58 protein-coding genes and 1 other RNA gene are annotated in these 55443 nt (G+C 70.0%); 25 read left to right on the top strand and 34 right to left on the bottom strand.

Translation table 11 applies throughout. The features are described 5' to 3' along the window. Window positions 1–471: 471 nt before the first annotated feature. Window positions 472–1494, bottom strand: a complete 1023-nt coding sequence (locus JIG36_RS47880) for an aspartate-semialdehyde dehydrogenase (RefSeq protein ID WP_203383595.1) — start codon at window positions 1492–1494, stop codon at window positions 472–474. Between the two features lie 112 nt (window positions 1495–1606). On the opposite strand from JIG36_RS47880, the gene JIG36_RS47875 reads away from it, so the two are divergent. After that, window positions 1607–2404 (top strand): class I SAM-dependent methyltransferase, encoded by a 798-nt coding sequence (locus tag JIG36_RS47875; RefSeq protein ID WP_203383594.1) that lies wholly within the window; start codon window positions 1607–1609, stop codon window positions 2402–2404. Window positions 2405–2483: 79 nt separating this feature from the next. Here JIG36_RS47875 and JIG36_RS47870 read toward each other — a convergent pair whose 3' ends face one another. The 4 genes from JIG36_RS47870 to JIG36_RS47855 all read right to left on the bottom strand — a co-directional run bounded on the left by JIG36_RS47870 (window position 2484) and on the right by JIG36_RS47855 (window position 5859). After that, complete coding sequence (locus JIG36_RS47870) at window positions 2484–3083, bottom strand: M15 family metallopeptidase (protein WP_203383593.1); 600 nt, start codon at window positions 3081–3083, stop codon at window positions 2484–2486. A 49-nt stretch (window positions 3084–3132) separates the two neighbouring features. Beyond that, window positions 3133–3735, bottom strand: coding sequence for a GTP cyclohydrolase II (locus tag JIG36_RS47865; RefSeq protein ID WP_203383592.1), 603 nt, complete (start codon window positions 3733–3735; stop codon window positions 3133–3135). Between the two features lie 33 nt (window positions 3736–3768). After that, entirely contained in the window at window positions 3769–4899 is a 1131-nt protein-coding gene (locus JIG36_RS47860) for a hypothetical protein (protein ID WP_307873209.1), read from the bottom strand. A gap of 69 nt (window positions 4900–4968) precedes the next feature. Then, complete coding sequence (locus tag JIG36_RS47855; RefSeq protein WP_307873208.1) at window positions 4969–5859, bottom strand: LysR family transcriptional regulator; 891 nt, start codon at window positions 5857–5859, stop codon at window positions 4969–4971. Between the two features lie 67 nt (window positions 5860–5926). Between JIG36_RS47855 and JIG36_RS47850 the strand changes: the two genes are divergently transcribed. The 4 genes from JIG36_RS47850 (at window position 5927) to JIG36_RS47835 (ending at window position 9883) form a co-directional block, all read left to right on the top strand. Continuing rightward, window positions 5927–7153 (top strand): MFS transporter, encoded by a 1227-nt coding sequence (locus tag JIG36_RS47850; RefSeq protein ID WP_203383591.1) that lies wholly within the window; start codon window positions 5927–5929, stop codon window positions 7151–7153. Beyond that, window positions 7140–7571, top strand: a complete 432-nt coding sequence (locus JIG36_RS47845; protein ID WP_203383590.1) for a MarR family winged helix-turn-helix transcriptional regulator — start codon at window positions 7140–7142, stop codon at window positions 7569–7571. The genes JIG36_RS47850 and JIG36_RS47845 overlap by 14 nt, the downstream gene beginning before the upstream one ends. Window positions 7572–7898: 327 nt before the next feature. Beyond that, entirely contained in the window at window positions 7899–8957 is a 1059-nt protein-coding gene (locus tag JIG36_RS47840; RefSeq protein WP_203383589.1) for a type I glyceraldehyde-3-phosphate dehydrogenase, read from the top strand. Window positions 8958–8968: 11 nt separating this feature from the next. Further along, the gene (locus JIG36_RS47835; RefSeq protein ID WP_203383588.1) at window positions 8969–9883 is read left to right on the top strand and encodes a threonine/serine dehydratase; all 915 of its coding nucleotides are present in this window, start codon (window positions 8969–8971) and stop codon (window positions 9881–9883) included. 135 nt (window positions 9884–10018) lie between these two features. Here the strand turns inward: JIG36_RS47835 and JIG36_RS47830 are convergent, their stop codons facing one another. After that, entirely contained in the window at window positions 10019–10405 is a 387-nt protein-coding gene (locus tag JIG36_RS47830) for a VOC family protein (protein WP_203383587.1), read from the bottom strand. 80 nt (window positions 10406–10485) lie between these two features. Between JIG36_RS47830 and JIG36_RS47825 the strand changes: the two genes are divergently transcribed. From JIG36_RS47825 to JIG36_RS47815, 3 genes are all read left to right on the top strand, one after another. Further along, window positions 10486–11625: a helix-turn-helix transcriptional regulator gene (locus tag JIG36_RS47825; RefSeq protein WP_203383586.1), complete on the top strand. Its 1140-nt coding sequence runs from the start codon at window positions 10486–10488 to the stop codon at window positions 11623–11625. 42 nt (window positions 11626–11667) lie between these two features. Continuing rightward, entirely contained in the window at window positions 11668–12213 is a 546-nt protein-coding gene (locus tag JIG36_RS47820) for an NUDIX domain-containing protein (RefSeq protein WP_203383585.1), read from the top strand. 76 nt (window positions 12214–12289) lie between these two features. Next, window positions 12290–12793 (top strand): hypothetical protein, encoded by a 504-nt coding sequence (locus JIG36_RS47815; protein ID WP_203383584.1) that lies wholly within the window; start codon window positions 12290–12292, stop codon window positions 12791–12793. 70 nt (window positions 12794–12863) lie between these two features. Here JIG36_RS47815 and JIG36_RS47810 read toward each other — a convergent pair whose 3' ends face one another. Continuing rightward, window positions 12864–13448: a DEAD/DEAH box helicase family protein gene (locus tag JIG36_RS47810; protein ID WP_203383583.1), complete on the bottom strand. Its 585-nt coding sequence runs from the start codon at window positions 13446–13448 to the stop codon at window positions 12864–12866. 325 nt (window positions 13449–13773) lie between these two features. Continuing rightward, window positions 13774–14538, bottom strand: coding sequence for a sulfite exporter TauE/SafE family protein (locus JIG36_RS47805; RefSeq protein WP_203383582.1), 765 nt, complete (start codon window positions 14536–14538; stop codon window positions 13774–13776). 45 nt (window positions 14539–14583) lie between these two features. Here JIG36_RS47805 and rnpB point away from each other — a divergent pair. After that, window positions 14584–14987, top strand: an RNA gene (gene rnpB, locus JIG36_RS47800) — RNase P RNA component class A. A 20-nt stretch (window positions 14988–15007) separates the two neighbouring features. On the opposite strand, the gene JIG36_RS47795 is transcribed toward rnpB, so the two are convergent. After that, window positions 15008–15451 carry a hypothetical protein gene (locus JIG36_RS47795; RefSeq protein WP_203383581.1) on the bottom strand — a complete coding sequence of 148 codons (444 nt, stop codon included), beginning with the start codon at window positions 15449–15451 and terminating at the stop codon, window positions 15008–15010. Window positions 15452–15741: 290 nt separating this feature from the next. Here JIG36_RS47795 and JIG36_RS47790 point away from each other — a divergent pair, with 290 nt between their 5' ends. Beyond that, a complete protein-coding gene (locus JIG36_RS47790; RefSeq protein WP_203383580.1) occupies window positions 15742–16812 on the top strand; it encodes a GTP pyrophosphokinase in 1071 nt (356 codons plus the stop codon). A gap of 4 nt (window positions 16813–16816) precedes the next feature. Here JIG36_RS47790 and JIG36_RS47785 read toward each other — a convergent pair whose 3' ends face one another. Genes JIG36_RS47785 through JIG36_RS47765 form a run of 5 tightly spaced genes read right to left on the bottom strand, consistent with a single transcriptional unit; the run spans window position 16817 to window position 22388 of the window. Further along, complete coding sequence (locus tag JIG36_RS47785) at window positions 16817–17641, bottom strand: carbohydrate ABC transporter permease (protein WP_203383579.1); 825 nt, start codon at window positions 17639–17641, stop codon at window positions 16817–16819. After that, window positions 17631–18545 carry a carbohydrate ABC transporter permease gene (locus JIG36_RS47780; protein WP_203383578.1) on the bottom strand — a complete coding sequence of 305 codons (915 nt, stop codon included), beginning with the start codon at window positions 18543–18545 and terminating at the stop codon, window positions 17631–17633. Before JIG36_RS47780 ends, JIG36_RS47785 begins: the two co-directional genes overlap by 11 nt. Beyond that, a complete protein-coding gene (locus tag JIG36_RS47775; RefSeq protein WP_203383577.1) occupies window positions 18542–19783 on the bottom strand; it encodes an ABC transporter substrate-binding protein in 1242 nt (413 codons plus the stop codon). Before JIG36_RS47775 ends, JIG36_RS47780 begins: the two co-directional genes overlap by 4 nt. Before the next feature lie 15 nt (window positions 19784–19798). After that, window positions 19799–21388 carry an FAD-dependent oxidoreductase gene (locus JIG36_RS47770; protein ID WP_203383638.1) on the bottom strand — a complete coding sequence of 530 codons (1590 nt, stop codon included), beginning with the start codon at window positions 21386–21388 and terminating at the stop codon, window positions 19799–19801. A 1-nt stretch (window position 21389) separates the two neighbouring features. Then, window positions 21390–22388 (bottom strand): LacI family DNA-binding transcriptional regulator, encoded by a 999-nt coding sequence (locus JIG36_RS47765; protein ID WP_307873207.1) that lies wholly within the window; start codon window positions 22386–22388, stop codon window positions 21390–21392. A gap of 205 nt (window positions 22389–22593) precedes the next feature. Between JIG36_RS47765 and JIG36_RS47760 the strand changes: the two genes are divergently transcribed. The 4 genes from JIG36_RS47760 to JIG36_RS47745 all read left to right on the top strand — a co-directional run bounded on the left by JIG36_RS47760 (window position 22594) and on the right by JIG36_RS47745 (window position 24934). Continuing rightward, the gene (locus tag JIG36_RS47760) at window positions 22594–23556 is read left to right on the top strand and encodes a glycoside hydrolase family protein (RefSeq protein ID WP_203383576.1); all 963 of its coding nucleotides are present in this window, start codon (window positions 22594–22596) and stop codon (window positions 23554–23556) included. A gap of 31 nt (window positions 23557–23587) precedes the next feature. Further along, complete coding sequence (locus JIG36_RS47755; RefSeq protein ID WP_203383575.1) at window positions 23588–24070, top strand: hypothetical protein; 483 nt, start codon at window positions 23588–23590, stop codon at window positions 24068–24070. 31 nt (window positions 24071–24101) lie between these two features. Continuing rightward, window positions 24102–24626 carry a hypothetical protein gene (locus JIG36_RS47750; RefSeq protein WP_203383574.1) on the top strand — a complete coding sequence of 175 codons (525 nt, stop codon included), beginning with the start codon at window positions 24102–24104 and terminating at the stop codon, window positions 24624–24626. Between the two features lie 98 nt (window positions 24627–24724). Continuing rightward, window positions 24725–24934 carry a hypothetical protein gene (locus tag JIG36_RS47745; protein WP_203383573.1) on the top strand — a complete coding sequence of 70 codons (210 nt, stop codon included), beginning with the start codon at window positions 24725–24727 and terminating at the stop codon, window positions 24932–24934. Between the two features lie 162 nt (window positions 24935–25096). Here JIG36_RS47745 and JIG36_RS47740 read toward each other — a convergent pair whose 3' ends face one another. From JIG36_RS47740 to JIG36_RS54550, 4 genes are read right to left on the bottom strand one after another with little or no spacing between them, the layout of a single operon-like run. Continuing rightward, window positions 25097–28858, bottom strand: a complete 3762-nt coding sequence (locus JIG36_RS47740; protein WP_203383572.1) for an FtsK/SpoIIIE domain-containing protein — start codon at window positions 28856–28858, stop codon at window positions 25097–25099. Then, window positions 28858–29829, bottom strand: a complete 972-nt coding sequence (locus tag JIG36_RS47735; protein ID WP_203383571.1) for a WXG100 family type VII secretion target — start codon at window positions 29827–29829, stop codon at window positions 28858–28860. Before JIG36_RS47735 ends, JIG36_RS47740 begins: the two co-directional genes overlap by 1 nt. A gap of 7 nt (window positions 29830–29836) precedes the next feature. Further along, window positions 29837–30136, bottom strand: a complete 300-nt coding sequence (locus JIG36_RS47730) for a hypothetical protein (protein ID WP_203383570.1) — start codon at window positions 30134–30136, stop codon at window positions 29837–29839. Beyond that, entirely contained in the window at window positions 30133–30774 is a 642-nt protein-coding gene (locus tag JIG36_RS54550; RefSeq protein ID WP_203383569.1) for a WXG100 family type VII secretion target, read from the bottom strand. Before JIG36_RS54550 ends, JIG36_RS47730 begins: the two co-directional genes overlap by 4 nt. A gap of 81 nt (window positions 30775–30855) precedes the next feature. On the opposite strand from JIG36_RS54550, the gene JIG36_RS53745 reads away from it, so the two are divergent. Genes JIG36_RS53745 through JIG36_RS47705 form a run of 4 tightly spaced genes read left to right on the top strand, consistent with a single transcriptional unit; the run spans window position 30856 to window position 35093 of the window. Continuing rightward, window positions 30856–31608: a vWA domain-containing protein gene (locus tag JIG36_RS53745; protein WP_203383568.1), complete on the top strand. Its 753-nt coding sequence runs from the start codon at window positions 30856–30858 to the stop codon at window positions 31606–31608. Between the two features lie 28 nt (window positions 31609–31636). Continuing rightward, window positions 31637–32587, top strand: a complete 951-nt coding sequence (locus JIG36_RS47715; RefSeq protein ID WP_203383567.1) for a protein phosphatase 2C domain-containing protein — start codon at window positions 31637–31639, stop codon at window positions 32585–32587. Then, entirely contained in the window at window positions 32584–34170 is a 1587-nt protein-coding gene (locus JIG36_RS47710; protein ID WP_203383566.1) for a protein kinase family protein, read from the top strand. Before JIG36_RS47715 ends, JIG36_RS47710 begins: the two co-directional genes overlap by 4 nt. A 32-nt stretch (window positions 34171–34202) precedes the next feature. After that, a complete protein-coding gene (locus tag JIG36_RS47705; protein ID WP_203383565.1) occupies window positions 34203–35093 on the top strand; it encodes an aminoglycoside phosphotransferase family protein in 891 nt (296 codons plus the stop codon). On the opposite strand, the gene JIG36_RS47700 is transcribed toward JIG36_RS47705, so the two are convergent. Together JIG36_RS47700 and JIG36_RS47695 are read right to left on the bottom strand one after the other, a co-directional pair. Further along, a complete protein-coding gene (locus JIG36_RS47700; protein ID WP_203383564.1) occupies window positions 35090–36235 on the bottom strand; it encodes an MFS transporter in 1146 nt (381 codons plus the stop codon). The genes JIG36_RS47705 and JIG36_RS47700 overlap by 4 nt on opposite strands. A 27-nt stretch (window positions 36236–36262) precedes the next feature. Continuing rightward, on the bottom strand, window positions 36263–37612 hold the full coding sequence (locus tag JIG36_RS47695) for a stress response protein (protein ID WP_203383563.1): 1350 nt from the start codon (window positions 37610–37612) through the stop codon (window positions 36263–36265). A 294-nt stretch (window positions 37613–37906) separates the two neighbouring features. Between JIG36_RS47695 and JIG36_RS47690 the strand changes: the two genes are divergently transcribed. Continuing rightward, on the top strand, window positions 37907–38275 hold the full coding sequence (locus tag JIG36_RS47690) for a VOC family protein (protein WP_307873206.1): 369 nt from the start codon (window positions 37907–37909) through the stop codon (window positions 38273–38275). Window positions 38276–38296: 21 nt separating this feature from the next. Here JIG36_RS47690 and JIG36_RS47685 read toward each other — a convergent pair whose 3' ends face one another. From JIG36_RS47685 to JIG36_RS47645, 9 genes are all read right to left on the bottom strand, one after another. Then, entirely contained in the window at window positions 38297–38872 is a 576-nt protein-coding gene (locus JIG36_RS47685; RefSeq protein WP_203383562.1) for a class I SAM-dependent methyltransferase, read from the bottom strand. Between the two features lie 91 nt (window positions 38873–38963). Next, entirely contained in the window at window positions 38964–40610 is a 1647-nt protein-coding gene (mctP, locus tag JIG36_RS47680) for a monocarboxylate uptake permease MctP (RefSeq protein ID WP_203383561.1), read from the bottom strand. Between the two features lie 4 nt (window positions 40611–40614). Then, complete coding sequence (locus JIG36_RS47675) at window positions 40615–40842, bottom strand: DUF3311 domain-containing protein (protein ID WP_203383560.1); 228 nt, start codon at window positions 40840–40842, stop codon at window positions 40615–40617. 128 nt (window positions 40843–40970) lie between these two features. After that, a complete protein-coding gene (locus JIG36_RS47670; protein ID WP_203383559.1) occupies window positions 40971–42254 on the bottom strand; it encodes a glycoside hydrolase family 18 protein in 1284 nt (427 codons plus the stop codon). Between the two features lie 80 nt (window positions 42255–42334). Next, the gene (locus tag JIG36_RS47665) at window positions 42335–43429 is read right to left on the bottom strand and encodes a bifunctional RNase H/acid phosphatase (protein ID WP_203383558.1); all 1095 of its coding nucleotides are present in this window, start codon (window positions 43427–43429) and stop codon (window positions 42335–42337) included. Continuing rightward, window positions 43426–44160: a zinc ribbon domain-containing protein gene (locus JIG36_RS47660; RefSeq protein WP_203383557.1), complete on the bottom strand. Its 735-nt coding sequence runs from the start codon at window positions 44158–44160 to the stop codon at window positions 43426–43428. The genes JIG36_RS47665 and JIG36_RS47660 overlap by 4 nt, the downstream gene beginning before the upstream one ends. Continuing rightward, window positions 44157–45017, bottom strand: coding sequence for a Nif3-like dinuclear metal center hexameric protein (locus JIG36_RS47655; RefSeq protein ID WP_438870813.1), 861 nt, complete (start codon window positions 45015–45017; stop codon window positions 44157–44159). Before JIG36_RS47655 ends, JIG36_RS47660 begins: the two co-directional genes overlap by 4 nt. Before the next feature lie 47 nt (window positions 45018–45064). Beyond that, window positions 45065–45592 (bottom strand): flavoprotein, encoded by a 528-nt coding sequence (locus JIG36_RS47650; protein ID WP_236049862.1) that lies wholly within the window; start codon window positions 45590–45592, stop codon window positions 45065–45067. Between the two features lie 70 nt (window positions 45593–45662). Further along, window positions 45663–46898, bottom strand: coding sequence for a helix-turn-helix domain-containing protein (locus tag JIG36_RS47645; RefSeq protein WP_203383555.1), 1236 nt, complete (start codon window positions 46896–46898; stop codon window positions 45663–45665). A gap of 240 nt (window positions 46899–47138) precedes the next feature. Between JIG36_RS47645 and JIG36_RS47640 the strand changes: the two genes are divergently transcribed. Continuing rightward, the gene (locus JIG36_RS47640) at window positions 47139–47801 is read left to right on the top strand and encodes a bifunctional DNA primase/polymerase (protein ID WP_203383554.1); all 663 of its coding nucleotides are present in this window, start codon (window positions 47139–47141) and stop codon (window positions 47799–47801) included. A gap of 82 nt (window positions 47802–47883) precedes the next feature. Here JIG36_RS47640 and JIG36_RS47635 read toward each other — a convergent pair whose 3' ends face one another. Further along, entirely contained in the window at window positions 47884–48468 is a 585-nt protein-coding gene (locus JIG36_RS47635) for a helix-turn-helix domain-containing protein (protein WP_203383553.1), read from the bottom strand. Window positions 48469–48514: 46 nt separating this feature from the next. Between JIG36_RS47635 and JIG36_RS47630 the strand changes: the two genes are divergently transcribed. Next, a complete protein-coding gene (locus JIG36_RS47630) occupies window positions 48515–49351 on the top strand; it encodes an NAD(P)/FAD-dependent oxidoreductase (protein ID WP_203383552.1) in 837 nt (278 codons plus the stop codon). Here the strand turns inward: JIG36_RS47630 and JIG36_RS47625 are convergent. Both JIG36_RS47625 and JIG36_RS47620 read right to left on the bottom strand, forming a co-directional pair. Then, window positions 49311–50171 (bottom strand): hypothetical protein, encoded by an 861-nt coding sequence (locus JIG36_RS47625; protein WP_203383551.1) that lies wholly within the window; start codon window positions 50169–50171, stop codon window positions 49311–49313. The genes JIG36_RS47630 and JIG36_RS47625 overlap by 41 nt on opposite strands. A 172-nt stretch (window positions 50172–50343) precedes the next feature. Continuing rightward, window positions 50344–50631: a barstar family protein gene (locus JIG36_RS47620; protein ID WP_203383550.1), complete on the bottom strand. Its 288-nt coding sequence runs from the start codon at window positions 50629–50631 to the stop codon at window positions 50344–50346. A gap of 106 nt (window positions 50632–50737) precedes the next feature. On the opposite strand from JIG36_RS47620, the gene JIG36_RS47615 reads away from it, so the two are divergent. From JIG36_RS47615 to JIG36_RS47605, 3 genes are all read left to right on the top strand, one after another. Continuing rightward, the gene (locus JIG36_RS47615) at window positions 50738–51244 is read left to right on the top strand and encodes a DUF402 domain-containing protein (protein ID WP_203383549.1); all 507 of its coding nucleotides are present in this window, start codon (window positions 50738–50740) and stop codon (window positions 51242–51244) included. Window positions 51245–51325: 81 nt separating this feature from the next. Continuing rightward, window positions 51326–51955, top strand: coding sequence for a maleylpyruvate isomerase family mycothiol-dependent enzyme (locus tag JIG36_RS47610; protein ID WP_203383548.1), 630 nt, complete (start codon window positions 51326–51328; stop codon window positions 51953–51955). Between the two features lie 55 nt (window positions 51956–52010). Then, window positions 52011–52556, top strand: coding sequence for a hypothetical protein (locus tag JIG36_RS47605; protein WP_203383547.1), 546 nt, complete (start codon window positions 52011–52013; stop codon window positions 52554–52556). 158 nt (window positions 52557–52714) lie between these two features. On the opposite strand, the gene JIG36_RS47600 is transcribed toward JIG36_RS47605, so the two are convergent. Next, window positions 52715–53833 carry a zinc metalloprotease gene (locus JIG36_RS47600; protein WP_236049848.1) on the bottom strand — a complete coding sequence of 373 codons (1119 nt, stop codon included), beginning with the start codon at window positions 53831–53833 and terminating at the stop codon, window positions 52715–52717. A gap of 34 nt (window positions 53834–53867) precedes the next feature. Next, complete coding sequence (locus tag JIG36_RS47595; protein WP_203383546.1) at window positions 53868–54176, bottom strand: hypothetical protein; 309 nt, start codon at window positions 54174–54176, stop codon at window positions 53868–53870. Between the two features lie 131 nt (window positions 54177–54307). Between JIG36_RS47595 and JIG36_RS47590 the strand changes: the two genes are divergently transcribed. Beyond that, complete coding sequence (locus tag JIG36_RS47590; RefSeq protein WP_203383545.1) at window positions 54308–54973, top strand: UCP032817 domain-containing protein; 666 nt, start codon at window positions 54308–54310, stop codon at window positions 54971–54973. Window positions 54974–55443 lie beyond the last annotated feature (470 nt).

Genomic DNA, 55443 nt, shown 5'->3' with positions numbered 1-55443 from the left:
CCTCAAACCGACCATCCGCCACCGATTCGGGCAAAATGTCCTAGATTTCCACATTGGAGGGTGAGGCAAGGACAACAAAAACCGCCCCGGCCGTGTGACCAGGGCGGTTTTGAGCTAACGCGGTTTCGTAACCGTGGCGGGAACAAGCCGCGGGCCGAGGCGGGAGAGAGGCGCAGGACGCGGTGGGAACGAGGCCCAAGCCGTGGAGCGGGAACGGGGCCCAAGTCGTGCCGGGAACGAGGCCCAAGCCGCGGTGGGAACAAGGCCCAAGCCATGGCGCGGGAACAAGGCCAAGCCGTGGCGGGAACGAGGCGCAGCCAGAAGTGTCCGCTACCCGCACGGCGACGACCGTTCCCAGGCGGCCACGGGTGTCGACCAGGCGGTGACCGTGGAAGCCCGGTTCCACCATGGGGAGCCGGGCTTCCACAGGATGCCGCGACGGGAGTCAGGCCACGAAAGGCGCCGCGGAAGTCAGAGCGACGCAGCCACCAGCTCGGCGACCTGCACGGCGTTGAGAGCGGCCCCCTTGCGCAGGTTGTCGTTCGAGACGAAGAGCGCGATGCCGTTCTCGACGGTCTCGTCGGCGCGGATGCGGCCCACGTACGACGGGTCGCGACCGGCCGCCTCGAGCGGGGTCGGCACGTCGGACAGTTCGACACCGGGCGCGCCGGTCAGCAGCTCGCGGACGCGGGCCGGCGTGATCGGCCGGGCGAAGCGGGCGTTGATCTGCAGCGAGTGGCCGGTGAAGACCGGGACCCGCACGCAGGTGCCGGAGACCAGCAGCGACGGGATATCGAGGATTTTGCGGCTCTCGTTGCGGAGCTTCTGCTCCTCGTCGGTCTCGTCGCGGCCGTCGTCCACGATCTTGCCGGCCAGCGGCAGCACGTTGAACGCGATCGGCTTGGCGAACGAGCGCGGCGCCGGGAACTCGACGGCCGAACCGTCGTGGGTGAGCTCGGTGGCGCGGTCGCTGACCTTCTTCACCTGCTCGTCGAGCTCGCTCACGCCGGCCAGCCCGGCCCCGGAGACGGCCTGATAGGTGGTGGCGACCATCGCGACCAGGCCGGCCTCTTCGTGGAGCGGGCGCAGCACCGGCATCGCGGCCATGGTCGTGCAGTTGGGGTTGGCGATGATGCCCTTGGGGCGGTGGTGGATCGCCTGCGGGTTGACCTCGCTGACGACCAGCGGGACGTCGGGGTCCATGCGCCAGGCCGACGAGTTGTCGACGACCACGGCGCCGGCCGCGGCGACGCGGGGTGCGAGCTCCTTGGAGCTGGCGCCACCGGCGGAGAACAGGACGATGTCGAGACCGCTGTAGTCGGCCGTCGCCGCGTCTTCGACCGTCACTTCACCGTCGCCCCACGGGAGGGTGCGGCCCGCGCTGCGAGCGGACGCGAACAGACGGAGCTCACCCAGGGGGAATTCGCGCTCGGCCAGGATGCGCCGCATGACGCTGCCCACCTGTCCCGTCGCGCCCACAATGCCGATCCTCATGCGCACAAAAGTACGGCCTGAACTGCGTACGGAGAAATCGAAAAAGAGAACGCCTCCCATTAGATGGGAAAGTTGTCCCACATGTGAGGACGGCGGGCATAGCGTGAGGGGCATGGCGACGTACACCCACGGTCATCATGAATCGGTCTTGCGCTCCCACCGGTGGCGCACCGCAGAGAATTCGGCGGCGTACCTCCTGCCGCATCTTTCCTCCGGCGTCGCGGTGCTCGACGTCGGTTGTGGTCCCGGCACCATCACGGCCGACTTCGCGAGCCTGATCACACCCGCGAGGGTCACCGCGCTGGAGGTGACCGAGGGCGCGCTCGACCTGGCGCGGGCCGAGATCGCCCGGCGCGGTCTGACCAACGTCGACTTCGCGGTCGGCGACGTGCACCGGCTCGACTTCCCCGACGATACGTTCGACGTGGTGCACGCGCATCAGGTGCTGCAGCATCTGGGCGACCCGGTGGCGGCCCTGCGCGAGATGCGCCGGGTCACGAAGCCGGGCGGGCTGATCGCCGTACGGGACAGTGATTATGCGGCCTTCGCCTGGTATCCGCGGCTGCCCGAGCTCGACGAATGGCTCGCCCTCTACGAGCAGGTGGCGCGGGGCAACGGCGGTGAGCCCGACGCGGCCCGGCACCTGCTGGCCTGGGCCCACGCGGCCGGTCTGACCGATGTGACGGCGACGTCGAGCACGTGGTGCTTCGCGACGCCGGCCGACCGTGAGTGGTGGGGCGGCATGTGGGCCGACCGCATCCTGAAGTCGGACATGGCCGCGACGGCCGAGCGTACCGGCGCCGCGACCCGCGACGACCTAGCCCGCCTCTCACAGGCGTGGCGTGACTGGGCGGCCGACCCCGACGGTTGGATGTCCCTGCTGCACGGCGAGATCATCGCCCGCGCGTAAACATCAGCATCAACGCCCGCGCGTAAAACGTCAGCATCAACGCCCGCGTGCGGAAACGATCAACACCGTGCGCGGAACCTCAGGCGGTCGGCGGCTTGTACTCCCAGTGCCACGGCTCGCGCGGCACGTTCTCGGAGAAGCCGTACTTCTCGCCGTTGGCGCGGATCCACGCCTGCGCCTTCGAGTTCAGGTCGAGGTCGGTGGCCATGCCCCAGCCGTGTTCGCTGGTTCCGGGCTTGGCCGCCAGCCCGCCCTGGGAATAGAGCCCCTTGCGGCGGGCGAGATCAACCTGTTCCTCGTACGGACGGTAGGAGTCGGTGATGCCGATGGTGACGCCTTCCCGCTTGGCGTCGTTGATCATCCGGTTGAGCGACTCGGCGGCCGGCGCCCAGAGCTTGTGCCGGGTGTTGCCGACCTGCTCGAGCGCATTGGCCGGGATCTTGCCGTTGCCGTAGGCGGCCAGCTCGGTCGGAATGCCCTTGCTGTTGAGGGTGTAGGTCTTGCCGGCGCCGGTCTGGGCCACCGCGCTCTCGAGGGCGCTGGCGAAGGACCCGCCCTCGGCCCCCGTCGCGGACTTGGCCGACTGGGCCTGCACGTTCCGGCCCGCCTGTTGCGTCTGCATCGCGATCATGCGGCTCTGGATGTCCGCGATCCGCGAGTTGATCCGCTCAATCCCCACGAACTCCTGTTCGGCACCCGCGCGGAAACCTGAGCCGCGCGGGCGTGATTCAACGCACGGCATCCAGGGCGATCGTGTGCCCGGTGTGGGCGACCTTGGCCTCCAGGTAACGCCGGTTGGCCGGGGACGCGTGCACGCCGGTGCGCACGACCTCCCGTACGGAAATCTGGTTCTTGCGCAGTTGGGCGACCTTGTCCGGATTGTTGGTCAGCAGGTCGACGGTGGTGGCCCCGAGGGCCGTGAGCATCTGCGCGGCGGCGGCATAGTCGCGCTGGTCGTCGCCGTGCCCGAGTGCGCGGTTGGCCTGGTAGGTGTCGAGCCCGGCGTCCTGCAGGGTGTACGTGTCGAGCTTGTTGTAGAGCCCGATGCCCCGGCCCTCCTGGCGCAGATAGAGCAGGTAGCCCCCGCGCTCGGCGATCCGCTCGACGGATTCGCGCAGCTGCGGGCCGCAGTCGCAGCGCTGCGAGCCGAACACCTCGCCGGTCAGGCATTCGGAATGCAGACGTACGAGGGGGAACTCGCCGGGCGTGCCGAGCGCGAGCGCCAGGTGCTCCTTGCCGTCGGACAGGCCGTCGAACGTGACCATCTGGGCGGTCGTGGCGTAACCGTCGGCGTAGCGGAGGGGGACGGTGACTCGGGTGCGTACGGGCATGTCCCTGGTGATCGGCAGGTCGGGCCCGCGATCTCAGAGTTTCACGGGCTCGCGTCGTTCCGAGCCCTCGAGCCGGTGGGCCAGGTCGAGGTCGACCTCGGACGTCTGGTTCCGCCGGTTGGGCAGCATGTTGGTGACGAGCACGACCAGCGCGCCGATGCCGGCGTAGAGGGCGAGCACGATCAGGTGGCCCTGGATGTCGGCGGCCGGGAAGTACAGGTTGTCGCGCACGGCCTGCACGCCGGCGCCGGTCGGCAGGTTGGCCCCGAGGTGGCGGCCGAACGCGGGCAGGAACTCGGGCAGGATGCTGGCGCCCGAGATCACCGTGCCGACCGTGAAGTAGAGGGCGCCGAGCAGGGCGCCGACAGGGCCGAAGATCGCCACCGCGCCGGCCGTGGAGGCGGTGATGGCCAGCGAGATCAACGAGAAGATGCCGAGCATCTCGCTGCGGTCGGCGGTGACCCCCACGCCGAACCAGCCCATCGACCAGAGCACGGCCGCGGCCGATCCGAGCGCATAGACGGCCAGGATGCTGACGTGGGCGATGCCACGGCGCCAGGATCTGCGCGTACGGGGGATCAGGCGGCCCAGGCCCATCGACGCGATGGTGCCGCCCAGGGCGAGCGCCTGGGTGAGGAAGCCGAGCGAGACGCCGTTGACGTCGTCGTCGGGCAGCGGCACCACGTCGGTGATCGGCGGTGGCGAGTTGAGCTGCTGGGCGCGCGAGACGGCGATGCGGTCACCCTGGTCGGCCAGGCGCTGGAGCTCGGCCGCCGTCTGCTGCTGCACGACCGAGGTGAACGTGGTGCGCAGCAGCGAGGCCGCGGCGGGACCGGCGGCCGACGCCACGTACAGGTGGGGCCGCGTGCCGGTGATGTCGACCCCGCCGTACACGTCGCGCCGTTTGATCGCGATCTCGAGGTCGTCGGCCGTGGCGTAGTCGGTGACCTTGAAGTAGCCCCGCTCGGTGAGCAGCCCGGCCACCTGGCCGCGCTCGGCGGCGGGCGACACCAGCCCGACCGGCACGTGGTGGGGCTGGGCCTTGTGTCCCATGCCCAGGTAGTAAGCGGTCAGCCCGAGCTGGACGAGCATGCCGATCAGGCAGACCGCCAGCGCGAACCGCCGGAACTGCAGCACCGACTCGGCCGGTTGTTGCTCTGCCACCGCCGCTCCCCCTCAGGTCCGTTATGTGAAAGTTTTACGGACGAAGGGCAATCATGAGAGCGTTTCGGGCTAACCGACCTTCTCGTCGATCAGCGCCAGCAGGGCCCGGGCCGCCGCGCTGGGCCGCCGCACCGCCGAGACGGCGACGCCGAGCGGCCAGTCCAGGTCGGCGCCCACCACCTTCTTGAGCACCAGTCCCGTCCGGTCGTCGGGCACCACGAACGTCGGCAGAATGGCCACCCCCAGCCCTTCCCGTACGAAGCCGGCGCCGCCCGCGATGTCGGTCACCTCGATCGCCACGTGGCGCTGCACCCCGGCCGCGGCGAACGCCCGGTCGACGACCGTCCGGTTGCCGAAACCGAGCGGGAAGTCGACGAACGCCTCCCCGGCCAGGTCGGCGATCCGCACCTCGGCCGCGCCGGCCAGCCGGTGCCCCGCGGGCAGCACCAGGTCGAGCCGGCGCGACTCGATCTGGCGGACGCGGATGCCCGCGGGCGGACGGCCGGGCGCCGAGACGAACGCCACGTCGAGCGAGCCGTCGGCCAGCGCGTCGAGCAGCCCGACCGAGCCGCGGGGCGAGACGCTGAGCCGGAGCCCGACGTTCGGGTGCACCCGGTGGAACGCGCCGAGCAGCGACGGCACGTCGATCAGCGGGACCGAGATGAGGGTGCCGATCCGGACCGTGCCGCGCAGGCCGCCGCGCACCTCGTCGACGGCGTCACGAGCCTCCCGTACGGCGTCGATGGCCGCCCGGGCCCGCGGAAGCAGCGCCTCGCCGGCGTCGGTCAGTTCGACCCGTTTCGACGTGCGCTCGAGCAGCCGCGTGCCCATCTCGTGCTCCAGCGATTTGATCACCGCGCTCACGCCGGACTGGACGACGTGCAGGCGGGCCGCGGCGCGGGTGAAGTTCCGCTCCTCGGCGACGGCGACGAAGTATTCGAAGTGACGCAGCTCCAGCACAGTTGGTGATGATAGTCAGCAGTAATCATCGTTGGTGATGATGCTTGTGGCGACGCAGTGTGAGGTCATGACTGATGTTCTGGTGCGGCCGCAGTCCGCGCCGCCGGCCTCGCAGCGTCACGGCCGCGGCTTCTGGCTGATCGCCGCCGTCTACCTCGTCGCGCTCGCGTTCTCCACCGCGCCCACCCCGCTCTACCCGCTCTATCAGCGCGCGGACGGCTTCTCGGCGTTCACGGTGACGGTCGTGTTCGCGGTCTACGCGGTCGGCGTGATCGTCAGCCTGCTGCTGGCCGGGCACATCTCGGACTGGACCGGCCGCCGCCGCGTCCTGCAGGCGTCGCTCGGCCTGGAGATCCTGGCGGGCGTGCTCTTCCTCACGTGGACGGCGCTGCCCGGGCTGATCGTGGCCCGGTTCCTCACCGGCCTGGGCGTGGGCATGCTGACCGCGACCGCCACCGCCTACCTGCTCGAGCTGCACCGGGCCCACCGTCCCGGGGCCGGCGCCACGCGCTTCGAGGTCGTGTCGTCGGCGGCCAACCTGGGCGGGCTCGGCGCGGGGACCCTGGTGGCGGGCGCCCTGGCGCAGTTCGTGACGACTCCGCTGCGTACGCCGTACGTGGTCTTCCTGGTCCTGCTGGCACTCAGCGTGGTCGCCGTCGCCGCCGCTCCCGAGACGGTGGACGCGCCTGCCGTCCGTCCGCGTTACCGGCCGCAGGGTGTGCGGATCGCCGGCCCGGACCGCACCGCCGTCGTCGTGGCGGTCGTCTCCTCGTTCGCCGCGTTCGCCGTGTTCGGCCTGTTCACCTCGCTCGCCCCCAGCTTCGTGGCCGGCGCGCTGCACCACCCGAGCCGGCTGCTGGCCGGCGTGACCGTGTTCGTGGTCTTCGGCGCGGGCGCGGCCGCCCAGGCCGTAAGCGGCCGGCTCACCCCCGCCACCCGGTTCCGGGGCGGGCTGATCGCCCAGGCCGCGGGTCTGGTCGTGCTGACCACCGGCATGGAGACGGCCTCGCTGGCGACCTTCCTGATCGGCGGCGCGATCGCCGGGGTCGGCGCCGGCATCCTGTTCAAGTCGGCCGTCGGCACGATCGCGGCGAACGCTCCCACCGCCAAGCGCGGCGAGAGCCTGGCCGGGCTGTTCCTGATCGCCTACTCGGGGCTGGTCGTCCCGGTGCTGGGTCTCGGCATCGCCAGCCGCTACGTGCCGTCGACCACCTCGATCCTCTGGTTCACCGGCATCCTGCTGACGCTCCTGGCCGGGGTGGCGTCGCTAGGCTTGCGGCGTGGCGGACGATGACCCCCTCGAACTGGAACGGCAGGTGTGTTTCGCCCTGTCGGTGGCCTCGCGCAGCGTGGTGGCGCTCTACCGTCCGCTGCTCGAGCCGATGGGCCTCACCCACCCGCAATACCTGGTGATGCTCGCCCTCTGGCAGAACGCCCCGCTCTCGGTGCGCGACCTCAGCCGGCTGCTCCAGCTCGACCCGGGCACGCTCTCGCCGCTGCTCAAGAGGCTCGAGACCATCGGATACGTGGACCGGCAGCGCGACCCGGCCGACGAGCGCAGCCTGGCCGTGACCCTCACCGCCCGCGGCCGGGCCCTGCGCGCCGAGGCCGAGAAGATCCCGCCCGCGATCGTGGCCCGATTGGGCATGCCTATCGAGGAACTGGAGTCGTTGCACGCGGCACTCACAAGGGTGATTGCCGCCACCCGCTGATCGATTCCGGAATACCGTGGGGGAGCTGTCCGGGTTGAAATTCTCGGCAGCTGAATTGTCTCGCAAGAACATCGACTGGCCGGAATGCGCAACGCTCATCCGAAAGGCGCAGACGGCCGGAACGTCCCTATCGGAAGGAACGGCAGGTCGATGGGCACGACGACGGCGATGGATGCCGGCGTCCGGTGTGGATCAACGATGTGGTGTGACACGCCGTGCGTTGACGTGCAAGTTGCACGACTCATAGTGTCGAGGGCGTGACGCGCGGTGGTATCGCCGGCGGCGCGAACGACAGCACCATCAAAAGCGGCCGAGGAGAGCCTTCCCATGAGTGTCACGATCGGCATCAACGGATTCGGGCGGATCGGCCGCAGTGTCGCGCGGATAGTCGCCGCAACGTCAGATCCGGGAATATCCATTGCCGCGGTAAACGACCTTGCCTCCACCGAGAAAATGGCCTACGGGCTGCGCCGCGACAGCATTCGGGGCGCATTTCCGGGCACCGTGACCGCCCGCGCCGACCACCTGGTCGTGAATGACCATGCGATCCGCGCGTTCCACCATGAACGGCCCGAACGCATTCCGTGGGCCGACGCCGGGGTCGACGTCGTCATCGAGGCCACCGGGCGGTTCCGGGCCGGCACGACGGCCCGCACCCACATCACCCACGGCGGCGCCCGCAAGGTCGTGATCAGCGCCTCGGCCGACGACCCCGACGCGTTCCTGGTCTACGGCGCGAACCACACGACCTACGACCCCGACCACCACGACGTGGTCTCCCCCGGCTCGTGCGGCGTGAACGCTCTCACCGTGATGGCCAAGGTGCTGCTCGACCGGTTCGGCCTGCGGGGCGTGAACACGTCGGTCGTGCTGGCCACCCAGGGCTGGCAGAAACCGCAGGACACGTTCAGCGGCACCTCCCGCGACGACCCGCGGCTGGGCCGGGCCACCGGCGAGAGCATCATCCCGCACAACTATGTGGTCGGTGACCTCGTGCGGGTGGCGCTGCCCGAGATCGGCGAGATGCGCTACAGCTACTACTGCGTTCCCACCCCGATCGGCTCGCTGGCCGAGCTCTCCGGGCAGACCGACCGGCCGGTCAGCGTCGAGGAGGTCAACCGGGCCATGGCCGAGGCGGCCGCCGGTCCGCTGCGCCGGGTGCTGGCCTACGACCCCGACCCGACGGTCTCGATCGACGTGAAGAACAACCCGGCGTCGTGCCTGTTCGACCCGTCCGGCACCCAGACCACGGCCGACGGCGGGGTCAAGGTGCGCGGCTGGTTCGACAACGAGTGGGGCTTCTCGAACCGATTACTCGACATCGCGCGTCTGGTGGGTGAACGTACGCCCGTGACGTCGCGGCAGGTGTCCTGGAGCATCGCCTAGAGTTTTTCCTGATGACTGTTCAGATTGATGACGTACGGGCGGCGCTCTCCCGTCTCGAAGGCCGGATCCGGCACACCCCCGTCATGCGGGGCGACGACGGGGTCTGGTTCAAGCTCGAGCACACGCAGCACGCCGGATCGTTCAAGACCCGCGGCATGTTCAACCAGATCCTGGCCGCCGGTGACCTGCCCGCGGCGGGCATCGTCGCCGCCTCGGGCGGGAACGCGGGCCTGGCCGCCGCGCACGCCGCGCGCGAGCTGGGCGTAACGGCCGAGGTCTTCGTGCCCGAGACGGCGCCCGCGGTGAAGGTGGCCAAGCTCGGCAAGCTGGGCGCCAAGGTGGTGCAGGTCGGTCGCGAGTACGCCGAGGCGTACGCGGCGGCGGTGGTGCACGCCTCGTCGACCGGCGCGCTGTTCTGCCACGCCTACGACGACCCGAACATGGTCGCCGGCAACGGGACGCTCGGCCTGGAACTGGTCGCCCAGATCCCGTCCGGCTTCGACACCGTGCTGGTGGCGGTCGGCGGCGGTGGCCTGATCGCCGGGGTGATCGCGGCCCTGCACCCGGCGGCGCGCGTGGTGTCGGTCGAGCCCGAGACGGCCTCGGCCCTGCACAGCGCGATCCAGGCCGGGGCGCCGGTCGACGTCCCGGTGTCCGGGGCGGCGGCCGACTCGCTGGGCGCGCGGCGGGTGGGCCAGATCGCGTACGAGATGGCGGTGGCCGCGGAGACCCCGACGGTGCTGGTCGGCGACGACGCGATCGTGGACGCGCGCCGCCGCCTGTGGGACGACTACCGTCTGGCCGTCGAGCACGGGACGGCGGCGGCGTACGCGGCTCTGACGTCGGGCGCCTATGTGCCGGCGCCGGGTGAGCGGGTGGTCGTGCTGTTGTGCGGCGCCAACACGAACCCGGCCGATCTGGTCTGATCTCCGCGGCGTCTTCTTTCAGTCGCCCGGCGCTTGGCGCTTGGCGCTTGGCGCTTGGCCTTTGTCGCCGCGCTCGGCGCTGGCGCTTGGCCTTTGTCGCCGCGCTCGGCCCGCCTTCCGCCCGGCGCTTGGCCCTTACGGCTTCTGGCGCGCGGCGGCTTCGGCGGTGACCGGGGTGAACAGGTTCACCAGGGTGCCGTCGGGGTCACGGAACAGCAGGGAGCGGTTGCCCCACGGCATGGTGGTGGGCTTCTGCACGACGTCGTCCAGAACCTGCTGGTCCTGCAGGCGCGCGTACTCGGCGTCCACGTCGTCGACGCGGAACTCGATGATCGCCGAGCCCGGCCGGCCGGGCTCGACGGGGGCCGTGACCGTGGCGCCGATCGCGAGGGTGGCACCGGGCAGGACCAGCTCGGCGAAGACGGGCGCGGGGCGGCGGGCGGTGACGCCGGTGACCCGCTCGTAGAAGGCGACCAGGCGGTCGACGTCGGCGGTGATGATGCGTACGGATGCGAAGTTCATGGGGTCGACGCTACGACTGATACCGGACAGGATCCGCCCGGTATCTTCACCTTCATGAGGCCCTTTTCCATCAGCCTTCGATGAGCCGGCCGACCGCGCGCGTGCTCGCGCTGCTGGAGATCCTGCAGGGCGGCGGCACCCACACCGTCGGCGAGCTGGCGGCACGGCTGGGCGTCGACGAGCGGACCGTGAGGCGCTATGCCGAGCACCTGATCGACCTCGACATCCCGGTCGGGTCGGTGCGGGGGCGCTACGGGGGTTACCGGTTGGCGCCCGGCTTCCGGATGCCGCCGCTGATGCTGACCGACGAAGAGGCGATGGCCATCCTGCTCGGCCTGGTCGCCGGGCGCCGGGCCGGACTGCTGCCCACCTCGGACGAGGCGGTCGAGAGTGCGGCCGGCAAGGTGCGACGGGTGCTGCCCAAGGCCGCGGCGGCCCGGTTCGAGGCGCTGGCGGAGACCCTGCACTTCACCTCACCGGCGTCGTCGGCGGCCACTCCCGAAGCGGCCGTGCTCCTGCAACTGGCCACCGCGGCCCGGCAGCGCCACCCGGTGGTGATCAGCTATTCCGGCCGCGAGCGCACCCTCCATCCGTACGGGATCGTCGCGCATTCCCGACGCTGGTACGTGACCGGCGCGGATTCGGTCTCGGGCGAGGTCCGCACCTTCCGCCTCGACCGGATCGGCTGGGTACGCCCGGCGGCCGGCACGTTCGAGACGCCGCCTTCGTTCGACCCCGTCGAGGTCGTGCTGACCGGCTTGGCCGGCACACCGTGGCGGCACAGCGTCGTGCTCCGCGTACGAGGCGAAGCCGACGACGTGCGCACCCGGTTCCCCCGCGGACTCGTCACCGTCGAGCCCTCCACCGGCTCTTCCGCCACGCCTTCCTCTGCCGGGCCCGTCGCCGCGCCCACCTCCACTGCGCCTTCCGCCCCCTCCACCGCGCCCTCCTCCACCGCGCCCACAGTCGCGTCCTCCTCCACCGCGCCCTCCTCCGCCGCGCTCACCGCCGCGCGTTCTTCCGGCTCCCATGGCTGGGTGATCGTGCGGCTCCGGGCCGAGCGGCTCGACTGGCTGCCCGGCGTGCTGGCCGGGGTGGGCTTGCCGTTCGTCATCGACGAGCCGGCGGAGCTGCGGGATCTCGTCCGGGAGTGGGCGGCCCGGATCACGGCCTGCGCGACCGCCACAACTCAGGCCGAAGCCGTCGCCGGCTTTCCGTAGTCACGGTGCCGGGTTGGGGCCGGTGAGTGGGATCATGCTCGGATGCTTGCCGCTGTTCATTCGCTGGTGTCCGGTCTGCGAGCCGGCGACGATCTCGAGGCCGAGCACCGGGAGCACGTGCTCGACTGGCTCGCGCGCACCGACGACGTGTACCGGCGGGTCAAGCCGGCCACCCCCGACCAGCACCTGGTGGCGTACGTGGTGCCGATCGACCCGACCGACGGCGCGATCCTGTTGGTGGACCACGTGAACGCCGGCCTGTGGCTGCCGCCGGGCGGGCATGTCGAGCCGGGTGAGGAGCCCGGGGTGGCGGCCGCCCGCGAGATCGGCGAGGAGCTCGGGCTGGACGGATCGAAAGTCTCGCCGGAACCGGTGTTCCTCACCGTGACCCGCACCGTCGGAATCGATTCCGGGCACACCGACGTGAGCCTCTGGTACCTGCTCCCCTGCGACCGCGACCAGGCACTGGTGGTCGACGAGGGCGAGTTCCACGGCGTCCGGTGGTGGACCCGCTCCGCCCTGGAGGCCGCCGACCCGGCCCGCTTCGACCCGCACTTCTTCCGCTTCCTGACCAAGATCGCCACCTGACGACACCCCGCGAAAGTCAACCCGCCGAACGGACGAAATGTCGCATTTGTTCGGCACGGGACCCGATACTGTGCCGATGACCGCAGCCGTACACCCGCCGCTCGAACTCACGAAGGCGACCTGGACCGACGCGGACTACCCCGAAATGGGGTGGCACGACTGCCGGATCCACGGCCTGAGCCTCGCCGAGCACAGCGACGACGGCGCGCTCCCCCAGGTACGGCTGATGATCGACCTCGACTACATCGTGCGCTGGGTCGACCCCGTCGAGCCCGGCCACCACCTCACCTTCTGGATCGCCCCCGCCACCCTCGTCTTCGAGGGCGCCTGGGGCGTGTCCGGCGAGTTCGGGCCGCTCTACGAACAGCTCGAGATCGCCGACATCCACCGCCTGGACCCGGCCGACGACCACCCGGAACCCTCCTGGCACGTCGAGGGCCACAACTTCGGCTTCCACCTGCGGGCCCGCGGCTTCCGCCAGCATCTGCGACGGGCACCCCAGCACGTACACCGAAAGCTCCTGACCGCCGACGAACGGGGCGGCTTCAGCTTCGCCGAGCACTCCTTCCGCCCAGCCTGACCCTCCCGGACCGCTCCCCTCCGCCGGCCGCCACGGATCGCACCGCTCTGGCGGGACGAGGCTTGCGGGCTCACGCCTCCGCGAGTCTGAGCGTCGCGACGGCCAGCTCGGCTACCTCGTCGGGCGTCAGGTCCGTGTTGTCCACGCGCAGATAGTCGGCGCGGCCCTCGAACTCCGTCGTCGAGTTCATCTTGTACTGGCCGTCGGCCTCGATCAGGAGCAGCCGCGAACGGTCGAGGTCACGCTTCGACGCCTTCTCGGCCAGCCTGTCCTCGCCGACGTTGCGCTTCAGCCTTTCCTCCTGCGAGGCCTCCAGTTCGAGGAACAGCACCCGGCCGCCGCGCTTCACGAACGGTTCGGCGTACGCGGCGACGGCCGCCGCGTCACCGGGGTGGTCGAAGGCCCACACGAACGTGAAAATGAGCCCCGGCAGATCACTGGCGGCCACCTCCGAGAGCACGCCCTGACGGAAGCTCTCGACGAGCCGCTGGAACGGGGGCGTGCCGAATTCAAAGAACCGCAGCACCGGCTCGATGGTCAGATGGTTGTGGAAGACGCGGAACCCGGTGCGCGCCGCGATGGCGTTGCCCACGGTCATCTTGCCCACGGCGGGTGGCCCGATGACAAACAGCAGGGTCGGCGCGTTTCCAGTCATGCGCGGAGGTTAGCGAAACCGCCCTCGGCCCGGCCGCCCGTTTTCCCGCCGCTGTGGACAACCCAGCAATGTGGATAACTCCGTCACCCACCCCACACGCGGTTAGGCTCCCCACCACACCCTGGTGGGAGGGGGTGGGGGTGGCGGGACATGTATACCGCTCCACCAAGCCCTAGCGGGAGGGGTGAGGACGGCGGGCACGCATACCGCTGAACCACGCGGTGATGGGAGAGGTTGGGCCGCGGGACCGCACAGCGCCGCCCCCGGAGGGATGGGGGTGGCGAGACACGTATAAGGCCGTACGGACGGAACTGGTTGGGGATGATCAGCTCAGCGCGCGATAGAGGAGCAGCAAACCGATCGCGGTGCCGAAAGCGACGATCAAGGCCCGCAGCACCGAGGCCGGCAGGCGCTGGGCCAGCTTGGCGCCCGCGTAGCCGCCGACGACCGTGGCCGGTGCGAGGACGGCGACGGCCGCCCAGTTGACCGGGGCGAAGAACGCGAAGACCAGCAGCGTGACGAGGCCGACGGTGGCGGACAGGACGTTCTTGAGGGCGTTGATGCGGTTCAGGGGCTCGTCGAGGATCAGGGCGAGCGCGGCCACGTACATGACGCCCAGGGCCGCCCCGAAGTAGCCGCCGTAGATCGCGCCGACGAAGACTACGGCCTGCAGCGACAGCGCCGCTCGGCGCGGCGACATGGCGCGGGGATGGCCGACCAGGCCGCGCAGGCGCTGCTGGAACGCCAGCGTGGCGGCGGCGCCGAGCACCAGGAAGGGCACGATCAGTTCGAACGCGCGGGCGGGCGTGAGCAGCAGCAGGGCACACCCGGCGGCCGTGCCGAGCACACACACGGGCAGGGTCCGGACGACCCGGCGGCGCTGGCCCGCGAGGTCCGCTCGGCTGCCGGCGACGCTGGAGACGTACCCGGGAAACACCGAGATGGAATTGGTGACGTTGGCCGCCACCGAGGGCAACCCGGTGGCGATCAGGCTCGGAAACGTGATCAGTGACCCACCGCCGGCGATCGCGTTGACGGCCCCCGCGGCGAGCCCGGCCACCAGCAGCAGAAGCACGTGGGTGAGATCCATGGTGAGGTCGAATCTACGACCTCGTTAGAATGGCCGGGCGACGGACGAGTCAGCCAGGCGGTCGCGTCGGCCTCCTTCCGGGGAGGTCGCCGAGGAACGTCCGGACTCCGCAGAGCAGGGTGGTTGTTAACGGCAACCCGGGGCGACCCGCGGGACAGTGCCACAGAGAACAGACCGCCGGCCCCTTGGGGCTGGTAAGGGTGAAACGGTGAGGTAAGAGCTCACCAGCACCCCGGGTGACCGGGGTGGCTAGGTAAACCCCACCCGGAGCAAGGCCAAGAAAGGCCACGGCCGCAAGGCGGTGGCCAGCGCAGGCGTTCGAGGGCTGCTCGCCCGAGCCTGCGGGTAGGCCGCAAGAGCCGAGCCGGCAACGGCCGGCCGAGATGGATGACCGCCCACGGCGAGGCAACTCGCCCGGACAGAATCCGGCGTACAGGCCGACTCGTCCGTCGCGCTACTAACAAGAGCGTCAAGTTTCGAGGGAAGCGCGAAAGCTGAATACCAGGTCTTTGCGCATTTCCCAATAGACCCGCCGCCAGCGTATTCGACTTTTGGCATTACCTCGGGCGAAGTTCGATTCACGGACGTGGAGCCACAGGGACTCCGCCTGCGCGACGACCTCGGCGGTGGCCAGGAACCGGACGTTGTCGAGGGCTACCTGGGCTTCGATCGGGGATACCCGCTTGATCGCACCCTCGCGCGTGGCCGCGTCCGGGTAGCGCTCGTGCAGGGAATACAGCTCCCGCTGATGTTTGTGGATCTCGGAGAGGAATCGGGTGACGGCCTCTCGCCGGAGGTCGGTGAGTTTGGCCGCGCGGTCCCGGCCAAACGCCAATCGCTGGGACAACAGGGTGGACGTGGAGCCTACGACCGCACCTAGTAGCGTTCCGGCAATCGGTAGCCAATCCGCCATACACCTCAGTCAAGCATCGGTATTCGACAAGGTCAAAGTTGTCTTCGAACCACGGAATATCGCCTTTGCCGGAAACGCTGCCGGGGAACTGGCGAAACGGTCAGCCGGCCCGCGGCCGAGTGACGAAGGTAGAGCGTCCCTCCTGGTAGGGCACGCGCTGTCTCAGCGAGGCTGGGCGACAGCCGGGCGCTATGCTGCGTTCTCCATTGGACAGCAGGTACGGCGGTCGCCGCGGGACGTGGGCTCTGACGGCTGCGGCGACTGCTTGATCGAGGGGCTGGAGGACAGGCTTGGAAACGCACGCCACCTCGGAGATCGTGGGGAGATTCGTCCAGATCAGGCCCCTCTTCGCGGACTTCGCGGCGCGCCTCGAGCGTCTTTTGAAGGATCTCCTCGCTCAAAACCACATCGACATCATTCAGATCGAGAGCCGGGCGAAGGACGTCAGCAGCTTCGAAAGGAAGCTGGAGCTGAAGGCGAACAAGTACGCCGACCCGCTCAAAGAGATGACTGACCTGACCGGCGTCCGGATCATTACCTACTACCTCGAGGACGGGGACGAGGTCGAGGCCCTGATACGCCGGGAGTTCGAGGTCGACGAGGAGAACTCGGTCGACAAGAGCGCTCTGCTCGACCCGGATCGGTTCGGCTACCTGTCTCGTCATTTCATCGTCAGCATCGCGAGCCCGAGAGCAGATCTGCCAGAATGGGCGCGCTACGCCGATTTCAAGGCGGAGATCCAGGTCAGGACGGCCCTGCAGCATGCTTGGGCCGCGGTCAACCACAAGCTCGAGTACAAGAGTCAGGAAGACGTTCCCCGGGAGCTGAAGCGAGGGCTGGGCCGGCTGAGCGCCCTGTTCGAGATCGCCGACAGTCAGTTCTCCCAATTCCGGAGCGACCGGGATCGCGTCAGCCAGGCGTACGGCTCCGCACTGGACAGCGGGGACTACAGCATCGAGCTGGATCTGGCCTCGCTGGACGAGTATCTCGAGCGCAGCCCGAGCACTGCCCGCCTGCGGCGCGCGATCGACGCCGTCGGGCAGACCCTCCGATCTGAAGGGACGAAGGACGACTTCGACAAGTCGAACATCCTGGCCATGCTCCGCATTCTGGGAATGACGACGGTGGCCGATCTGGACACCCTGATCAAGAAGTATGCCAACGACAGGATCCTCCTGGAGGTGGTCCGTGACCTGGGAACACCGCGGACGCCGGTTTCCCTGGAGACCTTCCTCGTCAACATGATGCACCTCGAAAATCCGGCCGTTGACGGGGAAGTCGCCCTCGGTTACATGATCGATTTTGATATGTCACCGGATCGGGCCCTTTTGGCGGCCCGCCGCGCCGGAGAACATCCGTAAACCCTTAGCCTTTCAGGCCGGTGTGGGCCAGGCCCTCGATGAACTGGCGCTGGGCTATCACGAAGACGATCAGCACCGGGATGGCTGTCATCGACGCGGCCGAGAGCTGCACGTTCCAGAGCTGGCCCTGGTAGGCGTCGGTGAACTGGGTCAGCGCCTGCGGCAACGTGTATTTCGTCTGGGACGAGATGTAGACGACCGGCTCCAGGTAGAGATTCCAGCTGTGCAGGAACGTGAAGATGGCCACCGCGCCCAGGGCCGGGCGGGCCAGCGGCAGGGCTATGCGCCGGAAAATGGCGGGGCGACCCAGGCCGTCCATCCGGGCTGCCTCCTCCAGTTCGCCGGGCAGGGTGATGAAGAACTGGCGCATGATGAACGTGGCCAGCACGCTCGGCGGGCCCAGCATGGGGACCAGGATCAGCGGCCAGTGGGTGTCGACCAGGCCCAGGCTGTTGAAGATGCGGAACAGCGGGACGATCGTCACCTCGCTGGGGATCAGCAGACCGGTCAGGACCAGCAGGAACAGGAAGTTCTGGCCGCGGAAACGGATGCGGGCGAAGGCGTAGCCGGCCATCGAGGCAACCACCAGCGTGCCGACCGTGACGACCACCGCGATGTACGCGCTGTTCCAGTACTGCTGGGCGAACGGCTGCATCGTGAAGACCTGGCGCCAGGGCTCGAAACTCCAGCTCGACGGCAGCAGGGACGGGGAGAAGATCTCGGAGTTCGGCTTGAACGAGCTCGTGATCATCCACCAGGTCGGGAACACGAAAGGTATGCAGAGGACGAGCAGGACGCCGTACAGGAAAAGCTTGGTCTTATTGCTCATGGAAGACCCACCTCTTGCGCATCTGCCACTGCAGAACGGTCAGGGCCAGCACGATTCCGAAGAGCAGCACCGAAAGTGTGGCGCCGTAGCCGAACGCGTGGAACTGGAACGCCTGCTGGTAGAGGTAATAGACGAGAACCGTCGTGGAATTGCCGGGGCCGCCCTGAGTGAGGACGCTGATCTGGGCGAACACCTGCAACGATCCGACCACGGTGATGATCGACGTGAGCAGAATGGTCGGGCTGATCAGCGGCAGCGTGATGCTGCGGAACACCCGCCACGGGCCGGCGCCGTCGGTGCGGGCGGCCTCGTGCAGCGAAACGGGAACGCCCTGCAGCGCGGCCAGGAAAAGCACCATGTTCAGGCCGACGTTTTTGAAGACCTGCACGATGACGACCGACACCATGGCCGTTCCGCCGGAGCGCAGCCAGTTGGGGCCGTCGATTCCCACCGCGTCCAGCATTCCGTTGAGGCCGCCGTTGTCCTGCAGCAGGAAACCCCACACGATGGTCCACGCGAGCAGGGAAACCACGACCGGCGAGAAGAACAGCACGCGGAAGACCGTGGTGCCGCGCAGTTTCTGGTTGAGCAGAACGGCGAGCAGCAGGGCCAGGGCCAGGTTGAGGACGACCAGGCCGATCGAGAAGAACGCCGTCGCGCGGAGCACGGCCGGCACATTCGGGTCGTCGGCCAGTTTCCGGTAGTTCTCGGCGCCCACGAAATTGAACGTGTCGGCCAGCACGTTCCATTCGTGCAGGCTGTACCAGACGACCAGGACCAACGGCAGGAACACGAAGGCGAGCGCGCCGAGCAGGGCGGGCGTGATGAAGACGTACGCGGTCAGTTGATCACGCCGCCGCGTGGTCCAGTAGCGGCGGCGCGTCAACGAGGAGCCAACGGTCATTTGGCGAGCAGCGGGTTGATGGCCGCGCACACGCCCTTGAGCACGCCCGGAACGTCGGCGCCGGGCTTCCACAGCGGATCAAGCGACGACCGTACGGCCTGATTGATCTCCGCGCTTCCGGTGTGGCTGGGCTTGACGACACCGTCGGCGATGCCGTCGATCACGACGTTCTGCAGCTGTTCCGGCTTCAGCAGCGGGTTGGCCTTGGCCAGGGTCTCGGCGTTGAGCTGCGACTGCCGGGGCGGCGGGAAGAACTGGGCCAGCTTCGCGGAGTTGGCGGGGCTGGTGAAGAACTTGACGAATTCGGCCGCGGCCGACGCGTTCTTGCCTTTCTTCAGCACGCCGAGGCCGCCCTGGCCGATCACCGAATATTCGCCGGCCGGGCCGGCCGGAAGCGGGACGAGGGTCCAGCCGAAACCGCCCTCTTTGAGCAGCGACGTCCGCGAGATCTGGGCGATTGTCATGGCCGATTCACCGGCGAAGAAGTCCGCGGCCACACCGGGCGCGGGCATCGCCTTGTCGGTGAAGATCGCCTTGTGCAGGAACGTCATCGCGTCGACCATCGGCGGCTGGTCGAAGCCGCAGGTCTTCCCGTCGGCACTCCAGGCCTCGGCGTCCCAGCCGCGGAACACGGTCGCCAGGTTCGTCCAGTCCTTGTAGTCGAAGTCGCGAATCACCAGACCCTGTTTGCCGGTTTTTTCGGCAACATCAGACGCGGCGGCTGCGGCCTGTTCCCACGACCAAGAGGAAGAGGGCAGGGAAACACCGGCCTTCTTGAACAGGTCGGTATTGACGAAGACCCCGAAAGGCGAGGTCGAGAACGGATACGCCATCAACTTGCCGTCCTGCTTCCACAGGGCGGTGGCCGCCGGCGCCAGGTCCCCGGCGTTCTCGATGCTGTCGTCGAGCGAGGTCAGCGCGCCCGAGGCCACGAAGTCGGGCGCCGAACCCTCGAGGATCCACGCGATGTCGGGCGCGTTCCCACCGGCGATCTGGGTGGTGACCGTGGTCGTGTAGTTGTCGATCGGCAACGCGTCGAACTTGACGGTCACGTCGGGGTGGGTCGTCTTGTATTCGGCCGCGATCGAGTCGAACAGCTGCACGTGGGCCGGGTTGGACGACCACGTGGTCATGCGCAGCGTGATCGGGCCGTCGGAGCCGGCGTCGTCACCGCCACCGCAGGCGGTGAGCGAGCCGAGCAGGGCAACCGTGGCTATACCGGAGAGAAGACGTCTCATGGGGATCTCCAAATCTCAGTAACCGCTGATGTCGGGCCAGCGCAGCTCGACGCCGTCGGAGCTCAGGTGGTTCTGGAACTCGGTGAGCAGATCGGGGGTGTTGCGCACGGCCCGCGGCGAGACGGAGCGGTCGAGGCAGAACGCGGCCAGCGCGCCGGCCACCTCGCCCGCGTTCCACTCGACCGGATGCAGCCGGTACGAGCCGTTGGTGATGTGGGTGGTGGCGATGTTCTTGCCGGCGGGGAGCAGGTTCTCGACGCGCTGCGGGATCAGGGCCCCGAGCGGGATCTCGAACGGGCAACTGGCGACGTCGATGTAGTTGTCGCCGCCGGTGGAGGGGTGCAGATCGATGCGATACATACCGACACCGATCGAATCGGAGTACGGAACCGCGCCCTTGTCGCCTCTGACCTGCAGACTCAGGTCCTGTTCGACGACGGTGCACTCGCCGCGGATCCGACGACCTTCCCGCACGTACGGGGCCATCGCCAGGCCGTCCGCACTGCCGGTCACGTCGCCGCGCAGTCGCAGCCCCGGCCAGCCCGTTCCCCCGTCCGGGCGTGGCGCCTCGGTCTGCAGCCAGTAGAGAACGGAGAAAGACAGCTCGCGGGCCTTCGCCTCGACCTGCGCGGGGTCGGGCACATCCACGTACGGCTGCTCGAAATAGTCGATCATCGGCCAGTTCACGAGGCAGATGTCGCTGGGGTAGAAGCCGTCGGTGAAGTTGCGGCGCGCGGCGATGCGGCGGAACGTCCACAGGTTGCCGTCGCCCGGGTTGACGCGCTGGTCGGCGTCGACGAGCCACGGGTCGTCGTCCGGGTTCGGCGTGAACGAGCGGGTGGAGATTTCCAGCGTACGGGGGTTGGGGGTCTGCCACGACAGCATCCGCGCACCCCAGAACTCCGGTTGGTAATCGCGCCAGAAGCCGTACGCCGAAGGCTTGTCGATGGTGTGATCGCCGTCGACGTGGTCCACGGCGAAACACACCGACAGCGCCTGCATGTTGGCCGGGTCGCCGGTCTCGGGGGCGCTGGGCTCGCCGGTCTCGGCCTGTGACTCGGCGCCGGTCACATATTCGGTGCCGGTCATCGGCAGCAGGTCGCCGGTTTCGGTGGCGTCGAGGATGTAGGGCGCGGACAGCACGTACTGCTCGCCGTGATGGCGGACCGTGACGGACGTGACCCGGTCACCGTCGGTTTCAGCGGACACCGGCACGGCAGGTTGCAGCACGGTCAGCCGGCCCGACCCTCGGTAGGGGGCGAGCATCGCGTCGATCACCGCCACGGCGACCCGCGGCTCGTGGCAGAGCCGGCTGACGTGCCCGGCCCCGGGGTTGAGGTCGCGGGTGCGGCGGGCGCGGTCGGTGAGCGGATAGTGGGCGCGGTAGTGGGCCCGGATGCCGTCGCGCAGCGCCCGGTAACTCGCGGTGACGCCGAACCGCTCGACCCAGCTGTGCTCGTCGGGCGGGACGGCCTGGCTGGTCAGCTGGCCGCCGAGCCAGGCGTACTCCTCGGTGAGCAGCACCCTCCGGCCGGCTCGGAGCGCGGCCAGGGCCGCCGCGACTCCGCCCAGGCCGCCGCCGATGACGAGGACGTCGGTGTGCATCTCACGCACGGGCCACCGCCAGCGTCGCGCCGGTCACGGGTTCGCAGGAGAGCAGCCGCTGGGTCTCGCCGGCGGTGCCGTCGAGGATCGCCGAGAGCACCTCGACCGCCTGCCAGCCCATCTCACGCCGGGGAATGCGGTAACCACTGAAGTCGAGATCGGTGCTGGCCGGGCGGGTCGGGTCACCGAGAGCCACGAACGACAGATCCTCCGGTACGCGGAGACCCCGTTCCGTGGCCTCGTCGGCGAGCGCGGCGCCGTCGGCGAACTCCTCCACGAAGATCGCCGTACAACCGGCTTTCAACGCTCGGCCGAGGACCAGTTTGTCCATTTTGAAGTGCAAGCCGGTGATGCCAGCCTCCTGGGTTGCTGTGGTGAAGCCGCGGAAACGGTCGGCGTGCGACTCGGGGCCACTGCCTTCCCCGACGTACGCGATCGTCCGGTGACCGAGCTCGGCGGCCCGCCGGACCTGGGCCGCGGTGGCCGTCGGGTAGTCGGCGCCGACGTAGGGAACCGGGCCCCCGGCGTCGTCGCGGCGGCCGACGCTGACGAACGGCTGACCCTCCGCGATCAGCCGGGCCAGTTCCTCGGGGTCGAGCCAGCGGCCGAGCAGCACACAGCCGTCGGCCAGCCGCAGCCGGTTGTCCTGCGAGAAGATGCGCCGGCGGCCGTCGATGACCGGCGCGCTGGTGAACAGCAGCAGATCACAGCCGATGCGTTCGGCGCACTCCTCGATGCCGACGAGGAACGGGTGGTAGAAGTCGCCGAGGCCGGCCGGGAACACCGGCTCGTAGGTGAAGACGCCGAGGAAGCGGTTGCGCTGGGCGGCCAGGCGGCGGGCGATCGGGTCGGCCACATAGCCCGTACGGCGGATGGCCGCGAGCACCCTCTCCCGGGTCTCGGGGGCGATGCGGACGGCGGCGTCGTCCCGCTCGTTGAGCACGATCGACACGGTCGTCTGGCTGACGCCGGTCATGCGGGCGATGTCCTGCTGCGTCACCCGTCTGTTGCTGGATGGCACGTCGGAGTCTCCTCTGTTACGCCGCTAATACGCATTAACAAACGTGGACCGATCGTCGGCCACCCGCGCCGCGGTCGTCAAGGAAATGCCTGCACTAATACCTATTAGCGCCTTGACCGGTGTTGTTAACGGTAGTGAAACTTCACGGCATCCCCCGCTGCTTCGTCGTTTGGAGGCCATCCCCATGGATCGACGTTCACTGCTCCGAGGCGCCGCCGGTTTGGCGGGATTTGCCGGCCTTGGCGCTGTCCCCACCGCGGCCCAGGCGGCCGGACCGGCCGGCATGCCCACCTACCGCTATCTGCGTGACGCGCTCAAACTGCCGCTGAGCTACAACCCGACCGGGGAGTTCATCTTCCCGTGCATCCGCGGCGTCTACGACAAGGTCAGCGGCGCCCGCAGCCGTTACTACCTGTACTACGCGCCGCACGAGAAGCCGGGCGGCATCTGCGTCGCCGGGGCCAACTCGCTCGACGGGCCGTTCTCCGAATACTCGAACAACCCCGTGATCGACAACGTGCTGCCCAGCACCACCGTCTCGCACGTGTCGTCCCCGCACGTGACCTGGGACGCGGCCACCCGGCAGTTCTTCCTCTACTTCCACGGCGAGAACACCACGACCCGGGTGGCGCGCTCGTCGGACGGGCTGACCTTCCGGGACGAGACCCCGATCTTGAGCACGCGGCTGGTGCCCGGGCTCACCGAGACCTCGTACGCGCGGGTGTTCGAGCACGTGATCCCCGGGCGCGGCAACAAGTACACGATGGTCTACATGGGCGTGCTCGCCGGCAAGCGACGCATCTATCACGGCTGGTCGCCGAACGGCTGGGACGGCTGGCAGTTCGCCCAGTCGCCGCTGGTGAACCCCGAGCCGGACGGCCTGACCGACATCTCGGGCGCGTCGCTGGTGTTCCGCAACGGCACGGTCTACGTCGCGTACCACGGCAACGACGGCAAGATGCGGATCACCGAGGTCGGCCCGTCGTTCGACCGCGAGAACCATCTGGGCGTCTTCTACTCCCCCGTGGCCTCGGACAACGGCCGCGCGGCGGCGCCCTCGTTCGGCACCGACGGCGGGACGCAGTACATGTTCTATGAGGCCGGGCCGCGTCTGAGCGCCCGTATCTGCATCGCCCGAGCCGTCTGACGGGGTTGCCGGGCGGGGTTACGGTCGGGTGGTGACTGCGGCGACGTACGCGCGCATCTTCGGCCGGGCCGCCCAGCGTGCGGTCATGAGCGGCGCGTGGGTGGCCACCCTCGAACTGCCTCCCGCCCAGCGCCGCACGGTCCGAGCCGCCATGATCGCCGCGGCGGCCACCGCCAGCATCGCCTCGTCGGGCGGCGCCTACCGGGCCGCTCTCTCCTCCGGTCCGTCGCCCTCCTCCGGCCCGCCGCCCGCCTCAGCACCGGTGGATGGCGGGCCGGTCGACCGGCAGCGGGCCGTCTTCGGCGCCACCGCGACGGCCCTGGTCGTGACCGCGATCGTCGTTCAGCGCCGGCTCGAGAAACGCTGGCTGGACACCCTGACCCGCAAAGGCCACCCCCATCCCGTACGCGGTCTCGCCCTGCGCGCGGCGGCCACCGACTTCGCCGGTAGCGTGGCCGCCCAGTTCGCCACCCGGCACTGGATCACGCCGGCCGCCGCCCGTCGCGCTGCCTGATCTTGTTGCCCCGCGGCGATACCGTCGGGTGATGGCTTCCGTTTCTTACCCGCGCGCTCTGGCCATGGCTGCTCTCCAGGCGGCCCTGAGCGGCACCTGGATCGCCGCCGGTGAGCTCTCCCCGGTCCGGCGACGGCTGGCCCGGGCCGGTTCGGTCGTCACCGTCGCCGCGATCGGTTACATCGTGTCGCCGCCGGCCGACCGGTCCGCCGAGTCCCCGGTCTCGCTGCGCCTGGTGGCCCCCAGCGCCGAACACTCGCTCGGCATCGCGGCCCCCGACCTCGACGGCACTTCACCCGAAGCGGCCTCCCCCCAGGAGGAACAGCCCGAGGCCGAGGTCTCGATCGACAAGCGCAAGGCTCTGACCGGCGCGGTCGTCATCGCCCTCTCGGCCGCCGCCATCGTCGGCCGGCGCAAGCTGGAGAAGCGCTGGCTGACCCGCCTCACCCGGAACGGCCACGCCCACCCGACACGCGCCCTGGCCGTCCGCATGGCCGCGGTCGAGTTCGCTGGTCAGTTCGCCCTCCAGATGGCCGACCGCCGCAAGCCGACCTGACCGCTCCCGGCCGGGTGCGTTATCGGGACAGGTTCTGCGCATCGGCCTCCGCTTATCGCCCGATGGGTGCGTGTCACCGTCGCGGGCAGACTGGTTCCATGACGGAATCCCGGCGGCCCTGGTGGCACATGGCGGGCTCGGCCAAGCAGGGGTTCGTTCTCGGGGCATTCTGGGGCTTCCTGGCCGTCGCACAGTTCATCGTGCTCGGGGCCGGCGACGGCGGGTGGCTCAGCATCGTGCTCGGCACAGGAGCGGCGGTGCTCTCGGCCACCTACCTGGCAACGGCGCTCGCCCTGCGCCGGCGCTGACCCCGGGGAGAAGCGTGGAGTTCGACTTCGAGCAGTACGCACGGCGGGTCTCCGAGGGGCCCTGTTTTGTGTGCGCCACCGTCGACGGGCATCCCGACTACCCGCATCACGTCGTTCCACGCCCTGATGGCCGAGAACGGCGTCCTCGAGGTCACCGACGAATCACAGGCCGCCCTCGCCCGGCGGATCCGTGGGCTCGTCGGGTGACGGAGGGCCCAGGGTCCCGATCAGCGCGTCGGGGCGGCCGGGCCGGATCAGCTGGGCGACGCCGGGCGCGAGCGGGCGACCGCGGAGGTTACCGGGCAACGGCTCGGTGCGCGCGGCGACCGAGAAGTGCAGCCGCCAGGCCGACGCCTCCAGCATCCGCCTGATCAGCGGGTCGTGGATCCGGCTCAGCGCGTTGGTGGCGGTCTGGTTCACCACGAACGCGGCTCCCACCTGCTCCGCGGCCAAGGCATAAGCCGAGAGGTCGGCCAGTGTGCCGGGCAGGCCGGGCGGGCTCATTGCCTGCACGAGTTCGTAGTCGTCGACCACCACCAGCAGCGGCCGGTCGCCCGTCCGGAGTCCGTCGGCCATGCGCGCCGCTAAAAGCCCGTGCAGCACGCCGACCATCTCGGTGAGCTCGCCGATCGACCGGGCCGTACCGCAGGCGCCGGACAGCCGGCCCCGGAAATCCACCACGTAGGCGTCGGCGCCGGCGAGCATCCGGGCCAGGGTCGCCGTACGGCCGGACTCGGCGTCACCGTAGATGAGCAGGTGCCCATCGCGACCGGGCCGGAACGGGACCGGCCGGAAGCCGGACTCGTGGACACCGACCAGGATGCCGCCGGCCGCGACCGTCTCCCCAGCAGCGCGGAATTCGTCCGCTGTCAGGTCGTCGAGCAGGCGCAGGGACTGTGCCGGTTCCGTGGAGGACGCGTCGGTGATCGCCGCGACGACGTCGGCCAGGTCGCCGGGCGACGGTGACTCGGCGCCGAGGCAGGGCGCGGCGATCTGCAGCTGCCGGCCGTCGGAGCCCAGCGCCCGCCCGGGGCCGGCTGAGGTCAGGGCGGCCCCGCGCGCCCGGCCGAGCATGGAGTCGGTGGCCTCGTTCAGGCGCAGTTCGAACCGTACGCCGATCTGTTCCAGCTTGCGGGTGCTGACGTCGGTCCACCGGGCGGTGGTCAGATGCAGGTGCAGCCCGAAGCTGGCACCCTCGATCAGCAGCCGCTCGATCACCGCTTCGTGGCCGGGGTACCGCTCCTTGAACGCGGCATAGTTGTCGATCATCAGCACGGTGTGGGCCTGCGTCTCCTCGTCGGCCGTCTGTTCGGCCAGCCGGCGTTGCGCGGGCATGCCGGTCACGTGGTCCCGGCGGAACCGCACCGCCCGGTCGTCGAGCAGCGTCGAGATCTCGGCGAGGATCCGGCCGACCCGCTGTGGCTCCTGCGGGGTGGCGTAGGCGCCGACGTTCGGCAGGCCTGCGGCGGCCGCCAGCCGGCCGCCGCCGAAGTCCAGGACGTAGAACCGCAGCAGGAACGCCGGGAAGCGGCGGGCCGCCTGCACGAGTTCGGTCGCCATGGCCGAGCTCTTGCCGGTCTGCGGCGCACCCACCACGGCGAGGTGGCCGCCGCGCTGGGCGACGTCGACGACGACCGGGTCCTGCCGGCGCCGGGAGGGGTCGTCGAGCAGCCCCACCACGAAAGGGAGGCCGTCGCCCACCGGAACGGCCGGGTGGTCGAGCCGCGGATCGTCGAGGGCAAGGATTTCGGCCCGGCCCGGGTCGGGCAACGGCGGCAGCCAGAGCGGCGGCACCGGCGGCACGTCACGCAGCCGCTCCACCACCAGGCCGAGGTCGGCGGCGAACGACACCCGCGAACCTTTGAACCGCCGCAGGGTGCCGGCCGCGCGGTGGAAGCCGTGTCCCGGCAGCGGCGGCAGCTCGGCCGCCACCTTGGACCCGATCGTCGCGATGCTCTCCTCCGGGGTGAAGGTGCGCAACGCGATCCGGTAGCTCAGGTAGCTCTCGAGGCCGCGGATGCGCCCGGCTTCGAGCCGTTGGCCGGCCAGCAGCAGATGTACGCCGAGGCTGCGGCCTTGGCGCCCGACCGACAGCAACAGGTCGAGAAAGCCCGGATCCGTCTCCAGCAGCTCGGCGAACTCGTCGATGACCAGCAGAAGGTAGGGCATCGCGGGCAGGCTCGGATCGCGGTCGCGCAACTCCCGGTAGTCCCCGATGCTCTGCAGGTCACGCCCGTGGCCGGCCAGCAGACGTTGCCGGGCCAGCAGTTCGCCGCTCAGTGAGCTGCGCATCCGCGCGATCAGGGTGGGGTCGTCGAGGATGTTGGTGATCAGCCCGGCCGCGTGCGGCAGCTCGGCCAGCAACTCGAACGCGGCGCCACCCTTGAAGTCCACGAAGGCGATCTGCAGTTCGTCCGGGCGATGGGTCAGCGCCAGCGAGGTGATCAGTGAGCGCAGCAGTTCGCTCTTGCCCGAGCCGGTGGCACCGACCAGCAGCCCGTGCGGCCCGTCACCGCCGGCCGCGCTCTCCTTGAGGTCGAGGGTGAACGGTCGGCCGTCGGCCTCGACACCGACCGTGGCCGTGAGGAAGGCCGCCGGGTCCCGGCGACCCCACCGAGGGCGGACCGGCCGCTGGCCGAGCAGGTCGAGCAGCATGTCGCCGGCCGGATCACCGGCGAACGACAGGTCACTCACCAGCCTCCGCCGGCTGATGATTTCGGACACCCGCTGCGCCGTCCCGCAGTCGGCCCCGACCGCCGCGAACCGCGTGCGTGACGCCGTACTGCGTACGGGCTGCAGCACCCCCTGCCCCCGGCCGTCGACCACCAGCACCGCCGACGCCTCGGCCGGGCTGTCCCGCGCCGCCGCGGCGACGGTCAGCACGGTGAGCCCGAGCTTTCCGGCGCCGGCCAGGACGTCCCGCAGCTGGGGAACCCCGTGCAGGTCGGAGAGCGGACGGTAACCGTCGAGCACGACGACCACGTGGGCGAGACCGGCCCGGACGGTCGACCAGTCGATCTCGTCGAGCAACTGCGCGCGCGGCTCGACGAGGCGGGCCAGCGACGCCGCGAGGGTCTTGGCGTCGGTGGCGATCCTCGGCCGCCCTCCCCCGGGATCGGCCTGGTGTGCCATGTGCGGCAACGTGATGGTCCAGTCCCACTCGTGCTCGAGCTCCGGCGGCGCGGCGACCAGCAGGGAGAGCTCGTCGGGTCCGCAGCAGACGAGGGCTTCCAGCAGAATCGACCGGGCGAGGCCGGCCGCGGCGTCGCGCGGCCCTTCGATGCCGAGCACCGGATGGTTCGTCAACGACACGGCGAAAGGCGCATCCCGTACGGTGCGGGCGGCTTTTCCGGTCTTGGCCGCGCGCTCCTGCAGGTCGCCCATGATGTCGGCGTCGAGCGCGGTCACCTTGCCGACGGCCACCGTGACCCCGGACGGAACGTCCGCCACGCCGACCGCCACATCGAGGAAGTCGTCGTCGGTGAGCCGCCGTTCCCAGAGCCGCCCGTCCCCGATCCAGTCCGTCATCCGGCCGGCCGTGGGATGGCTGAACTCCAGGGCCGCCCGGATCTGGCCCTGCGCGGCCCGCACCTCGCAGTCGACGGCGTCGAGCATGGCGGTGTAGCGCTCGGCGCGGGCCATGTTGCGGCGGGCGGCGGACCGGCTGCTGCCGCGATACATGATCAGCGGGGTGGCCATGGCCCCGAGGGTGACCAGCACGCCGAGCACGATCATCTGAGGACGGCCGGAGAGGATTCCGAAGATCAGGATGGTCCCCGTGGTCAGCACCGGCAGGAACACCAGGGCGGCCTGCGGCGGCCGAGGCTGCTCCACCGTGGGCGGGGCGGGCACCTCGAAGGCGGTCACCTCGGGCAGCGCTCCGAGCCGTCGAGCCCGCCGGTGAACGGGTTCCAGATCGGTCATCAGGCTCGGCTGATGCTCTCGCCGGTCGTACCGCTCTCGTCCGCCGGTTCCGACCCGTCATCGCCCGGTTCAGGTTCCGACGCGAACCGGCGACGGGCGGCCGGCTCGGTGAGATCGGACAGTTCCGCTCCGCCCGTCGAGTAACCGATGTCCTCCTTGCCGATCGGTTTCGGCACCTTGGCCATGGCGCCGCCCGAGAGGCCGGAGAAGAGGAGGCCGCCGGGGTCGAGCCGGTGCGTGCGATAGAGCTGGACCAGCCCGTCGGTGGTGACGCTGTTGGCGGCGCCGCGGAACACGGAGGTGCTCCCCACCTTGTGGAACGGCAGGAAGACACCGATCACCGAGACCAGGGTGGCGTCCACCGGGTCGATACCGCGGAGCGGGTTGGCGTGCGGGTCCTCGATGAGGTTGCCGGCCACCGGAGTGCCCACTGTGAAGGCCGCGCTGACCGCGAACCGGGAGGCGATCGCCCGCAGGGAACCACCGGCCGCGACGAAGGCGAACCGGCTGACGGCCTGCGCGAGCTTGACGATGGTGAACGCGCGCGTGACCAGGCGCCCCGCGTTCGCGGCGGACAGCAGCGCGCTGCCGCCGAAGGTGAAGAACATCAGCCCGACACCGACGGCGACCGAGATGCCGAGCTCGATCATCAACCGGTCGTAGTCGGCCTTGAGCTGCTCGAGTTCGTCCGCGTTCCGGCGCAGACCGGCGGCGACGCCGTCCATCTCGGTGGCGAGCTCCTGGATCCCGCCCGCCACGGTCGACCATTCCGTGGCGAACGCCTGCTGCGCGACACCGGTCCAGGCGTCGCTCAGGACGTTGACCTGGAGCTGCACGGCGTCGGCGGTCTGGCGCAGGCCGGCGGCGACGGCCGACCAGGCGCCCGCGGCCGCCCGCAACTCGTTCGCGTCGAACGCCGGGAAGCCGGGCACGCCGAAGGTCTGCGGTTCGTCGCCGATCACATCCGTCATGCGGTTCCTACGATTCCAGTCGTACCGTGCTCGCGGACTCCGTCTCGGCATAGAGGCGCCCGGCGACGGAGAGCCGCGTCGACAGGCCCTCGAGAGCGGCCTCGAGCTGTTTCAGAACGTCGACGGCCGAATTCAGGGTGTCGCCATAGGACTGTGCGTGTTCGGCGCCCCCACTGACTTCCGGCGATTCCGGAGAACGGGCGCCGAGGGAGAGCGCGGCCACCTGATGAGCCACTTCCGAACCCGCTCGGGAAAACGCCGTGGATGCATTCTGCAGGGCGGCTGGATCGACCGAGAAATCGCTCATCCGAGCGAACGCTGAACGGCCGATTCGGTGCCCTCGTAACTGGCTGCGGCGGCCTGCATGGTCTGGCCGATCTGAGCCAGCGTGTCGTGCAGGGAACGGACGTTGGCGTCCCATTGTGCGTACAGCGACTGAAGTGCCGACGAAGCGGCTCCCTGCCAGGTGTCACCGAGGCCCTGGATCTGGCCGAGCAGCACCGCACGCTGGGAATCGATCTCGGAAGCGCCGGCCGAGACCTGGGCCGCGACGCCCCGGATGGCCTCGGGCGAAACAGAATACTCAGACATGAGGATCCTTTCGGATACGGCGCGCCACAGCTGCCGCCTGAGCTGGGACGTTAGCAAAACAATGCGAAATTCAGAAGACTTCTCTTTCGCCCTCGGACCGGCCATAGTTCGACTGTCCACCGCTACCCGGAAAGACTGTCCACAACGGCCGATCAAGAAGGCGCCATGGCTCAGATTCACGTGCTCGTCCTCGGCCCGGAAGGCAGATTCGCCCGCGTTTCTCTGGCCGACAACATCGCTGTCTGGAGACTCCGGAAAAAGATCAGCAGGGTGTTGGAACTGCCGCCGGACCACGATGTGACCATCCGGAAGGAGGACGGCTCCATTCTCGATCAGGGTCGTTCCTTCGGCCACGGACGGGTCCCTTCCGGCGCGCGCCTTCTCGTGGAGACGCGGGAGTCCTCCGCTTCGGGGTTACTCGGCCGGTCCCAACTGGTGGCGTATCTCCGTTCCCGGGCGAAGCCGGCCACGCCGCTCCCCCAGTCGGCCTATCGGGTGCTGCCCTGCTATCTGGCCGTGGACATCTCGGCGTCGATGTCCGGGACGTCGATCGCCCAGGTCAATCAGGAAATGCTCCAGCTGCGCGAAAAGATGCTGCGGGAACCCAGCTGGTCCGAGGTGTGCCACCTGTCCGTGGTCGTCTTCGACGAGACGGCGGCCGTGCACACCCCTCTGACCGACATCACCCGGATCACCCTTCCGAGCCTTCGCGCCGAGGGCGACGGCACCGACTACGCTCCCGCCTTCGAACTGCTCCGCCACACCATCGCAGCCGACCTCTACCAGCTCTATCTGGAGGGACGGCGCCCGTACCGACCGGTGGTCTTCTTCCTCAGCGACGGTCAGCACAACCGGCGCAACGACTGGCGACGACCGCTGCAGCGACTCACCGACCGGGTCGCCTTCCACGGCGCGCCGCACATGCTGGCCTTCGGGTTCGGCGAGGTTACGGCCGCCACCATCCAGGAGGTCGGCCTTGATGGTGCCTTCCTGCCATCGGAGGGCACGCCGGCAGCCAAGTTCGACACCTTCATGGATTTCGTGCTCAACTCGCTGACCACGTCGGTGGCGGCCGGCCGGCCCGACAGCGATGACATCTTCGAAAGACCGTCCTCGGCGCCGGAGGGATGGCAGGACTTCACCCGGTCGGAGCCGACGGGCTGGCGAGAGGTGCGGATCCCGCGATGAACTCGTCGTGTCATTCGCGGAGGCGGGGATGATCCGGCGTTCGCTCCACCGGCTGGGCCTGGGCGACCCGGACGGCCCGGGCGTGACCGGCACGCAGGCCCACGAGGGCGGTCAACGAGCGGCCCCCGGCCCGGTGAGCGAGTTCGGGCGCCCGCTGCCGGTCGTCCTGGGAGAGCCCATCACCCCGGCCCGCGAGGACGCATCCCTGAGCGTGACGTCGTGGACGACCCAGTCGCAGATCAGCGCCGACGGCGGCACCCACGGCCCGCTCACCGTACGCGCCGCCTCGGTCTGCGGGCGCAAGCACGCCAGCCACGGCGGCACCCGGGAGGACAGCTACGCCCTGGGCCGGGCCCAGGACTGTGTGGTGGTCACGGTCGCCGACGGGGTCGGCAGTTCCAGCGCTCGGTACTCGGCGGTCGGCGCCCGGATCGCCGCGGTCGAGGCCTGCCGGCTGGGCATGGAGGCGGTGGACAACAACCGGGGCATGGACGCGGCCGACCTGTGCCGCGGGGTCAGTGCGGCAATGTCGGCGAGAGCCGGCAGCTTCGTGCGCGGCGGCTGGGACGAACAGTCGCTCGCCACCACGTTGGCTATGGCGTGGGTCTGTTCCGACGGCTCCTTCACCGGTCTCCAGGTCGGCGACGGCCGGATCTACCGCCTCACGGAGGGCGGTTTCGAACCGAATGGCAGCGACCCCGACGGTCCCTACGATCGCACCGATTCGCTGCCCGGCTCCGAGAACGCCGTCCGGAAGTTCAGCGGCAGGCTACGGCCGGGGTCGGCCCTGGTGGTGGTGACCGACGGCCTGTCCGGGGCGATGGCGTCAGCCGAGGTGTCGGCCCACCTGACCCGATGCTGGGCCGGCGTGCCCACGGTCGCCGGCTTCCTGCACGACGTCTCTTTCCAGCGCCGTGGCGAAAGCGACGACCGTACGGCGGTGGGCGTGTGGTTCAAGCCCACGGCGGTCGACTGGTGACCGACTGGACCGGACCGGACGAACCACTCGACCGCAGGCACCTCCCCCCGCCCGGCCCGCAGGTCGGCAGCCCCGGCGGCAAGGGCACCGTCCGGGTCGTCGACGGATCGACCTACTACAAGGAATACCTCGAACCGATCGACGACTCGTCCAACCTGGACGAGCTGATCGCCTGGCGGCGGGCGCTGCCGGACGACGCCCGCGACTGGCTCGACGCCCGTTGCGCCTGGCCCCTGCGGCGGGTCCACACCTTCCGGCGTACGACCGGTTTTCTCATGTCGCCCGCGCCGGACGAGTTCTGGGCCGACATGCTGGGCAAGCGGCACACCGTCGAACTGCAGCACCTGGTCCACGCCACGGCGGCCGAGCGGCTCGGCCTGACCCTGCCCAACCGCCCGCGGCGGCTGCGGCTGGTGCGCGACCTGGCCGCCCTGCTCGCGTTTCTCGACGACCACGACATGGTCTATGGCGACATCAGCGAGAAGAACGTGCTGTGGACGGTGTGGGGACCGCCGCGGATCTATCTCATCGACTGCGACAACGCCCGCCCGGCCGGCCGCCCCAACCCGCACGCGGTGACCGCACGCAACGACAACTGGCGTGACCCGCTGCTGGCGCCGGGTGACCTGCCGGACGTCGACAGTGACCGGTACGCGCTGGCCGTCTTCTACTACCGCGTGTTCTACGGCGCCACCGTCTCCGTCGACCAGGCCCGCGGCAAGGTGCTGCTGCCGGACGACGCGCCGCGGCTGCCCCAGTTGGAACGGCTCCTCGCGGCCGGGGTGGGTCCCCGGCGTCCGAGGCCGACCGCCGACCAGTGGTACGAGGCGATCCGGAACGCGAGGCGGGCCGCACCGGCTCCGGTCGTACGCGATCCGGCCGCCCCGATCTCCGCCCGGCGGGCCACCGGGATGCTGCTCGCGCTGGTGGCTCTCGGCATCGCCATGGCCGTTCCGCTGATCGTCCGGGGGTCGCGCGATTCGCAGGCGACCCAGGCCCCGCCGACCAGCCGGCCGCCCGCCACGCACAGCCGCGAGCAGTCGCTGCGGGCGTGGGCCGCCGGGCCGGTGACGGTGAAGGTCGAGCACTACTACTCGTCCGTCAACGTCGACGCCGACAACCCATGGGTCCGGATCTATCTCCGCCCCTCGCTGACCAACCGGACCGGCGCCCGGCTCGACGTCCGCAACGCGTACGACAATGTAGTGCTGGTTCTGGACAAGGAACCGGAGCCGCAGTCCAAGCTGGCCGCGGTGTATCGGATTCCCGAGGCGGCCGGCGAGAAATCGCTGTACAGCCTCGGGTCCAGCGACTGCTGCAATCTCGGCGACACCGCTGTCGCCTGGAACGGCACATTCGTGGAGCCGGGCGGGACATTCAGCTCGTCAAGGCCGGACGAGAACGGCCTCGCCTTCGAACTACCCATGGTCGAGACCGCCATGAAGGCGCAATTCTCCGTCGCGCCGGGGAAGCTGCATGTGATCGGCGTGGGCTGGCTGGACGTGAACGGCCGGATGCTGGGATTCGCCCCGGTCTCGGACTGGAACACGCCGAACAGCGCCGAGGCGTTTGCGGAGCCGTGAACGATCTTGTGGGAGGGCGCTACGTTCGACGCGTGACAGCTGCCTTCCGCCCTCCTTTCGCCGCGACCGGGACATTGACGCGCAACATCGTCGAGAACTGGGGGGCGGACGGGCAGCGGTGGCTTTCCGACCTGCCCACGCTGGTCGGCGAGGTGGCAGCCGATTGGGGCGTACGGGTTCTGGAGCCCTTTCCGATGACGTTCCACTGGGTCGCGGCGGCGGTTCGGGACGACGGCACGAAAGCGGTTCTGAAGCTCGGCGTACCGGATGGGCACCTCGACAGCGAAGCGGAAGCGCTGCGGGTTTTCGACGGTGACGGCGCCGTACGGCTTCTGGCCGAGAACGCCGCGAAGGGTGCCCTTCTCATCGAGCGCGCCGACCCGGGAACACCGTTGACGGTCGCCGACGAGGCCGCTTTGGTCGACGTGGGTCACCGCCTTCACCGCGTACGGGCGGAGAACCGCAACCTGCCGCACCTGCGCAAGCTCCGCGGGGGTTTCGAGCGTTACGTCGAGGGGCCCATTCCGCGGCGGATGGTGGACCGGGCGGCCGAACTCTTCGACGATCTGTGTGACAGCGCGCCGCGCGAAACGGTTCTGCACGGGGATCTGCACCACGGCAATGTGTTGCGCGGTCACGACGGGGACTGGGTGGCGATCGACCCGCACGGATGGGTGGGCGACCCGGGATACGACGGTGGGGCGATGCTCTACAACCCGGAACCGGAACGACGCGACCCGGAACTGCTCGCGCGGGTGCCGGAACGCATCGACATGCTCACCGCGTACGAGGAAAGGGAAAGGGTCGTCGCTTGGGGCTTCGTCATGGGTGTGCTCTCCGAATTGTGGACGGTCGAGGCTTCGGGGCAGGCCCGTTCCCGTGCGCTCGACGTGGCCCGCATGCTGGAGCCACTGCTCGATTAGCGGCGTAGCACCGAAGCGCTGAGCGTCATGATGACCATCAGCCCGACAATGACGGCGAACGATACCGTCAGCGACGACAGGTGGGCGATTCCGCCGATGATTCCGGGGGCGATCAGACCGCTTCCGTACGCGATTCCGGCCACCCCGGCGATGCTGCGTCCCGGGTGTTCGCTGCTGCGCCCGGCGGCCGCGAACACGAGCGGCACCACCACCGCGATACCGATGCCGAGCAGCCCGAACCCGGTGATGACGAGCGCGACCTGATCGAGCAGCACCACCATGAGCGCGCCGGCCGTCGCGAAGGCGCCGCTGATGCGGACCGTGGTGACCGGCCCGAGTTTGCGTACGACCCAGTCCCCGCCGAACCGCGCGACGGCCATGCATACCGAGAAGATCGACACGGTGGCGGCGGCGGTCGCGGCGGGGTGGTGCAGCAGGTCACGGACATAGACGGCGGCCCAGTCGAGGCTCGCGCCCTCGGCGAAGACCGCGCACAGCCCGATCAGGCCGATCGGCAGCACGGCCTTGCTGGGCAGGGCGAACGCGGGCGGTTCCTCGAGGTTGGGCGCGGGCCGGTGCGGCATGATCCCGAGCGAGGCGACCAGCACGACGACGGCCAGCACTCCGACGGCGATCGCGAAGTGCGCCGGCGCACCCAGTCCGGCCCGCGCGGCGAAGACGGCGACGGCCGAGCCGCCCAGCCCGCCGACGCTCCACCAGCCGTGGAAGCCGGACATGACGGACCGCCCGTACCGTTCCTCGACCAGCACGGCGTGCGCGTTCATGGCCACGTCGGCGAGCCCCGCGGCCGCGCCGTAGACGACGAGCGCCAGGCAGAGCAGCCACAGCTGGGCGGGCAGCGACGGCAGCATGAGCGCGGCGACCCAGGCCAGCATCAGCACCCGCACCAGCGTCCGCAGATCGAGCCGGTGCACGAGCCGCCCCGACAACGGCATCGCCAGCAGCGCGCCGACACCCGGCATGAGCAGGGCGATCCCGAGCCCGCCGGGCCCGACCCCCACATGGTCGGCAATCCACGGCACCCTGGCCGCGAACGTCCCCGTCACGGCCCCATGGGCCGCGAAAACCGCCGACGTCGCCACCCGGGCCCGCCGCAGCCCGAACACCTCGGTACTGATCACATTCCTGACAGTAAGCGAAGCCCCCGCCTACGGCGCGCCCGCCTCCGGCCCGTCCTGCGACGAGATGGCCGTCGAAATCAGCGACGGCGGCACTGGTTCCGCCACCACCTCCTCCGGCGACCGAAGTCGCGGCGGCGCTTGCATCCACGGCTTGAGGTTCTGCAGCACCTGCTCGTAGAAATCGTCCACGGCGGTCAGAACCGAGTCGATGAAGGCCCCGCGTCCCGTCCCGCGTTTGGTTCCCGCCGTCGAGTTGGCCGCCACGCGGAACGCTTTCAGCTCCTTCGACGGGTCACCGATCAGAAGTCCCGGATTTTCCCGTACGGCTTTCAGCAGCTCGGCGTTGCCCGGACCTCGCGAGTACGCGGCGAACGACTCCAGCCGCACGTTCTCGGGGGCCTGCTTGAGCTGCCGTACCAGCCAGTTCACCCGTGTGGTCGGCCGCCCCTCCCGTGGGGCATCGACATCGACGTGGCACGTGATGCGGGCGGCCCGCACATCGGCCGTGATGAAAAGGGCGCCGACCGCTCCCGGGATCCGCAGACCCGCCATCATGGTGCCGTTCGAGGTCAGTTGGGCCACGAGCGCCTGCGTCCGGACGGCTGGTTCCGCCAGTTCGCGCCGGCTGAGTGCCGGAACGATTTCCGTGCCGAGCCGCCGTCCGAGTTTCAGCCCGGCGAACCGCACCAGCGCGTCAAATCGCCCGACCACGTCGGCCGCCGCCGCGTCGGTCGCACGAAGCGTTCCGGCGCCGACCGACTCGCGCAGCGTCACCCAGTTCGGACCCATGTCGCTGAACTCGAGGGCTCCCGATTTCGGATGCTCCAGATATCGGATCAGCTCCCCCAGCACCCAGGCCTGATCCGGATCCGCGACGCCCCGGTACTCCTTCTGCATGACCGCCGTCGTGAGCACCTCGGACCACGGCAGATGGTGAAGTGCCACTTTCTTGAGCCGACGCTTGTCCACAGCGGTGGGATGCTGCCCAGGCACCGGCGGAATCTGGTTGGAGATGGTGATGAGAGCGTCGAATCCTTGCTCGCGAGCGATGTCGAGATAGTTCTCGAGCTGTTCGGTCCTGAGCTCGTTGCCGCCCGTCTTGACCTCCACGAGCGCGGTCCATTCACGCTGCCCGCGGGATACCCGGATCAACCCGTCCGGGAAGGCTTTCCCGTCACCGAGCTTGAACGGCACTTCGATGTAGGCCTGGACATTTCCGGCCGGCGCACCCAGCGGCTGGGTCAACGCCCGGCCGAATTCCCGCACCGCGCACATCACCGCGAGAAGCGCCGAGGTGGCTCGTCGCTCCTGTTCCTCGGCGCCGTTGATGCCCGATGTGGGAATAAGTCGTGCCGCGAGCCAGGTGTCTTCGCTCATCAGTCACCCCTAGTAACGAAACGTGCACGCAGGCTACGCCGCTATCGGGTTCGCGATCGGATCGAAGAGGGCGCCGATCGGTCACGAGAATTCAACCGACTGTCCACAGAAGACATCTTGCGCCGCACGGCCCTCATATTTCGCATGACATTTGATCTTGGCGTGGCGAGAGATGAACAACTCGGCCCAAGGGGTCGCTTTCGGGTGGGGAAGTGGGTTGAATGGGGATGATCTGGAGGCTTCGGGAACGGGGGCGGGAAAGTGGCGCTTCGTAAGCGTAAGCAGTGGTGGGGTGTGACGCTCGACGCGCCGGACGGGATGGAGCTGGGACGCTTTTATTCGCGGCTTCTGGGGTGGACTTTTTATCCGGCCGACAACGGGCTCGGCGGGGCCGTGGCGCCGTCGGAGAATGCGGGGTACAACCTCGGGTTCCAGACCGAGGAGAAGTATGTGCGGCCGGTCTGGCCGGCCCAAGCGGGGCAGCCGCAGATGTCGATGCACCTCGAGATCGAGGTGGACGACCTCGAAGAAGCCGTGGCCCACGCCGTGAGTGTGGGGGCCACCGAGGCGGATTTTCAGCCCCAGGCCACCGTACGGGTGATGCTCGATCCGGCCGGCCACCCGTTCTGCCTCTACCTGGACGAAGGCGAAGCCTCTGCATAGGCGAAGGCGGCGAAACCCCGCTCAGACGAAGGTGAACAGGCGCTCGCCCGGCACAAAGGGCGACGGCGGCCGTGTCAGGCGATGCATGCCGACGCGGAAACGGGCGTCCGTGGGGGCGCAGTATGCCAGCTCCTCGAAACCGTTGGCCGCGAACTCGTCGCGTACGGGGGAATCGCCGGCCCGGGTCCAGATGACCGTGCCGCCGGGGGCCAGCAAAGAGGGCATCGCCTGGATCGTCCGGCGCGTGTCGGCGTACGGAATGTTGCCGAAAACGCCGCATGCCAGCACGATCTCGGCCGGTGCGGCCGGCGCGTAGGGGTCGGTGACACCCGCGTCGCCGGTCACCACCGTGACCCCCTCGGGCGCGGAGCCGCGGGCCCGTTCGGCCAGCACCGGATCCCACTCCACCAGCACCGCCGTCGACCCCTCGGGCAGCAGCGGCAGCACGTCGCGGCCGTCGCCGGCGCACATGCTGATCACGCGGCGGGGACGGTCGAGCAGCGGCTGCAGATAACCCCGCACCACCTCGAGCCGGCGGGCCAGCGACGACCCGGGAACCTCGTACTCCTCATGCCACTTGATCCAGTCACGAGCCACGCGCCCATGAAAGCACGAAGAGCGCCACGGTAAGCACGAAGACGCCGCGCCCCGGACGATGGGACGCGGCGCCTTCCGGAGCGGGCCAGGATCAGGTGGACGACTTGTGGTCGACCGCGGCGGCCACGTCCTTGTCGACGCGGGGGTCACCCTCGTCGGCGAAGTAGTCGTCCTGGGTGGTGCCGTCCACGCCGTCCGGGGTCTTCATCGCCCGCAGGACCAGCGTGACAACCGCCGCCACCAGCAGGTTCAGGATCACGGTGACGAAGCCGACGTAGATCGTGCGCGGGGTGTCGAACCCGAAGTCGGACAGCGGGAACGCCGAACCGCCGAAGTGGGCCCGCCCGGTGGCGGGGTTCGGGATCTGCCACAGCATCCACATCGACAGGCCCATGCCGACGGCCCAGCCCGCGATCAGCCCGCCGCGGTGCAGCCAGCGGGTGAACAGGCCGAGCGCCACCGACGGGGCGGTCTGCAGGATGATGATGCCGCCGATGAGCTGCAGGTCGATGGAGAACTGCGGGTCGAGGAAGACGATGCAGGCGACCGCCCCGACCTTGACCACCAGCGAGGTGACCTTGGAGACGCGGGCCTCCTGGGCCGGTGACGCGTCTTTGCGCAAGTACTCCTTGTAGATGTTGCGGGTGAACAGGTTGGCCGCGGCGATCGACATGATCGCGGCCGGCACCAGCGCGCCGATGCCGATGGCGGCGAACGCGACGCCCGCGAACCACGACGGGAACTGCATGTCGAACAGCAGCGGGACGACCGTGTTGCTGTCCACCTTGCCGGTGGCGGGGTCGGTGATCGGCTTCACGCCGGACGCGATGGCCGCGTAACCGAGCAGCGCGAGCAGGCCGAGCAGGAAGCTGTAGGCGGGCAGGGCCGACATGTTCCGCTTGATCACGTTGCGGTTCTTGCTGGCCAGCACGCCGGTGATGCTGTGCGGGTAGAGGAACAGCGCGAGCGCCGAACCCAGGGCCAGGGTGATGTACTGGATCTGGTTGTTGGCGTTGAGCGTGATGCCGTCGTTCGGCGCCGGTGACGCGGTGAACTTGGCCTCGGCGGCGTCGAAGATGCTGCCCCAGCCACCCAGCTTGTACGGCAGATAGATGACCGCGACCAGGATCACGATGTAGATCAGCGTGTCCTTGACGAAGGCGATCAGCGCCGGGGCGCGCAGACCCGATTGATACGTGTACGCGGCCAGGATCGCGAACGCGATGATGATCGGCAGGTGCCGGGCGATCGCGCTCTCGCCGGTCACGCCCATCGTCTTGAGCACGGCCTCGATGCCGACCAGTTGCAGGGCGATGTACGGCATGGTCGCGACGATGCCGGTGATGGCCACCAGCAGCGCCAGCGTCGGCGAGTCGAACCTCGTGCGTACGAAATCGGCCGGGGTGACGAAGCCGTGCCGATGCGACACCGACCAGAGCCGGATCAGGATCAGGAAGAACAGCGGATAGATCACGATCGTGTACGGGACCGCGAAGAACCCGGCCGCACCCGCGCCGAAGATCAGGGCCGGCACGGCGACGAACGTGTACGCCGTGTAGAGGTCACCGCCGACCAGGAACCAGGTGATCCAGCCGCCGAAGCTGCGCCCGCCCAGGCCCCACTCGTCGAGGTGTTCCATGTTGTCGGGGCGCCGCCACCGCGCGGCGACGAAGCCCATGCCGCTGACCAGCAGGAACAGGAACGAGAAAACGATGATCTCGGTGATGTGGTCGCTCATCGCGTCACCGCTTCTTCGTCATCTGGTAGACGAGCGAGGTCGTCGCCACACCGACGAGGATGAAGAGGAACTGCAGCCAGTAGAAGGCCGGGAAACCCCACAACCGGGGCGAGTCGTGATTGAACAGTGGTGTCAGCACCGGCAGCACGATGGGGATCAGAAGCAGCCAGTTCCAGGGGCTGCGGTCGCTGCGGGCTACGGGCACTGCTTTCGGCGTCTCGGGCTCCGCCATCAGCCGTACCTCCTCGTAACTGTGGAGACGGTCACAGTTACGCTAACGACACACGCCCGTTACAAGCGATCATCGTGCGCCGAGCGGCTTCCCGCCTGCGCCGAACGGCGCAGACGGGAAGGCAGGGCTCAGGGGGTCCAGAGGCCGGTCGAAACGGCCTTGGTCAGCGACGCGTTGGCGTCGTCGCCGTCCAGCGACCACATCATCGCGCCGCCCAGGCCCTTGGCCCGGATGTAGAGGGTCTTCTGGAGCATCATGGCCGGGTCGTCGTAGGTCCAGAAGGTCTTGCCGTCGAACAGCCACGAGTGGCCGGCCTTCAGGTCACGGTAGACCTTGAAACCGGGCAGGCTCTTGACCGTCTTGTAGTCCTCGGTGCCGTTGGCGAAGACACCCGGCGCCGGGCCGGTGGCCGGCGCGAACAGGCCGTTGCCGCCGGCCGTGATGCCCGTCCAGCCCTGGCTGTAGTAGGGCAGGCCCAGCACCAGCTTCTTGCGCGGCGCGCCGACCGAGAGCCACTTGTTGATGGCGGCCTCGGACGAGAAGTCGGGGTTGTCGGGAGCGCCCTTCGGCACGAACAGCGCCGACTGCTGGTTGGTGCGGGCCTCCCACGAGCCGTGGAAGTCGTAGCCCTGGACGGTGCCGAAGTCGAGGTACTTGAAGATCTTGCCTTCGAAGCCGGCGTCGACCTTGACCGGCGAGGCGGGCAGGAAGGCCGTCAGGTCGTAGCGCTTCTTGGTCGTACGCGACAGGGAGTCGAGCTGCTTACGGAACTCCTCGGTCAGCAGCGTGAAGTTCTGCTTGTCCTCGGGCCGGATGACGTTGCCGACCTCACCCGAGGAACCGGGCCACTCCCAGTCCAGGTCGATGCCGTCGAGGATGCCGGCGGCCACACCGGGGGTCAGCCCGGGCAGGTTGCCCTTGATCCAGAGGTCGACGCAGGACGACACGAACTTCTTGCGCGACGCGTCGGTCAGCGCGGCGTCCGAGAAGTACTTCGAGCCGGTCCACCCGCCGAGCGAGATCAGCACCCGCAGCTTCGGGTTCTTGGCCTTCAGTTCCTTGATCTGGTTGAGGTTGCCGGAGATCGGCTGGCCCTCGACGTCGGCGACACCGTCGACGCTGTTCTCGGCCGAGAACGGGGTCTGCCAGTCCGCCCACGCGTCGGCCGAGGCGCAGAGCCCGTCCGCGGTGACCGGGCCGAACGCGTAGTTGATGTGGGTGAGGCGGGACGCGGCGCCCGACTTCTGCACCTTCGCGAGCTGGAAGTCGCGGCCGTAGATGCCCCACTGGGTGAAGTAGCCGACCTTGACGTACGGCTTGATGCCGGTTGCCTGTGCGGGTGTCGCTGCGAACGTCGACGCCACCGCGGCGACGGCCGCCGCGGCGACGAGACGTCGGGTGAAAACGCGCATAAGCCCTCCAGGGCCGAAACGTTGAAGAAAGTTTCCTAATCGAGGAAGCTAAACGTCTCGAACCCGGAGGGCAATAGTGGTCAGCGCAGATGCGCCGTCTCGTTGACGGAACGCACCGCTATGTTCCCATCCGGCCACACGTCCATCGTGGAAACGCCGGCCGCGTCGAGGAACAGCCGGTGCAGGAAAGCGTCGGAAGCGGCGAGCGCATCGCGCAGGATCAGCTTGATCGGCGACACGTGCGAGACCACAACCACGACCCCTCCCGCGTACGAGGAAAGGATCGTCGCCATCGCCCCCCGCACCCGCTTCGCCGCCGCCTGGAAGGATTCACCCCCCGGAGGCGCCACGCTCGTCGAGGCGAGCCACGCCTCCATCTCGCCCGGCCACCGCTCCTGCACCTCGGCGAAGGTCAGGCCCTCCCACAACCCGAAATCGACCTCGATCAGGTCGTCGACCACCGTCACCGGCACGCCGCCCACCTCGGCCGAGATGTGTTCGGCGGTGCGCACGCAGCGGCCCAGCGGCGAGCTCACGACGGCCGTGACGTCGCGCGCGATGCCGGCCACCCGCCCGCCGGCCGCCATCGCCTGGGCCTCGCCCTGCTCGGAGAGCGACACGTCACCGCGGCCGGAGTAACGACCCTGCTGCGTGTACGCGGTCTCGCCGTGCCGCACGAGGATCAGGCGGGTCGCGTTCTCGAGCGACGGCGGCGCCCACGACTTCGGAGCGGGCGTGATGACCTCGCGCTCGACGACGTCGCGGACCGGCTTGCCCGCGGCCTCGTCCATCGCCCGGTTGGCCAGCGCGTCGGCCGCCTTGTTGCGCTCGCGCGGGATCCACTCGAAGGTCACCCGGCCGATCCGCGCCACCCACTGGGCGGCCTCGGCGGCGAGCGGCCGCAGCCCGGCGTTCTTGATCTGCCAGCGCCCGGACATCTGCTCGACCACGAGCTTGGAGTCCATCCGCACGTCGACCTCGGTGGCGCCGAGCTCGTGGGCCGCCTTCAGCCCCTCGATCAGGCCGGTGTATTCGGCGACGTTGTTGGTGGTGACACCGAGCGCGCCCTGGCGTTCCAGCAGCACCTGACCGTCGGTGTCGCGCACCACCGAGCCGTAACCGGCCGGCCCGGGGTTGCCGCGCGACCCGCCGTCGGCCTCGACAACAACCCTCACAGACCTGATTCCTTCGTACGGACCATGATCCGCCGGCACTCCTCGCAGCGGACCACCTCGTCGGGGTCGGCCGACTTCACCCGGGCCAGGTCGGCGCCGTAGAGCTCGATGCGGCACCCGCCGCAGCGCCCGGACTGGAACAGCGCCGCACCCAGACCCGAGTCGAGCCGGATCTTGTCGTAGAGCGTGACCAGCTCGGCCGGCAGATCGGCGGCGAGCGGCCCCCGGGAGGAGGTCTTGAACTCCTGTTCCTTGGTGATGTCGGCGTACGCCTCGTCGCGCCGCTGCTCGGCCGCGTTGCGCCGCTCGACCGCCCCGTTGATGCGCTGCTGCACCTCGGCCAGGGTGGCGTCGGCGCTCTCCTTCTGTTCCATCAGCTCGAGCTCGGCGTCCTCCAGCTCGGACTGCCGCCGGTTGAGGGTGGCCAGCTCGTGCTGCAGGCCCTCGATCTCGCGCAGCGCGCCGCCGGCGTCGAGGCGGGCCTGGTCGCGGTCCTTGCGGATGCGGACCTGCTCGATGTCCTTCTCGAAGCGGCTGATGTCGCGCTCGAGGTCGTCGACGGCGACCTGGGCCCGGGCGCGCTCGTCCTCGAGCGCGGAGATCTCCCGCGCGACGGTGTCGATCTCGGCGAGCTCGGGCAGCGACTTGCGCCGGTGCGCGAGCTGCGCCAGAGCGGTGTCGACGGCTTGCAGGTCGAGCAGACGGCGCTGGGCGTCCGGCGAGGCCTTCACGGCAGGGGCTCCTTCTTTTCGGGGACGTCGTCCCTGGCGTGCACGGTCCAGGGGTCCGTGTCCAGATCGGACACGATGGTCTCGGCGTCGAACTCCTCGCGCAGCCAGGCCGCGACGTCGTCGAGCCACGGGCGCTCGGTCGCCCAGTGCGCGACGTCGATCAGCGCGGGTCCGCTCTCGGCCAGATGCTCGCTCGCCGGGTGGTGGCGGAGATCGGCGCAGAGGTACGCATCGACGCCGGCCCGGGTCGCATCGGCGAGGAACGAGTCGCCCGCGCCCCCGCAGACCGCCACCGTGCGCAGCACTCGCGCGGGGTCTCCGGCCGCGCGCACGCCGGCCGCCGTCGTGGGCAGCCGGATCGCGGCGAAGCCGGTGAACTCGGCCAGATCCATGGGTTCGGCCAGCTCACCGATGCGGCCGATGCCCCGGCCGGCGCCCTCGGCGGCGCCGGTGGCCGGCACGAGGGGACGCAGATCACGCAGGTCGAGCCGGGCCGCGAGCGCGTCGGAGACGCCGGGGTTGGCCACGTCGGCGTTCGTGTGGGCGCTGTAGAGCGCGACGTCGTTGCGGATGAGCCGGTGGATGATGCGGCCCTTGTAGGTGTCGGGCGCGATCGACGACACCGGTTTGAGCAGCAGCGGGTGGTGCGCCACGATCAGGTCGGCCCGCTCGTCGAGGGCCTGCTCGACGGTCTCGGGCACGCAGTCGACGACGCAGAGGACGCGCCGGACCTGATGCTCGAAGTCACCGAGCACCATGCCGACGCGGTCCCACGACTCCGCCCACGCGCGCGGGTACCGCCGGTCGAGGGCGTTCACCACGTCGAGGACGGTCGGTGCGGCAGCGGTGTCGGTCACGGCCGCCAACTCTATCGGGCTTCGGCCGCGGAATCGGCGGGACCGGCCTACGCCCGCTCCACCTGGCCGCTGCTGCTCATCGTGACCGGGTTGCTGACCGCCTGGAGCGCGCGCCGCCAGGGGAACTGGCCTCGAAACCGGTCGGTCTGTCCCGGCCCGCCCAGCCGGCAGACGTCCTCGCCGTAGAGCACGTGCACGCCCCAGTCCTTGAGCTTGGCGAGGCTCTCGTGCAGCGCGGGGTGCAGGGCCATGACCTTGTTCGTGTACGGGACCACGGCCGTGGGAACGCCGTAGCCGTAGCCCTCGACCAGCAGGCCGAGTACGAGGGTGTCGGTGATCCCGGCGGCCCACTTGTTGACGGTGTTGACCGTGGCCGGCGCGACGATCATCGCATCCGCCTCGGGCAGCACGTCGGGGTCGCCGGGGCTCTTGTAATAGGTGCGTACGGGGTGTCCGGTCTGGGCCTGGAGCGCGGCCACGTCGACGAACTTGCGCCCGTCGGGGGTCGTGATCACGCAGACCTCCCAGCCTTCCTGCTGGGCCAGACCGACCAGAATGCCGACGTCACGGGCCATGGGCGAACCGCAGACCAGGACGTACAGCACGCCGGGGGCGGGGTTACCAGTCGTCACGTGCTAACCCACCTCATACACCGACTCCCATCTGCTCGGCCAGCTCCGCGATGGGAGCCGGCGGAGTGCCCCGCGTCCGGCGGAGCACGTCGGAAAGAACCTCGTGCGCGAGCGGGCGGCAGCGGATCTCGGACGGGGCGAGCCGGTCGCCCTCGAGCAGCATCTCGCTCGCCTTGTCGACGTTGCCGATCTGCGTGTAGCCGCGGGCGATGTCCAGGAAGTGGTGCGCCCGGCGTTCCGGCAGCATCGCGTTGAAGCCGATCACGTCGATCTTCTCGTGCGTCTCGACCGCGGTGCGGCCGTCGCCCAGTTCGACCGCCGTGGCACAGCGGTGCAGCTGCACGTTGGTCGGGCCGAAGCTGGTCCAGTAGTGGTTGAAGTCGCCCCCGAGCTCGAGCGAGGCCTGTTCGGCCCCGCAGAGCAGGTCGCGCACGGTCGCGCTGTCGCCGATCCGGGCCGCCGCCATCGCCCCGTTCAGCAGCAGCATGCCGTACACCGACAGCCGCTGACCCCGGACCTCCCGCTCGGTGATGGGGCTGGGCGCCAGCCGGTTGGCGATGTTGACGTTGACCTCGAGCGACGGCCGCACCCGGCCCAGTGCCAGCAGCGCGCTGCCCACCCGGTAGCTGGCCAGGCCGGCCAGCAGCTGGTCGCCGGCCCGCTGCGAGACGGCGATCGAGCGGTCGGCCGCCAGCCACGACAGCTCGTGCTCGCCGACCTTGCGCAGGGCGGACGACGCGATCTGGTAGACCTGCCCGAGCAGGTGCGCCGCGTCCTTGGCCTCGGTTCCGGCCGCGTACGCACTGTCCGCCGCCTGGGCGTCCCGCAGCAGCTTGGGCAGCATGCGGGCCAGCACGCCGTACTTGGCGTGCTGATAGGTCAGCCAGGCGTGGCTGACCGCCTTCTGCATCTCGGAGAGCGGCGGCGAGTGTGGCACCGCCTGGAAGAACGCGCTCATCTGGTCATAACGCTCCAGAGCGGCGCGAATCTCCTCGACCTCGACCTGGTCGATGCAGTTCTGCGTTTCCGGCCGGCGCTCCACGTCCTTGCCCAGCAGCAGCTGGACATCAACCTGGAGTACGTCGGCGATCTCGTAGACGACGGAGAACTTGTCGAGCCGGCGGACCCCCCGCTCCACCTTGTCGACCCAGCTCTTGGACTTTCCCAGCCGGTCGGCAAAGACCTGCTGGGACATCTTGCGTCGACCGCGCCAATAGGCGACGCGGCGGCCGATCGGCAGCTCGTCCACGGTGCCTCCCCCAGCTCACCGGCGACCCCCGCCGGCGAGCTCTTGTGTCATCTGCAGTCTGGAACGCGCACGTCCGCGTACGTCGCACAACGTGTGTGATCGCCTGCTCACCGATGCTCGTAGTTTTTGTTGCAACTTGCAAAGGGTGGATCTGCCGGAACCAACGAGGTGTGTCGCGCTTGGATACGGCGTACCTGGCTGATATAGCACCGGACCACCTAGATCGGGGGTTATCGAGCCATGCAGTGGAGCGTCCATCGACCGTTCGGACCGCCGGCGCCACTTGATCGGCTCCGTCTGCGCCGGGCCGCACTCCGGTATGCGGCACACGGCTGGGCGGTCACTCCGGGCGCCCGGCTGATCGGTCAGCGGTTCGACTGTGGACGGCCGGGCTGCCCGATCATGGCCGGCCATCCCGCCCTCGAGTCGTGGGAGGACACGGCGAGCACCGAGATCGCCCAGGTGCAGGCGTGGTGGCGGCACGATCCGCACAGCGTGCTGCTGGTGACCGGGCGCCGCTTCGACGCGATCGAGGTGCCGGCGTCGCTCGGCCTGCGGGTGCTCGGCGCCGTGCGGCTCAACCGCCGGGCCGACGCCCGCGGACCGGTCGCCGTCACCGCCGCCGGGCGCTGGATGTTCCTGGTCGGACCGGGCCGGCCGCTGCGGTCCGAACTGGATCATCGACTCGACGTGGTGCGGCACGGCCGCGGCTCGTGGATCCCGGCCGCGCCCAGCCGGACGCCCGAAGGCCCGGTGCGCTGGGCCGTGTCGCCCGAGCAGGCCCAGTGGCTGCTGCCGGAACCCGCGATCGTGCAGGAACTGATGACCGACGCGCTCGGTGCCGTCCGAGAGCCTCAGCTCACCGTTCCCCGGCAGATGTCGACCGCGCGCCGGGGCGGATGATGCTCCCACCCGCCTCCCTCAGGCCGAGACCATGCATTGTCGAGTGACAACGTAGTGCCCCGGAGCGTGACGGTCGAGTCACTCAAACGGATGATTGCCCCTTCGGCCGCGCCCGGACATGGATGCGGGCGCCCTGGGCATCGAAGATCGACAGAAACTCGACCGGCCGGCCCTCGGCGCTGCCGAACCAGTGCGGCACCCGGGTGTCGAACTCGGCCGCCTCGCCCGCCGGCAGCACCAGGTCGTGCTCGCCGAGGATCAGGCGCAGCTTCCCGCTGAGCACGTAGAGCCACTCGTAGCCCTCGTGTGTCTTCGGGTCGGGCGTCTGGCGGTCGCCGGCCGCGATGACGTGCTTGAACGCCTGCGGGCCGCCCGGGTTGCGGGTGAGCGGCAGGATCGTCTGGCCGAACCGCTGGATCGGCCGGGCATAGACCCGGGGATCGCCGGTCTGGGGCGCGCCGACCAGCTCGTCGAGCGGCACCCGGTAGGCCTGGGCGAGCGGCATCAGCAGCTCGAGCGTGGCCTTGCGCTGCCCGGACTCGAGCCGCGACAGGGTGCTGACCGAGATGCCGGTCGTCTCGGCCAGCGCGGTCAGGGTGATGCCCGCGTCGCGCCGCAGCGCCCGCAGTCGGGGCCCGACCTCGGCGAGGAAGTCTTTTGCCGTCATGGCAAAGAAGTTTCCTCTCTCGGCGAGACGTGGCCACCATGGGCACATGACTTACGACGTGATCGTTATTGGTGGCGGACCGGCCGGGCTGAGCGGGGCGGTGGCCCTGGGACGGGCGTTGCGCTCGGTGCTGGTGATCGACTCCGGCCAGGGCCGCAACGCCCCGGCCGAGGGCATCCACAACTTCCTGACCCGCGACGGGATGAGCCCGGAGGAGTTCCGCGCGGCCGGGCGGGCCGAGGTCGAGCGCTACGGCGGCACGGTGATCGAGGGCGAGGTGGTCTCGGCCGTCCCGGGCTTCGAAGTGAAGCTGGCCGACGGCACCGTGCACCGGTCGCGGCGGCTGCTGGTCACCACCGGCCTGGTCGACCGGCTGCCCGAGGTGCCCGGGCTGGCCGAGGGCTGGGGCTCGACGGTGCTGCACTGCCCCTACTGCCACGGCTACGAGGTGCGCGGCCGGGCCATCGGCGTGATCGGCACCCCGGGCGAGCAGATGACCGACGAGAAGCTGCGCCTGTGGGGCCAGTGGAGCCCCGACGTGCGCCTGCTGCCCCTGGCCGAGATCGCCGCGGTGGAGAAGGACGGCGTCCGGATGACCGACGGCACGCTGGTCGAACGGGAGTTCCTGGTGGTCACCACCCGGGTCGAGGCCCGCGCCGGCTTCCTCGGCTCGCTCGGGCTCGAGGCCGTCGAGCACCCGATGGGTATCGGCACCTACGTGCCCGCGACCGACCCGACCGGGCGCACCGAGGTCCCCGGCGTCTGGGTGGCCGGTAACGTCGCCGACCCGATGGCCCAGGTGATCACGTCGGCCGCCGCGGGCCTGATGGCCGGCGCCATGATCAACGTTGACCTGCTGCCGCCAGCTCCCGATAAGCAGTGATCACGGCGGCCGTACGGTCGGCGAGCTCGGGGCCCGAGTCGGCCGCCGGGGCGCCGGGCTCGCGGGTCAGACCGGCCAGCACGAGCTCGGCCTGCCGGGCGGTCTCACCGATCTCGCGCTCGCGCAGGAACGCCTCGCCCGCCAGCGCCGCCTGGTCCAGGCTGCGCAGAATCCGATTGGCCTGCTCGCCGGACTCGTGCCAGAGCCGGTCGGCGTGCTCCCGCTGAGCCGCCAGGGCGAGCACGGACGGGCTGTCGGCGGGGACGTCCTCATGGCGTACGGCGTCAAGCCCGGCCCGCAGCCGGCGCAGCTCCTGCCGCCGGACCAGCAGCCCGCCGAGGTCGTCGAGGGCAGCGGTCAGCGACCGGTCGGCCAGGTCGGGGTCGATCATGCCGGGAAGGCCGGGCCACGTACGCCGGATGCGACGGGCCACGCCGGCGGCGCGCTGGAACACGGCACGCTCCTCGCCGGTCCGCAGCACCCGGTCGTCCTCGCCGGTCGGCAGCTCGAAGATCGCGTGCTGGGCGGCGCGGGCCTGGTGGCGCCAGACGGTGGTGACGGCCGCGACCGAGGCGGCGAACGGCAGCCACCAGGGCACACCGGTCGCGAAGAGCACGGCCGAGACGAAGATCAACGGAAGGCTGAGGCGGGCCGCGAACGCCACTCGGGCCTCACGGCTCACACCGGTCGGGGTCACCGGGACGACCTCGGTCACGGAGCCGGAACGGTGCCGCGTCACCCGCCCGGCGCGCGTCTTGAGGGCGTACGGGGAAATGACGGTCTTCTCGTCGTCCATCCCGATGTGCAGCTCCGACGGCATGCGCCCGTCCTCCCCGAGGTCCGTTGGTGGTGCCGTCAGCAGGGCGGGCCCGATCGCCGGGGGGATGCCGACCGGGGCCCGCCCGCCGGTGGGGCATCCCGCCGGCACCATGAGGAATCGGTGATCGCGGCCCCCGGTTGAGGAACGCACGGTTGCAGCCCGGGTGCCCTTGTCAGTCGAAGACCCGCAGCACCAGGCGGCGGTCCCAGCTCTTCGCCTCGTCCTCGGCCTCGATCTCCTCCAGCGCCGCCACCAGCGCCTCGAACGCGGCCCGGCCCAGCGCCATCCGGATCGTCCCCGCGTGGATCAGCGTCAGCTGCACCGGGCGCGGGTCCCCGGCCGCCAGCCGCTCCCGCAGCTCCTCCAGACCGGGCCGGTACGACGGCCCGTAGCCGAACGCCCCGGCCAGGCGCCGATGCAGATCGGCCTCGTCCAGCACGAACCGCCCATCGATGATCACTTGCACCGGCTCCCCCGTTCCCCCGCGCCTGAAACGAATCAGCGGGCGCACCTGACCCGGCCTGGCCGGGCAGATCCCCCGATGGAGATCGATGTAACCTCGCGGCGTGGATGCGGTTGATCTGGTGCTGCGCAAGTTCGACGGCCGGCCGCATCGCCAGGTGACGGCGCGGCGGCTCGGCGAGGACGCGTACGGCACCTGGCTCGCCACCCCGCGCGGCACCACCGTCAGCTATCACTACGGCACCCGTCCGACCGGAAAGACCAAGGTCGACGCCGTACGCCTCGTGACCGCCGGCAAGTGGTGGATGGCGATGTTCCTGGCCGAACCGGCCGACCGCGAGCTGTACTGCGACGTGATCACGCCGGCGCGGTGGACCGGACCGGCCGAGATCACCGTGGTCGACCTCGACATCGACCTCGTCCGCTACCGGGCCGACGGCCGGGTCGAGGTGGAGGACGAGGACGAGTTCGCCGAGCACCGTGTCGAGCTGGGCTATCCGCCCGAGGTCGTCGACGGCGCCCTCGGCGGGGCGGCCGAGCTGCGCGACGCCCTCCTCCGCGACGAGGAGCCGTTCGCGTCGCACTACCGGAGCTGGCTCGCCCGGGTCTGAGGCCCTTGCGTCGCGGCTTTGCGTCGCACTACCGGAGCCTGCTCGCCCGGGTTTGAACCCTTTCCGTAGGATCACCCGGCGATGGACCCTGTACGCAACGCGATCGCCGGTGAACGGCGGCACATCGCCGACCTGCTCGAGTCGCTGAGCCCGGCCCAGCTCGACACGCCCAGCCTGTGCGACGGGTGGAGCGTGCGGGCGGTCGCCGGTCACCTGGTGGCTGCCGTCGACGCGCCCGGCGGCCTGATGTTCTCGGCGATTCTCCGCAGTGGACTCCGCATCCACCGGGCCAACGCGCGGCTCGCCCTGGCGATCGCCGAACGGCCGGTGGCCGAGCTGGCCGGGAGCCTGCGCGCCCACGCCGGCAACCCGTTCCGGCCGCCCATTGTCGGCTATCCCGGGCAGCTCACCGACCTCCAGGTGCACGGGCAGGACATGCGCCGCCCCCTGGGCCTGCCGCACGGCCTCCCGCTCGACCACCTGCGGATGTCGCTCGACTTCCTGACCGGCGGGCGCGCGGTCGGTTTCACTCCGCGCCGGCGGCTGGCCGGGCTGCGCCTGGAGGCCACCGATCTGGACTGGACGTTCGGCGACGGCGCCCTGCTCAGCGGGCCGGCCGAAGCGCTGATGATGGCGATGACGGGCCGGGCGTCCGTGCTCGGAGAGATCGACGGTCCGGGCGTACGGGTCCTGGCCGCACGCCTCGGCTGAGGAGCTCGTCCACCGTCGCCGAAAACTGTCGGAGGGTAGCCCTACCGTCCCCTCCATGAATGACACCGCCCTCCAGTCGTCCCCGATCACCCTCGACCGCCGTCTCGTCCTCGGCGAGATCGACTACCAGGTCACCGCCTTTCCCACCGACGACCACCGCATCGATCTCTGCATCGTGAGCAGCGACGGCGACGGTCACGTGGTGAGCGAGATCAGCGGCGGCATCGCCCCGGCCGACCTGCCCGCCCTGACCGACGTCCTCACCTCGACCCTGGCCGGCCTGATCGCGATGACCCAGCCCCGGCCCTCCCCGCTCCCGGCCCCGGCGCCACCCGACCGCCGCCGCCATCCCAACCAGGGCGTCCGCTGGAACCCCGGCGACGACGAACGCCTCATCGAGCGCTACCGGGCCGGCGCCCGCCCGCGCGACCTCATGGCCGAGTTCGGGCGCAGCGACGGCGGCATCCGCGCCCGACTGGAACACCTGGGTGAGATCCCGCCCGGCGGCCGCTGGGCGTCTCCGTCCCGGCCCTCCGGCCAACCGGGCAACGATCCTGATCCCGATCCCGGGGCCCCGGCCGCCGCCGGGCCCACCGGCTGACCGACGGGGTGGGGCCGAGCGCGTCCCGTGCGCCCGGCCCCACGTCGCCGTCGCCCCGGGCGGCCGCCGGCCAACGGCCGTTCGCCCGGGGGACGAGCCGGAGCGGCGCCCGGCCGCAGGCGGGCGTGGTGCCCGCGGCCGGTCGCCGCCCCGGCGGTTCAGGTGCCGGCGCCTGCCGGCTCGCTCGGGCCCGGCGCCGTGCCGCTTGTCGCGGGTGTGGTGGGGTCGGCCGTTCCGCCCGGCCCGCCGGTCGCGGGCGTGGTGGGGTCGGCCGTGCCGCCCGGCCCGCCGGTCACGGGCGTGGTGGGATCGGCCGTGCCGCCCGGCCCGCCGGTCGGGGGTGTGGTGGGGTCGGCCGTCAGCAGGTTTCGGCGGGGCCCGGCCAGGCAGGCCTCGACCCGCAGCATCTGCCCGTGGGTGAACATGCACATCGCCGAGTCGTCGGTGTAGTCCATGTAGTTCATGAACATGTCCCCGTTCGGCCCGTTGTTGCAGGTGACCGAGGGGAAGGCCGGTGTGCCGAAGTTCTGGCCGGCCTGGTTGGGGGTGTCCGACACGAAGTCGGTGCCGCTGCAACCGGTGCCGTCGTCGCCGCCGATGTGGAAGAGGTTGAGCCAGTGCCCGATCTCGTGGGTGGTGGTGCGCCCGAGGTTGAAAGGCGCGGCCGCCGTGCCCGTGGTGCCGAAACCGGTGTGCGTGATCACCACGCCGTCGGTGGCGGCCGGCCCGCCGGGGAACTGGGCATAACCGAGCAGACCTCCGGAAAGCTGGCACACCCAGATGTTCAGATAGCGGTCGGTCGGCCACGGGTCGGCGCCGCCCCGGGCCGCCGACTTGACGGCGTCGTTGTCGGAGAAGGCCGGCTCGCTGGTCTGCCGCCGGACGACACCGGTGGTCGCGTTGCCGTCGGGGTCGACGGTGGCCCGGCGGAACTCGATCCGCGCGTCGGCGACCAGGCCCTGCCACACCGGGGGCACGTTCTTGACGTCGGCGTTGGCCGCGCGGAAGTCCTCGTTGAGCACGGCGATCTGGCTGTCGATCTGCTCCTCGGAGAGGTTGTGCTCCTCGGCCGACCAGACCACGTGGACGACCACCGGGATGGTCAGCGTCTCGGCCCGGGTGGGCTGTTCCTCCCCGGTGGCGAAGGCGAAGGCGAGGTTCTCGACGGCGGCCCGGTTCAGCCGGTAGTTCAGGCTCTCGTTGAGCAGGCGGCGGTGCACGTCCTCGCTGCCGCAGCGCCGCCGCGCCGGGGTCTCGACGATGTCGGCATTGTCCATCGGGCCTCATCTCCTAGCGCTATTTCGGATCTCGCTATTTACGGATCTTCAGCACCTGCGCGTCGTGCGCGACGATGTGCAGCACCCGGGTCCCGGCGCCGGCCCGCACGCGCACGGAGTCGCCCGCCGCCGCCTCCCAGCTGCCCCGGCTGGGTGCCGCCCGATCGGCCGGTCCCGCGGTGTATTCGAGGTAGCCGCCGCCGGGCCGGAACTCGAGGCTGGGCCGCGGAGCCCGGCGGGGCGGGAAAGGATAGTCGCCGGGCCGATAGACCGCCTGGTCGTCGGTGTCCTCCTCGAAGGAGCGATACCAGCGCCGGAAGAGGTCCGGGGAGATCTCGGGCATAACCGCGCGACCCCCTGACGTCGGTGCTGAAACTCGTGGTGGTGCAAGGCAGACTGGCAGCGTCGGCACAGGCGGAGTGGCTTGCGTCCTCGATCCGACAGGAGCCGGCTCCGGTTCGGAACGAACGTCCGATGACCCTTGCCTACACGGCCGCGCAGGCTCGCACGATGAGCCCGCAGTTCCTCCAGAAGCGGCGCACCGCAAGCCGGCTCGCCACAATAGACGCCTACCTTTTCCCGGCCGCCGTGCGTCAACGCGTAGCCGCCACGCACGACACCTTGACCACATCAGGCCTGGACGAGGCCGAGGCCGCCGCCCGCCAGTGGTTCCGCCTGGCGGCCCGCCACCCCCGAGCCAGAACCGCCATGCCTTCCCTGATAACAGCCACCCTGTGGCGCGAACTGGCCGCCCAGCCCACCGACTACGCCCAGTTCTGCACCGAGGCCTTCGGCCACCCTCTACCCTTGCCCGACGCTCCCGCCGCCCCGCCGTCCGCCTTGGCCGAGACGTTCCGCCTGGCCCGCGAGGACGAGAATTGCGCCCCCGACGCGCTACCGCTGCTGTTCCGCATCGACCAGCAACTGTCCATCCCGGGCGGCCACCGCTACTTGGCCGACTGCGGCGGCCGCGGCGTCTGCCACGACCTCCCCGGAGCCCTCTGCCTGATGCACGTCAGAGGCCCAGGCCGCCTGCTACGCAACCGCCCCCGCTTCGGCCCCCCACCCGGCGACGCCAACGCCGGCTACGGCTGCAGCGGAGGCGCAGCCTGCGGAGGCGGAGGCTGCGGCGGCCAGTAGCACCCCACGACGCCGAGCAGAGAGGCCCTACGAAGGGAGACCCAAGCCAAGACCCGAGCAACCGCGCGTTCTCAGGGCGCAGCCCCGAAGCGTGCGGCCGAGGTCGCAAAAAAGCCGCAACGTCGTGGTGCAGAGCGCGCCCAGGTGAACCCAACGGCCGCAGGCCGTACGGAAAGCGAGGCGCGAAGCGCGAGCAGGCCCGCACCCGCCGAGCGCAAGCGAAGGCCCCAGCGCACCCACCGTAACGTGGGGTTTCAGGGGGCTCGGCCCCCTGAGCAGGCATGACGAGGTGAGAAGGTCCGCGGGTCACGCGGACACACTTCGCCCACCTCGTGGGCGCGGTAGTGTCCTGGCTCAGCACATCGGAATAGGGTGTCTCGCGTCATCGGAATAGGTATGTCTCCGGACATCGGCATGGCGTCGTAGCCGCCCGGTCGGGTGGTTGCAGGGTGCGGCGTGTCCACACGCCG

It is taken from the genome of Paractinoplanes ovalisporus, assembly GCF_016834655.1.
GTDB lineage: Bacteria > Actinomycetota > Actinomycetes > Mycobacteriales > Micromonosporaceae > Actinoplanes > Actinoplanes ovalisporus.
Note: the sequence above shows the minus strand (reverse complement) of the source record. Positions and strands in the feature narration are given on the sequence as shown.

Bases quoted from the DNA above. Each gene is read 5' to 3' on its own strand.
- JIG36_RS47605 (WP_203383547.1), top strand. From the start codon at position 52,011: ATGAATGACACCGCCCTCCAGTCGTCCCCGATCACCCTCGACCGCCGT.
- JIG36_RS47835 (WP_203383588.1), top strand. From the start codon at position 8,969: ATGACTGTTCAGATTGATGACGTACGGGCGGCGCTCTCCCGTCTCGAA.
- JIG36_RS47630 (WP_203383552.1), top strand. From the start codon at position 48,515: ATGACTTACGACGTGATCGTTATTGGTGGCGGACCGGCCGGGCTGAGC.
- JIG36_RS47675 (WP_203383560.1), bottom strand. From the start codon at position 40,842: ATGGCGGAGCCCGAGACGCCGAAAGCAGTGCCCGTAGCCCGCAGCGAC.
- JIG36_RS47740 (WP_203383572.1), bottom strand. From the start codon at position 28,858: ATGACCGATCTGGAACCCGTTCACCGGCGGGCTCGACGGCTCGGAGCG.
- JIG36_RS47760 (WP_203383576.1), top strand. From the start codon at position 22,594: ATGGATCGACGTTCACTGCTCCGAGGCGCCGCCGGTTTGGCGGGATTT.
- JIG36_RS47715 (WP_203383567.1), top strand. From the start codon at position 31,637: ATGATCCGGCGTTCGCTCCACCGGCTGGGCCTGGGCGACCCGGACGGC.
- JIG36_RS47610 (WP_203383548.1), top strand. From the start codon at position 51,326: ATGGACCCTGTACGCAACGCGATCGCCGGTGAACGGCGGCACATCGCC.
- JIG36_RS47850 (WP_203383591.1), top strand. From the start codon at position 5,927: ATGACTGATGTTCTGGTGCGGCCGCAGTCCGCGCCGCCGGCCTCGCAG.
- JIG36_RS47810 (WP_203383583.1), bottom strand. From the start codon at position 13,448: ATGACTGGAAACGCGCCGACCCTGCTGTTTGTCATCGGGCCACCCGCC.
- JIG36_RS47590 (WP_203383545.1), top strand. From the start codon at position 54,308: ATGACCCTTGCCTACACGGCCGCGCAGGCTCGCACGATGAGCCCGCAG.
- JIG36_RS47815 (WP_203383584.1), top strand. From the start codon at position 12,290: ATGACCGCAGCCGTACACCCGCCGCTCGAACTCACGAAGGCGACCTGG.
- JIG36_RS47640 (WP_203383554.1), top strand. From the start codon at position 47,139: ATGCAGTGGAGCGTCCATCGACCGTTCGGACCGCCGGCGCCACTTGAT.
- mctP (WP_203383561.1), bottom strand. From the start codon at position 40,610: ATGAGCGACCACATCACCGAGATCATCGTTTTCTCGTTCCTGTTCCTG.
- JIG36_RS47830 (WP_203383587.1), bottom strand. From the start codon at position 10,405: ATGAACTTCGCATCCGTACGCATCATCACCGCCGACGTCGACCGCCTG.
- JIG36_RS47750 (WP_203383574.1), top strand. From the start codon at position 24,102: ATGGCTTCCGTTTCTTACCCGCGCGCTCTGGCCATGGCTGCTCTCCAG.
- JIG36_RS47865 (WP_203383592.1), bottom strand. From the start codon at position 3,735: ATGCCCGTACGCACCCGAGTCACCGTCCCCCTCCGCTACGCCGACGGT.
- JIG36_RS47770 (WP_203383638.1), bottom strand. From the start codon at position 21,388: ATGCACACCGACGTCCTCGTCATCGGCGGCGGCCTGGGCGGAGTCGCG.
- JIG36_RS47735 (WP_203383571.1), bottom strand. From the start codon at position 29,829: ATGACGGATGTGATCGGCGACGAACCGCAGACCTTCGGCGTGCCCGGC.
- JIG36_RS47595 (WP_203383546.1), bottom strand. From the start codon at position 54,176: ATGCCCGAGATCTCCCCGGACCTCTTCCGGCGCTGGTATCGCTCCTTC.
- JIG36_RS47795 (WP_203383581.1), bottom strand. From the start codon at position 15,451: ATGGCGGATTGGCTACCGATTGCCGGAACGCTACTAGGTGCGGTCGTA.
- JIG36_RS47780 (WP_203383578.1), bottom strand. From the start codon at position 18,545: ATGACCGTTGGCTCCTCGTTGACGCGCCGCCGCTACTGGACCACGCGG.
- JIG36_RS47635 (WP_203383553.1), bottom strand. From the start codon at position 48,468: ATGACGGCAAAAGACTTCCTCGCCGAGGTCGGGCCCCGACTGCGGGCG.
- JIG36_RS47775 (WP_203383577.1), bottom strand. From the start codon at position 19,783: ATGAGACGTCTTCTCTCCGGTATAGCCACGGTTGCCCTGCTCGGCTCG.
- JIG36_RS47670 (WP_203383559.1), bottom strand. From the start codon at position 42,254: ATGCGCGTTTTCACCCGACGTCTCGTCGCCGCGGCGGCCGTCGCCGCG.
- JIG36_RS47805 (WP_203383582.1), bottom strand. From the start codon at position 14,538: ATGGATCTCACCCACGTGCTTCTGCTGCTGGTGGCCGGGCTCGCCGCG.
- JIG36_RS47840 (WP_203383589.1), top strand. From the start codon at position 7,899: ATGAGTGTCACGATCGGCATCAACGGATTCGGGCGGATCGGCCGCAGT.
- JIG36_RS47600 (WP_236049848.1), bottom strand. From the start codon at position 53,833: ATGGACAATGCCGACATCGTCGAGACCCCGGCGCGGCGGCGCTGCGGC.
- JIG36_RS47650 (WP_236049862.1), bottom strand. From the start codon at position 45,592: ATGGCCCGTGACGTCGGCATTCTGGTCGGTCTGGCCCAGCAGGAAGGC.
- JIG36_RS47880 (WP_203383595.1), bottom strand. From the start codon at position 1,494: ATGAGGATCGGCATTGTGGGCGCGACGGGACAGGTGGGCAGCGTCATG.
- JIG36_RS47825 (WP_203383586.1), top strand. From the start codon at position 10,486: ATGAGCCGGCCGACCGCGCGCGTGCTCGCGCTGCTGGAGATCCTGCAG.
- JIG36_RS47875 (WP_203383594.1), top strand. From the start codon at position 1,607: ATGGCGACGTACACCCACGGTCATCATGAATCGGTCTTGCGCTCCCAC.
- JIG36_RS47625 (WP_203383551.1), bottom strand. From the start codon at position 50,171: ATGCCGTCGGAGCTGCACATCGGGATGGACGACGAGAAGACCGTCATT.
- JIG36_RS47730 (WP_203383570.1), bottom strand. From the start codon at position 30,136: ATGAGCGATTTCTCGGTCGATCCAGCCGCCCTGCAGAATGCATCCACG.
- JIG36_RS47785 (WP_203383579.1), bottom strand. From the start codon at position 17,641: ATGAGCAATAAGACCAAGCTTTTCCTGTACGGCGTCCTGCTCGTCCTC.
- JIG36_RS47695 (WP_203383563.1), bottom strand. From the start codon at position 37,612: ATGAGCGAAGACACCTGGCTCGCGGCACGACTTATTCCCACATCGGGC.
- JIG36_RS47820 (WP_203383585.1), top strand. From the start codon at position 11,668: ATGCTTGCCGCTGTTCATTCGCTGGTGTCCGGTCTGCGAGCCGGCGAC.
- JIG36_RS47745 (WP_203383573.1), top strand. From the start codon at position 24,725: ATGACGGAATCCCGGCGGCCCTGGTGGCACATGGCGGGCTCGGCCAAG.